The organism is Streptomyces canus (assembly GCF_030815415.1).
Lineage (GTDB): Bacteria > Actinomycetota > Actinomycetes > Streptomycetales > Streptomycetaceae > Streptomyces > Streptomyces canus_F.
The window spans coordinates 9,445,505-9,500,916 of record NZ_JAUSWW010000001.1; the positions used below are offsets into that span (position 1 = coordinate 9,445,505).

The 55,412-nt window shown below is 70.4% G+C and carries 54 protein-coding genes, 1 tRNA gene and 2 pseudogenes (1 of these 57 cut by a window edge); 33 read left to right on the top strand and 24 right to left on the bottom strand.

Annotated elements, in window-relative coordinates:
- Positions 1-357 carry the 3' end of a bis(hydroxyethyl) terephthalate hydrolase gene (bdeA, locus tag QF037_RS43830; RefSeq protein ID WP_307035238.1) on the top strand. Its footprint begins 579 nt before the window's first position, so 357 of the gene's 936 nt are visible here — the last part of the coding sequence; the start codon falls outside the window, past its left edge; it ends in the stop codon at positions 355-357.
- A gap of 38 nt (positions 358-395) precedes the next feature.
- Here bdeA and QF037_RS43835 read toward each other — a convergent pair whose 3' ends face one another.
- The 3 genes from QF037_RS43835 to QF037_RS43845 all read right to left on the bottom strand — a co-directional run bounded on the left by QF037_RS43835 (position 396) and on the right by QF037_RS43845 (position 1,965).
- On the bottom strand, positions 396-812 hold the full coding sequence (locus QF037_RS43835) for an ATP-binding protein (RefSeq protein WP_307035239.1): 417 nt from the start codon (positions 810-812) through the stop codon (positions 396-398).
- Positions 813-964: 152 nt separating this feature from the next.
- The gene (locus QF037_RS43840; protein ID WP_307035241.1) at positions 965-1,435 is read right to left on the bottom strand and encodes a DUF5994 family protein; all 471 of its coding nucleotides are present in this window, start codon (positions 1,433-1,435) and stop codon (positions 965-967) included.
- Positions 1,436-1,620: 185 nt separating this feature from the next.
- Positions 1,621-1,965, bottom strand: a complete 345-nt coding sequence (locus tag QF037_RS43845; protein ID WP_307035243.1) for a hypothetical protein — start codon at positions 1,963-1,965, stop codon at positions 1,621-1,623.
- Positions 1,966-2,259: 294 nt separating this feature from the next.
- On the opposite strand from QF037_RS43845, the gene QF037_RS43850 reads away from it, so the two are divergent.
- The 4 genes from QF037_RS43850 (at position 2,260) to QF037_RS43865 (ending at position 4,709) form a co-directional block, all read left to right on the top strand.
- The gene (locus QF037_RS43850; RefSeq protein ID WP_307035245.1) at positions 2,260-3,261 is read left to right on the top strand and encodes an acyl-CoA desaturase; all 1,002 of its coding nucleotides are present in this window, start codon (positions 2,260-2,262) and stop codon (positions 3,259-3,261) included.
- Between the two features lie 42 nt (positions 3,262-3,303).
- On the top strand, positions 3,304-3,702 hold the full coding sequence (locus QF037_RS43855) for a DUF5994 family protein (RefSeq protein ID WP_307035247.1): 399 nt from the start codon (positions 3,304-3,306) through the stop codon (positions 3,700-3,702).
- A 183-nt stretch (positions 3,703-3,885) separates the two neighbouring features.
- Positions 3,886-4,491, top strand: a complete 606-nt coding sequence (locus tag QF037_RS43860) for a DUF5994 family protein (RefSeq protein WP_307035249.1) — start codon at positions 3,886-3,888, stop codon at positions 4,489-4,491.
- A gap of 5 nt (positions 4,492-4,496) precedes the next feature.
- Positions 4,497-4,709 (top strand): hypothetical protein, encoded by a 213-nt coding sequence (locus QF037_RS43865; RefSeq protein ID WP_307035251.1) that lies wholly within the window; start codon positions 4,497-4,499, stop codon positions 4,707-4,709.
- A 258-nt stretch (positions 4,710-4,967) separates the two neighbouring features.
- Here QF037_RS43865 and QF037_RS43870 read toward each other — a convergent pair whose 3' ends face one another.
- From QF037_RS43870 to QF037_RS43890, 5 genes are all read right to left on the bottom strand, one after another.
- Positions 4,968-7,007, bottom strand: a complete 2,040-nt coding sequence (locus tag QF037_RS43870) for a glycoside hydrolase (protein WP_307035253.1) — start codon at positions 7,005-7,007, stop codon at positions 4,968-4,970.
- Between the two features lie 118 nt (positions 7,008-7,125).
- The gene (locus QF037_RS43875; protein WP_307035255.1) at positions 7,126-9,165 is read right to left on the bottom strand and encodes a beta-galactosidase; all 2,040 of its coding nucleotides are present in this window, start codon (positions 9,163-9,165) and stop codon (positions 7,126-7,128) included.
- A 77-nt stretch (positions 9,166-9,242) separates the two neighbouring features.
- Positions 9,243-10,580: an ABC transporter substrate-binding protein gene (locus QF037_RS43880; protein ID WP_307035257.1), complete on the bottom strand. Its 1,338-nt coding sequence runs from the start codon at positions 10,578-10,580 to the stop codon at positions 9,243-9,245.
- Between the two features lie 95 nt (positions 10,581-10,675).
- Entirely contained in the window at positions 10,676-11,602 is a 927-nt protein-coding gene (locus QF037_RS43885; protein WP_307035259.1) for a carbohydrate ABC transporter permease, read from the bottom strand.
- A 4-nt stretch (positions 11,603-11,606) separates the two neighbouring features.
- Positions 11,607-12,533: a carbohydrate ABC transporter permease gene (locus tag QF037_RS43890; protein WP_307035261.1), complete on the bottom strand. Its 927-nt coding sequence runs from the start codon at positions 12,531-12,533 to the stop codon at positions 11,607-11,609.
- Positions 12,534-12,760: 227 nt separating this feature from the next.
- Between QF037_RS43890 and QF037_RS43895 the strand changes: the two genes are divergently transcribed.
- Positions 12,761-13,843 carry a LacI family DNA-binding transcriptional regulator gene (locus QF037_RS43895; protein WP_373463888.1) on the top strand — a complete coding sequence of 361 codons (1,083 nt, stop codon included), beginning with the start codon at positions 12,761-12,763 and terminating at the stop codon, positions 13,841-13,843.
- A gap of 257 nt (positions 13,844-14,100) precedes the next feature.
- On the opposite strand, the gene QF037_RS43900 is transcribed toward QF037_RS43895, so the two are convergent.
- Positions 14,101-14,958 carry a hypothetical protein gene (locus tag QF037_RS43900; protein ID WP_307035263.1) on the bottom strand — a complete coding sequence of 286 codons (858 nt, stop codon included), beginning with the start codon at positions 14,956-14,958 and terminating at the stop codon, positions 14,101-14,103.
- Between the two features lie 265 nt (positions 14,959-15,223).
- The gene (locus QF037_RS43905) at positions 15,224-15,835 is read right to left on the bottom strand and encodes a TetR/AcrR family transcriptional regulator (RefSeq protein WP_307035265.1); all 612 of its coding nucleotides are present in this window, start codon (positions 15,833-15,835) and stop codon (positions 15,224-15,226) included.
- 247 nt (positions 15,836-16,082) lie between these two features.
- Here QF037_RS43905 and QF037_RS43910 point away from each other — a divergent pair, with 247 nt between their 5' ends.
- The 12 genes from QF037_RS43910 to QF037_RS43965 all read left to right on the top strand — a co-directional run bounded on the left by QF037_RS43910 (position 16,083) and on the right by QF037_RS43965 (position 27,886).
- Complete coding sequence (locus tag QF037_RS43910) at positions 16,083-17,333, top strand: sedoheptulose 7-phosphate cyclase (protein ID WP_307035268.1); 1,251 nt, start codon at positions 16,083-16,085, stop codon at positions 17,331-17,333.
- Positions 17,330-18,394: a 3-oxoacyl-ACP synthase III family protein gene (locus QF037_RS43915; RefSeq protein WP_307035270.1), complete on the top strand. Its 1,065-nt coding sequence runs from the start codon at positions 17,330-17,332 to the stop codon at positions 18,392-18,394. Before QF037_RS43910 ends, QF037_RS43915 begins: the two co-directional genes overlap by 4 nt.
- Positions 18,391-19,599, top strand: a complete 1,209-nt coding sequence (locus QF037_RS43920) for an MFS transporter (RefSeq protein ID WP_307035272.1) — start codon at positions 18,391-18,393, stop codon at positions 19,597-19,599. Before QF037_RS43915 ends, QF037_RS43920 begins: the two co-directional genes overlap by 4 nt.
- Positions 19,599-20,591, top strand: a complete 993-nt coding sequence (locus QF037_RS43925) for a zinc-dependent alcohol dehydrogenase (RefSeq protein WP_307035273.1) — start codon at positions 19,599-19,601, stop codon at positions 20,589-20,591. The genes QF037_RS43920 and QF037_RS43925 overlap by 1 nt, the downstream gene beginning before the upstream one ends.
- Entirely contained in the window at positions 20,584-21,399 is an 816-nt protein-coding gene (locus tag QF037_RS43930) for an SDR family oxidoreductase (protein ID WP_307035275.1), read from the top strand. Before QF037_RS43925 ends, QF037_RS43930 begins: the two co-directional genes overlap by 8 nt.
- Positions 21,396-22,295: an NADP-dependent oxidoreductase gene (locus tag QF037_RS43935; RefSeq protein ID WP_307035277.1), complete on the top strand. Its 900-nt coding sequence runs from the start codon at positions 21,396-21,398 to the stop codon at positions 22,293-22,295. Before QF037_RS43930 ends, QF037_RS43935 begins: the two co-directional genes overlap by 4 nt.
- A gap of 100 nt (positions 22,296-22,395) precedes the next feature.
- On the top strand, positions 22,396-23,262 hold the full coding sequence (locus QF037_RS43940; RefSeq protein ID WP_307035279.1) for a VOC family protein: 867 nt from the start codon (positions 22,396-22,398) through the stop codon (positions 23,260-23,262).
- Positions 23,259-24,116, top strand: a complete 858-nt coding sequence (locus tag QF037_RS43945; RefSeq protein WP_307035281.1) for a TIGR03619 family F420-dependent LLM class oxidoreductase — start codon at positions 23,259-23,261, stop codon at positions 24,114-24,116. The genes QF037_RS43940 and QF037_RS43945 overlap by 4 nt, the downstream gene beginning before the upstream one ends.
- Positions 24,113-24,808, top strand: coding sequence for an HAD-IA family hydrolase (locus QF037_RS43950; protein WP_307035283.1), 696 nt, complete (start codon positions 24,113-24,115; stop codon positions 24,806-24,808). Before QF037_RS43945 ends, QF037_RS43950 begins: the two co-directional genes overlap by 4 nt.
- Positions 24,805-25,812, top strand: coding sequence for an ROK family protein (locus tag QF037_RS43955; RefSeq protein ID WP_307035285.1), 1,008 nt, complete (start codon positions 24,805-24,807; stop codon positions 25,810-25,812). Before QF037_RS43950 ends, QF037_RS43955 begins: the two co-directional genes overlap by 4 nt.
- 41 nt (positions 25,813-25,853) lie before the next feature.
- Positions 25,854-26,972 carry an alcohol dehydrogenase catalytic domain-containing protein gene (locus QF037_RS43960; protein WP_307035287.1) on the top strand — a complete coding sequence of 373 codons (1,119 nt, stop codon included), beginning with the start codon at positions 25,854-25,856 and terminating at the stop codon, positions 26,970-26,972.
- Between the two features lie 191 nt (positions 26,973-27,163).
- Positions 27,164-27,886, top strand: a complete 723-nt coding sequence (locus tag QF037_RS43965) for a dienelactone hydrolase family protein (protein ID WP_307035290.1) — start codon at positions 27,164-27,166, stop codon at positions 27,884-27,886.
- A gap of 114 nt (positions 27,887-28,000) precedes the next feature.
- Here QF037_RS43965 and QF037_RS43970 read toward each other — a convergent pair whose 3' ends face one another.
- Entirely contained in the window at positions 28,001-29,326 is a 1,326-nt protein-coding gene (locus QF037_RS43970; RefSeq protein ID WP_307035292.1) for an AI-2E family transporter, read from the bottom strand.
- Between the two features lie 105 nt (positions 29,327-29,431).
- On the opposite strand from QF037_RS43970, the gene QF037_RS43975 reads away from it, so the two are divergent.
- Entirely contained in the window at positions 29,432-30,679 is a 1,248-nt protein-coding gene (locus QF037_RS43975) for an acyltransferase family protein (protein ID WP_307035294.1), read from the top strand.
- A 16-nt stretch (positions 30,680-30,695) separates the two neighbouring features.
- Here QF037_RS43975 and QF037_RS43980 read toward each other — a convergent pair whose 3' ends face one another.
- From QF037_RS43980 to QF037_RS43990, 3 genes are all read right to left on the bottom strand, one after another.
- Positions 30,696-32,279, bottom strand: coding sequence for a KUP/HAK/KT family potassium transporter (locus QF037_RS43980; RefSeq protein ID WP_307037682.1), 1,584 nt, complete (start codon positions 32,277-32,279; stop codon positions 30,696-30,698).
- On the bottom strand, positions 32,180-32,599 hold the full coding sequence (locus tag QF037_RS43985; protein ID WP_307035296.1) for a KUP/HAK/KT family potassium transporter: 420 nt from the start codon (positions 32,597-32,599) through the stop codon (positions 32,180-32,182). The genes QF037_RS43980 and QF037_RS43985 overlap by 100 nt, the downstream gene beginning before the upstream one ends.
- Before the next feature lie 137 nt (positions 32,600-32,736).
- A complete protein-coding gene (locus tag QF037_RS43990) occupies positions 32,737-33,144 on the bottom strand; it encodes a hypothetical protein (protein WP_307035298.1) in 408 nt (135 codons plus the stop codon).
- 196 nt (positions 33,145-33,340) lie between these two features.
- On the opposite strand from QF037_RS43990, the gene QF037_RS43995 reads away from it, so the two are divergent.
- The gene (locus QF037_RS43995) at positions 33,341-34,885 is read left to right on the top strand and encodes a CYTH and CHAD domain-containing protein (RefSeq protein ID WP_307035299.1); all 1,545 of its coding nucleotides are present in this window, start codon (positions 33,341-33,343) and stop codon (positions 34,883-34,885) included.
- Here QF037_RS43995 and QF037_RS44000 read toward each other — a convergent pair.
- Positions 34,881-35,915 (bottom strand): annotated as a pseudogene (locus QF037_RS44000) (ABC transporter transmembrane domain-containing protein); the annotation flags it as partial. The gene QF037_RS43995 and the pseudogene QF037_RS44000 sit on opposite strands and share 5 nt — an antisense overlap.
- A gap of 173 nt (positions 35,916-36,088) precedes the next feature.
- On the opposite strand from QF037_RS44000, the gene QF037_RS44010 reads away from it, so the two are divergent.
- The 3 genes from QF037_RS44010 to infA all read left to right on the top strand — a co-directional run bounded on the left by QF037_RS44010 (position 36,089) and on the right by infA (position 37,821).
- Positions 36,089-36,541, top strand: a complete 453-nt coding sequence (locus QF037_RS44010; protein WP_307035303.1) for a hypothetical protein — start codon at positions 36,089-36,091, stop codon at positions 36,539-36,541.
- 270 nt (positions 36,542-36,811) lie between these two features.
- Entirely contained in the window at positions 36,812-37,600 is a 789-nt protein-coding gene (locus QF037_RS44015; RefSeq protein ID WP_307035305.1) for a GNAT family N-acetyltransferase, read from the top strand.
- Complete coding sequence (gene infA, locus QF037_RS44020) at positions 37,597-37,821, top strand: translation initiation factor IF-1 (RefSeq protein WP_307035307.1); 225 nt, start codon at positions 37,597-37,599, stop codon at positions 37,819-37,821. Before QF037_RS44015 ends, infA begins: the two co-directional genes overlap by 4 nt.
- Before the next feature lie 100 nt (positions 37,822-37,921).
- Here infA and QF037_RS44025 read toward each other — a convergent pair whose 3' ends face one another.
- Complete coding sequence (locus QF037_RS44025) at positions 37,922-38,542, bottom strand: SMI1/KNR4 family protein (RefSeq protein ID WP_307035309.1); 621 nt, start codon at positions 38,540-38,542, stop codon at positions 37,922-37,924.
- A gap of 129 nt (positions 38,543-38,671) precedes the next feature.
- Here QF037_RS44025 and QF037_RS44030 point away from each other — a divergent pair, with 129 nt between their 5' ends.
- Positions 38,672-39,589 (top strand): aminoglycoside phosphotransferase family protein, encoded by a 918-nt coding sequence (locus QF037_RS44030; RefSeq protein WP_307035311.1) that lies wholly within the window; start codon positions 38,672-38,674, stop codon positions 39,587-39,589.
- A gap of 83 nt (positions 39,590-39,672) precedes the next feature.
- On the opposite strand, the gene QF037_RS44035 is transcribed toward QF037_RS44030, so the two are convergent.
- Positions 39,673-39,749: transfer RNA gene (locus tag QF037_RS44035), tRNA-Met, on the bottom strand.
- A gap of 262 nt (positions 39,750-40,011) precedes the next feature.
- Between QF037_RS44035 and QF037_RS44040 the strand changes: the two genes are divergently transcribed.
- Positions 40,012-40,650, top strand: a complete 639-nt coding sequence (locus QF037_RS44040) for a dihydrofolate reductase family protein (protein WP_307035313.1) — start codon at positions 40,012-40,014, stop codon at positions 40,648-40,650.
- Here the strand turns inward: QF037_RS44040 and QF037_RS44045 are convergent.
- Positions 40,622-41,809, bottom strand: a complete 1,188-nt coding sequence (locus tag QF037_RS44045; RefSeq protein WP_307035314.1) for a serine hydrolase domain-containing protein — start codon at positions 41,807-41,809, stop codon at positions 40,622-40,624. The two genes, QF037_RS44040 and QF037_RS44045, sit on opposite strands and share 29 nt — an antisense overlap.
- 161 nt (positions 41,810-41,970) lie before the next feature.
- Between QF037_RS44045 and QF037_RS44050 the strand changes: the two genes are divergently transcribed.
- The 3 genes from QF037_RS44050 (at position 41,971) to QF037_RS44060 (ending at position 44,270) form a co-directional block, all read left to right on the top strand.
- Positions 41,971-42,411 carry a hypothetical protein gene (locus tag QF037_RS44050; RefSeq protein WP_307035316.1) on the top strand — a complete coding sequence of 147 codons (441 nt, stop codon included), beginning with the start codon at positions 41,971-41,973 and terminating at the stop codon, positions 42,409-42,411.
- A 190-nt stretch (positions 42,412-42,601) separates the two neighbouring features.
- A complete protein-coding gene (locus tag QF037_RS44055; protein ID WP_373463890.1) occupies positions 42,602-43,906 on the top strand; it encodes a phytase in 1,305 nt (434 codons plus the stop codon).
- A 43-nt stretch (positions 43,907-43,949) separates the two neighbouring features.
- The gene (locus QF037_RS44060) at positions 43,950-44,270 is read left to right on the top strand and encodes a hypothetical protein (RefSeq protein ID WP_307035318.1); all 321 of its coding nucleotides are present in this window, start codon (positions 43,950-43,952) and stop codon (positions 44,268-44,270) included.
- Positions 44,271-44,310: 40 nt separating this feature from the next.
- On the opposite strand, the gene QF037_RS44065 is transcribed toward QF037_RS44060, so the two are convergent.
- Entirely contained in the window at positions 44,311-44,472 is a 162-nt protein-coding gene (locus tag QF037_RS44065; protein ID WP_307035320.1) for a hypothetical protein, read from the bottom strand.
- A 60-nt stretch (positions 44,473-44,532) separates the two neighbouring features.
- Between QF037_RS44065 and QF037_RS44070 the strand changes: the two genes are divergently transcribed.
- The 4 genes from QF037_RS44070 (at position 44,533) to QF037_RS44085 (ending at position 48,422) form a co-directional block, all read left to right on the top strand.
- Positions 44,533-44,841 carry a flotillin domain-containing protein gene (locus QF037_RS44070; RefSeq protein ID WP_373463891.1) on the top strand — a complete coding sequence of 103 codons (309 nt, stop codon included), beginning with the start codon at positions 44,533-44,535 and terminating at the stop codon, positions 44,839-44,841.
- Positions 44,842-45,560: 719 nt separating this feature from the next.
- Entirely contained in the window at positions 45,561-46,781 is a 1,221-nt protein-coding gene (locus tag QF037_RS44075; RefSeq protein ID WP_307035322.1) for a cation:proton antiporter, read from the top strand.
- 47 nt (positions 46,782-46,828) lie between these two features.
- Entirely contained in the window at positions 46,829-47,905 is a 1,077-nt protein-coding gene (locus QF037_RS44080) for a PucR family transcriptional regulator (protein WP_307035324.1), read from the top strand.
- 106 nt (positions 47,906-48,011) lie between these two features.
- A complete protein-coding gene (locus QF037_RS44085; protein WP_307035326.1) occupies positions 48,012-48,422 on the top strand; it encodes a hypothetical protein in 411 nt (136 codons plus the stop codon).
- Here QF037_RS44085 and QF037_RS44090 read toward each other — a convergent pair.
- On the bottom strand, positions 48,364-49,176 hold the full coding sequence (locus QF037_RS44090; RefSeq protein ID WP_307035327.1) for a hypothetical protein: 813 nt from the start codon (positions 49,174-49,176) through the stop codon (positions 48,364-48,366). The genes QF037_RS44085 and QF037_RS44090 overlap by 59 nt on opposite strands.
- 137 nt (positions 49,177-49,313) lie before the next feature.
- The gene (locus QF037_RS44095; protein ID WP_307035329.1) at positions 49,314-49,493 is read right to left on the bottom strand and encodes a hypothetical protein; all 180 of its coding nucleotides are present in this window, start codon (positions 49,491-49,493) and stop codon (positions 49,314-49,316) included.
- 118 nt (positions 49,494-49,611) lie between these two features.
- Here QF037_RS44095 and QF037_RS44100 point away from each other — a divergent pair.
- Positions 49,612-50,280: pseudogene (locus QF037_RS44100) on the top strand (alpha/beta hydrolase).
- A 383-nt stretch (positions 50,281-50,663) separates the two neighbouring features.
- On the opposite strand, the gene QF037_RS44105 reads toward QF037_RS44100, so the two are convergent.
- The 3 genes from QF037_RS44105 to QF037_RS44115 all read right to left on the bottom strand — a co-directional run bounded on the left by QF037_RS44105 (position 50,664) and on the right by QF037_RS44115 (position 54,950).
- Positions 50,664-52,808: a glycoside hydrolase family 9 protein gene (locus QF037_RS44105; protein WP_307035330.1), complete on the bottom strand. Its 2,145-nt coding sequence runs from the start codon at positions 52,806-52,808 to the stop codon at positions 50,664-50,666.
- A gap of 140 nt (positions 52,809-52,948) precedes the next feature.
- Positions 52,949-54,301 (bottom strand): RICIN domain-containing protein, encoded by a 1,353-nt coding sequence (locus QF037_RS44110; RefSeq protein WP_307037686.1) that lies wholly within the window; start codon positions 54,299-54,301, stop codon positions 52,949-52,951.
- Positions 54,302-54,452: 151 nt separating this feature from the next.
- Positions 54,453-54,950: a hemerythrin domain-containing protein gene (locus QF037_RS44115; RefSeq protein WP_307035332.1), complete on the bottom strand. Its 498-nt coding sequence runs from the start codon at positions 54,948-54,950 to the stop codon at positions 54,453-54,455.
- Positions 54,951-55,412: the final 462 nt, after the last annotated feature.

The window sequence follows — 55,412 nt, forward strand, 5'->3', positions numbered from 1 at the left end:
CCCTCGCTCCAGGCCGCCATCCCGTTGACCGGCTGGAACCTGGACAAGACCTGGCCGGAGGTCAGGACTCCCACCCTTGTCGTCGGCGCCGACGGAGACACCATCGCGCCAGTGGCGACCCACTCCGAGCCGTTCTACGCGAGCCTGCCCTCCGCCACCGACCGCGCCTACCTCGAACTGCGGGGCGCGACCCACTTCACCCCGAACACGTCCAACACGACGATCGCGAAGTACAGCATTTCCTGGCTGAAGCGGTTCATCGACAACGACACCCGCTACGAGCAGTTCCTGTGCCCGTTGCCGGCCGTCAGCCTCACGATCGCCGAGTCCCGCGGCAACTGCCCGCACACCTCCTGACACCTGGAACGCCGGGATCACCGCCTGACGCACACCGCTCAGAGGGACAGCACCGCGCGCACCCTGTTACCACCCCCGCCGAGCGGATCCACATCGAGGCGCTCCGCCAGGCACCGCACCATGGCGAGACCTCGTCCGCTCTCGCCCCAGGCCGTCAGCGGTCGCACGCGTGGCCTGCCGGGGCTGCCGTCGTAGACCTCGACGGTCACCCGGGTGCCGGAGATCTGCAGACACAGGCGGCAGGCGCCGCCGTGCCGGGTGGCATTGGTGACCAGCTCGGAGACGACGAGCGTCGCGTCGTCGATGTGTGAGGCGTCGAGCCCCGTCACCCCGAGGCCTGGCCGGGCGAGGAAGCGCGCGGTCAGCCTCCGTGCCCGGCCCGCCGATTCTGCCTGGTCGGGCAGTAGGTACTCGACTCGTACGGAACGCCGATGGGTACGCCGACGCGTACGCATGGCGGATCACTTCCCCTCCTTGGACGACCGTCCCCCGTGGCCGCTTCCCGGGCCGTGCATGTCCGGCCCGGCCGGGCCTGTCCTTGCGTGATGCCCTGTGCTGGTGATCGCCAACCGGGATCCGGTGCGTCGGGGTTTCCCGGACCCGGGGATCAGGCGCCTGGTGCCGAGGGGATCCCGTCCTCGTCCGCCAGGAGCGCGGTCGCGGTACGGCGCAGCGCGGGATCGGCCGCGGCCGCCATCAGCCGTGCGGCCGCGGCCGCCTCGGTCCCGGGCGGGACGACCAGCAGGTCCCAGTGGCCGACGCCGTAGGAGAAGAGCCGGATGGTGTGCGGGTCGAACCCGGACGTGAGCCAGGCGGCCTTCACCGTGCGGCCGGCGACGGGCAGGTCGCACGGCGCCTGCGTCCACGTGTCGCGGTGTGCGGTCAGCCGCGTGACACGTCCCCGCGCGGTGTCGAACGCCTGGATGAGAGCCGGGAGTTCGGCCGGCAGGTCGTCGGAACGGGGCCACCAGGCGCCGCTCACCGGGCCGTGCGGAAAGGTCGGCGGGCGCAGGGTGAGCCGAAGGAGGGCGGGCAAGGCCCGGTCGGGCGCGGCGCGTTGACCGGTGGGCGCGTTCATGTCGCGGTCCCTGTCCCCGGGCAGCGATTCGACCGCCCGGTGGTCGTGGTGCGCCGAGAACGACGCCGACGACGAGCCGGCGCACGAAGAACTCCCGGTTTCGCTCACGCTACTCCGCCCCGGCGGGGCGGCGGGGCGGGCCGTCCAGGACCCTCGTCCGGGGGCGTGGACGACCCGGTGGACGCCTACGCGCGCAGCAACCGCTGGGTGATCTCCCGGTACTGCCTCAGCGCGAGCCGGAGTTCGGTGGAGTCCGTCTCGGGGTCCCGGTTCTGCCAGTCGGCACGGAGGGCCTCTCGGTGTTCCGAAAGGGCCTTGGCGAGCTGGGCGGCGGCCTCGTCGAAGGCGGCCTCGGCCTCCTCGAGCGCCTCGCGCGGGGCATCCGCGAAGGTGTTGACGGCGTGTCCGAGACGCCGGACGATCTCCTCCCGCCTCTCCGCCGGGAGCAGGGGCTCAGGGCCCGGGGTGCGGCGTCCGGCGCGGCCCGGGGTCTGGTCCGCGGGCTGTTGGGCGCGTGTCTGGTCGTACATCGTCGTGTGTACCGCTTCCGTCGTGTCGGGGCACCACCTGCGCCGTGCTGCCAGTCAACGTCCGGCGAGGGTCCGTGTCAACGCGGTGCGGGTGCGGGCGCGCCCCGGCGGAGGCCGCCGACAGGTGCGTGCCGGGCTCTTCCGTCCGTATGGGGAGTACCTTGGGAAGAACGAGGGTGTTTTGTGCCTACCGGACAGGTCGTCTTGAGCACGCCACCCACCCATCAGGGGCAGCCCGTGACCCCGGCCGCACCTCCGTCCCAGCGGCCTTCGTAAGGTCAAGGAGCCCCTTCCATGTCACCCAGCCCCACCGCGCCTGTTTCCCCGGCCCCGCCGGACACCGCCCCGCCACCCCAGGCCTACGACGGGATGTCCCCCTTCCCGTCGGACGGCCCGGCGCCCGCGCGCGGCGGCGGGGAGCGACTGTACGTCACGGTGACGGCGCTGATCGTCGTCCTGCCGTTCGTGGCGTTAGGCCTGGTCGGCTGGCTGCTGTGGGGGAGCCTCATCCATCCCGCGGACATCGTCCTCGCGCTGGTCCTCTACACGATCACGGGCCTCGGAGTCACGGTCGGCTTCCATCGCGGCCTCACCCACGGCGGCTACCGGGCGAACCGGCCGGTGCGGATCGCACTCGCGGTGGCCGGTTCGATGAGCTTCCAGGGCGACGTCATCGGCTGGGTCGCCACGCACCGCCGCCACCACGCCTTCACCGACCGGCCCGGTGACCCGCACTCCCCGTACCGCTACGGCACGCATCTGCGCGGCCAGTTGCGAGGGCTGCTGCACGCGCACATCGGCTGGCTGTTCCGCAACGACCGTACGCCGCCGGAGCGTTACGCCCCCGACCTCCTGGCCGACCGAGACATCCGCGCCGTCGACCGCGCCTTCCCGGCGCTGTGCGCGCTCACCCTCGCCCTGCCGTTCGGCGCCGGCTGGCTCATCGGCGGGACCTGGGTGCACGCGCTGACGGCCCTGCTGTGGGCGGGATTCATCCGCATAGCGCTCCTCCACCACGTCACCTGGAGCGTCAACTCCCTGTGCCACCTGATCGGTGAGCGCCCGTTCCGCACCCGGCGCCACGACCGCGCCACCAACCTGTGGCCGCTCGCCCTGCTCTCCTTCGGGGAGAGCTGGCACAACCTCCATCACGCCGACCCCACCAGCGCCCGGCACGGCGTCGACCGCGGCCAGATCGACCCGTCGGCCGCCGTCATCCGCCTCTTCGAGCGGCTCGGATGGGTGCACGACGTGCGCTGGCCGAGTCCGGATCGCGTCGCCGCCCGCCGCGTCTGACACCGACCACTCGCCCGCGCAAGGCAGTTGGCAGGAGATCTCATGACCACAGCACTGCAGCCCCCGCTGCCCTCCCTTCCCGTCCTGCGCCTGCGCCTGGCGCCGCGCGGAGGTATGCCCCGGCCCATCGACGGAGCGTGGTGGCCCCGTTCGTACGACCTGCTCGCCGAACTTCCCCAGCTGCTCGCGGGGTTGCCCCGCGCGTGGGGTCACATCACCAGCGCCACGGTCAACGGAACGACATGGTCCGCGGTACCCGGCCGGATGCTGGTCTTCAACCAAGTCGTACGACTGAGCAGGTCTCTCACGGCGTCCGCCCCGCACACCATCGTCCTGCTCGCCCCCGGCCGGGGGCGCTGGGATCTGCTCGTCGTGCCTCCGGACACGACCGAGGCGGCCGCGGAACCGCTCATGGCGGCCGCGGTCGTCGATCAGGTCTGACCGGTCGGCATCGGAGACGTACGGCGGTCAGCTGTTCCGCTTCCCGGACCGGTCCGTTCGGCCTGTCCGGGGAGTAGGCTGAAGGTACCGAGGATATTCCGCGCACCGGCTTCCACGCCGTGTCGTTTTCGGCGATCGAATATGCCGGGCCGGTCGTAGCCGGCCCGGGGCAGGGTCCGCGTCATGACTGCGACCGTCTCCTCCTCGCCGACACTCGAAGCCGATCACCGGTCCTCCGTGTCCTCCTCGCCCCCTCTGCGTCTGTCGCTGGCGCCGGCCGGTTCCGCACCGGCTCTGCTGGACGGCGCTTGGTGGCCCCGCTCCCACGATCTCGTGGCGGAGCTCCCCTCCCTGACCGCGGTACTGGACCCGTTGTGGGGCCGGATCACCCGGGTCACGGTGAACCCCACCCACTGGCCGGTCATCCCGCGCAAGGTGCCCGTCGCCGGGCATGTGGTGAAGGTGGGCTGGTTCGCGAACGAGCAGGACCCGAACGAACTGCTGCTGCTCTCGTACCGCATGGGCCGCTGGAATCTTCTGGTGATCCCGCCGAGGACGCCGGCCGGCACGGCCGCCTGGCTGATGGCCGCCGCGAGCGACCCGCTGCGCACATCGACCGCGAGCCGGTTGATGGAGGAGGCCGCGAGCCTGCGGACGGTGTACGAGGACGACCGGACCGTGCAAGCGGTCTGGGACTCCGAAGGCGGACACGAGGCCCGCGACCCGGCCGTACGCCCACGGATCCCGGCCGTGACCGCCGGGCTGCCGCATCAGCCGACGGGGCGGTGAGGGCCATGGACATGTTCGTGACCGTGGCCGTGATCGTGGCGATGACTGTCCTCGGGGTCCTCCTCATTCACCTGCTCAACTCGCAGCACAGCAGCGGCGTTTCCGCCTTCCACTACGGCCGCTCCGGGATGCCCGTCCCGGGACCGGCCTCGAGGGTGCCGCGGAAGGCCCGCGCGGGGCTCCGCCTCAGGCGCCGTACCCGCAAGGCGACGGAGTGAGCCCACGTTCCTTGCGTTCTCCCAGCTCGCCACCGAGGCCGGAACGATCCTCCAACTGCACTATCCGCCAAGGATGTTGGCCCGCATCATCGAGATCGTCGGCGCCTGTTTCCTGCTCCACGAGCTTCACGCCGCGCCCGCCACGGGGTGAGGCAGGGCTGCGGAGCCGCCGGCCCCTGCACTCGACCACGCAAAACGCTCGGCCGGGAAATCCCGGCCGAGCGTCTGTGTGAACTGTTCGGGGTCCGAACGTGCTGGTCAGCCGGCTTCGGTGATCCGCCACCGCTGGTTGGAACCGGAGTTGGCCTGCCATGTCGTGACGGCCGCGCCCTCGTTCGTCGCCTGGCCGCCGACCTCCAGCAGCCGTCCGGTCGCCTGGTTCACCAGCGTCCATGTGCCGTCGCCCGTGGTCGACAGGATCCACTCGGTCGCCGGGTCCCGCTCACCCGTGTCGGCCTCGATCACCGGCACGTTGTCCCGCACGGCGAGCCGCTTGTCCTCGGCCGGGTTGGCGAAGACGTAGCGCGCACGGTTGCTGCCCTTCTTGCCGTACTTCGCCTCCAGCCGCCACTCCTGCGCGACCGTGCCGTTGGCCGAGTTGATGGTCAGGCTCGTACCGTTCGCACCGACCGTCACCGCCTTGCCGCTCTGCACACCGGTCAGGGTGTAGGACGTGCCCTTGCTGAACAGGCTCGAGTCCTTCGCGACTCCGGAGACGCCCTTGATGGCGAACGAGGTCACGGACTGCGCGGGGACGGTGAACGTCGCCTTGGAGTCGACGACCCGGACCGGGGCCTGCTTCACGAGCTTGCCCGCGGCGTCGGTGATGGTCGGGGTGACGGTCGCGTCACGCTTGATCTTCCCGAACTTCGACAGGTCGATCGTCACCGCGCGCGGCGCGGTCGTGGAGTTGACGTGGACCAGCGAGGCGCCCTTGCCGTCCTTCGTCACCGCGGCGGCGCTGGAGGTGTCGTCCACCTTGACCAGGCTGTCGCCGGGCTTGATGAAGTGCGTGAAGTTGCGGGCCGTGTCGAACTTCGTGTTCGTGTAGATCGGGCAGGACTTCAGGGTGTCGGCCGACGTGCAGCTGAACGGCAGCTGGATGGAACCCCAGTTGCCGCCCTTGGCGGACTCGCCGCCCGGCTTCATGTTGTCGTAGTCCTCGACCGGCTGCCAGAACACCCAGGCCGTGGGCTCCAGTTCGCGTAGGTCGTTCACCATCTGCTGCGCCAGGCCCAGCCCGGGGCGCATGTCGGTGAAGCTCTGCCCGTCGCCCCAGTCGCCCTCGACCTCGCTCATCCACAGCGGCTTGTCGGCCGCCTTGGCCAGGTCACGGACCGTGGTGCGCTGACCGGTGCCGTAGGTGTGGACGTTCATCTGGTCGACGAGGTCCTTGGACGCCTGTGCGTAGGAGTTCCAGTTGGTCGCGAACAGGCCGGGGTTGGTCTCGTCCATCGCCGATATCTCAGCCTTGACCTTGGCCTTCTTCAGCGCGGGCGCCAGCGCGGCCAGCACCTTCTCCTGCATCGCGGGGCCGATGTGCGCACCCTCCTGACGGCCGCCCACCGGCTCGCCGTTCGCATCCAGACGGGTGCCCCAGTAACCGGTGTTCGGCTCGTTGAACGGGTCGACCGTGTCGACCTTGATGCCCTCGGACTTCTCCAGCCGCTTCGTCACCCCGGCGACGTAGGCGGCGAAGTCGTCGACCGAACTCTCCTTGAGCTGCTCGGCGTTGGCGTTGAACCCGCCCGAGACATAGCCGCTCTCGGTCATGAACCACGGCGGGGAGTTCGAGAACGTCTCCCAGTGGGTGATGTCCTTCTTGATGCGATCGACCCACCAGCGCTGTGTGGCGTCGGCCTTGCCGTTCCAGTCGGCGGAGTCGTCGGCGCTCCACCAGTCGGTGTCGGTGCGGGTCGTGCCCGCAGGCGCCTTCCACCAGCCCTCGACCGCGCCACCGGCACGCAGGTAGTCCTTCACGTCGGGGGCGTTGCCGCCGCCGATGTTGTAGCGCGCGATGTTCAGCGCCAGACCGTCGTCGCCGAAGAGCAGATCGGCGAGCTTCTCGCGGATCTCCTTCGGGTAGTCGCCGGTGGCGTTGGCGAACCAGACCAGGCTGGTGCCCCAGCCCTCGAACTTGTCCTGCTTGTACGACGGATCGGGCCGGACGGTGACCGACGCGGTGACCGTGTCGGCCTGCGCGAGCGGCGCGGGCACGGAGAGCAGTGCCGCTCCGGTCGCCAGCGCGGTCATCGTCGCGGCCCCGAGAAGCCGTCTGCTGCGGGTGAGTCCTGCCATCGTGTGCTCCCAGCTTCATAGGTGGAAACGCTGCGGTGGTCCCTCCCGCCGGTGGTACGGGAAGGGGCGCCCCCGGGCGGGCCATGTGCCGCCCGGGGAGACAGAGATGGGGGGCGGGTCAGACCGTCGGTCGGCGTACCACGGCGACCTCGCGCGGCCCCAGGACCAGCCCGTCGTCGGCGGCCGTGCCGTACAGCACGTCGCCGGTGAACCCGGGCAGTGGCACCGTGTCGTCGGTCCGGTTCACCAGGAACAGGAACTTCTCCTCGGTGTTGCCGCGCACGGCCAGTTCGACGCGTCCGCGCGCTTCGACCGGGAGTTCGCTCGTCACGCCGGCCGGGTCGAGGAGACGCGGCAGCAGCGAGGTGAGCCCCGCGACGCCGAGGCGCGTGGAGACGTAGGACGCCGAACCGGCGGCCGTCGTCCGCCGGGTCACGGCCGGCCGTCCGGCCTGGTTGCCGGAGTCGTAGCGGGCGAGGACCTCGGTGCGCTCGTCGGCCAGGGTGATGCGGTCGGTCCACAGGGTGCCGGTCGAGCCGTCGTCCAGGGACACCGACTCCTCGGCGAGCAGCGGGCCGAACTCCTCGACACGGATGCCGAGCAGCTCGCGCAGGGCGCCGGGGTAGCCGCCGAGCCAGACGTGGTCGTTCTGGTCGACGACGCCGGAGAAGTAGGTCGTGACCAGGTGGCCGCCCTGCTCGGTGTAGCGGGTCAGCTCCTTGGCGAGCTCCGCCGGGACCACGTGCAGGACGGGCGCGATCAGCACGTCGTAGCGCGCGAAGTCGCTCCTGGTGGTGATCAGGTCGGCGCGCACACCGAGTGCGAGGAGCGCCGAGTACCAGTCCAGGCCCTCCTGGCGGTAGTCGAGCAGCGAGGTGGGGTGGGAGTCCTGCTCGCTCGCCCACCAGGAGTCCCAGTCGAAGACGATCCCGACCTTCGCGCTCTCCCGGGCCGAACCGGCCACCGGTGCCAGGGTCTTGAGGGTGGCGCCGAGCTCGGCCACCGCGCGGAACAGCTCACTGTCGGCCCCGGCGTGCGGGACCATCGCCGAGTGGTACTTCTCGGCGCCGGCCGCCGACTGGCGCCACTGGAAGTAGCACACGGCGTCGGCGCCGTGCGCCACGTGCAGCAGCGAGTCCCGGGCCAGCTCGCCCGGCCGCTTCGCCACGTTCACCGGCTGCCAGTTGACGGCGCTGGTGGAGTGTTCCATCAGGAACCAGGGCCGGCCGCCCGCGATGCCGCTGGTGAGGTTCGCGGAGAAGGACAGTTCATCGCGCGACTGCGGGCCGGGGAGGACGTAGTGGTCGTTGGAGACGAAGTCGATCTCCTCGGCCCAGTCCGCGTAGTCCATGCCCTTGGTCTCGCCCATCACCATGAAGTTGGTGGTGACCGGGACGTCCGGGGTGATGTCCTTGAGGAGGTCCCGCTCCGCGCGCAGGCAGTCCTTCAGGGCGTCGGAGGAGAAGCGCTTGAAGTCCAGCTGCTGGGTCGGGTTCGGGTGCGAGGCCGCCAGACGCGGGGGCAGGATCTGCTGCCAGTCGCTGTAGCGCTGTGACCAGAACGCCGTACCCCAGGCGTGGTTGAGGGCCTCCAGCGTGCCGTAGCGGGCCCGCAGCCAGTCACGGAAGGAGCGGGCCGCGTCGTCGGAGTAGTCGTAGATGTTGTGGCAGCCCAGCTCGTTGGAGACGTGCCAGGCGACCAGCGCGGGGTGGTCGGCGTAGCGGGTCGCCATCTCGCGGACCAGGCGCAGGGCGTGCTCGCGGAAGACGGGGGAGGTGGGCCGCCAGTGCTGGCGGGCGCCCGGCCACAGGGTCTCGCCGGTCGCGGTGACCGGCAGGATCTCCGGGTGGGCCGTGGTCAGCCACGGCGGCGGGGAGGCGGTGGCGGTCGCCAGGTCGACGCCTATGCCGCCGGCGTGCAGCAGGTCCATGACCTCGTCGAGCCAGCCGAAGTCCCACTCGTCCGGGCCGGGCTGCAGACGTGCCCACGAGAAGATCGCCACCGAGACGACGGTGACACCGGCCTCCTGCATCAGCCGGACGTCCTCCTCCCACACCTCCCGGGGCCACTGCTCGGGGTTGTAGTCGGCGCCGAAGGCGAGACGCGGGGTGGGGTCACCGTCCGCCCCGCGTCTGCGGGAGTGGAGGGTGGAGATCATGGCGGTCCTTCCGAAGGTGATGCGCGGGGCGGCGCGGCGAGGTGCCGCGCCGCCCGGCGTCCGAGCTGTGGTGCGGGCTACTTCTCGATGGTGAAGCCCTGCTCCTCGCCGTACTTGACCGACGCGTCCTGCCAGGCCTTCAGGCCGTCCGCCAGCGTGGCGTTGGAGACGTAGGCCTTGCCGACCGTGTCGTTGAAGATCGAGTTCGCGTACGCCTGGAACGGGAGGTAGGACCAGTCGCTCGCCACGTTCGCGGCGGACTCGGCGAAGATCTTGTTGGCTTCCTGGCCGCCGAAGTAGTCGAACTTCTTGCTCTGGAAGTCGGCCGACTCCAGTTCCGCCTTGGTGGCGGGGAAGGCGCCCTCGGAGACACGGGTGGCGACACCGTCACCGGAGTTGGCGTACTCGGTGAAGGCGTAGGCGAGTTCCTTGTTCTTGGCCAGCGCCGGGACCGTCAGCGAGGAGCCGCCGTTCTCCGCGCTCGCCTTGTCGCCCTTGGTCCAGGCGGGCATCGCCGCGGCACGCCACTGGCCCTTGGCGTTCGGGACGCCGGTGGAGAAGTTGGCGGGCATCCAGGCGCCGGTGGCCAGGGTGGCGATGGTGCCGTCGCCGAGGCCCTTGTACCAGTCGTCGGTCCAGCCGTTGACCGGGGCGAGTAGCTTCTCGTCGATCAGCTTCTGCCAGACCGTCTCGAACTTCTTGGCTCCGGCGTCGTCGAAGTTGATGCCGACCTTGGTGCCGTCGACCTTGTAGGGGCGCGAACCGGCCTGCCACAGCATGGAGGTGGTGAAGCCCGCGTCACCGGCGTCGTTGGCGATGTACGCCTTCGGGTCGGCCTTGTGGAGCTTGCGGGCCGCGTCCAGGTACTCGTCCCAGGTGGTCGGAACGGCGATCTTGTACTTGTCGAAGACCTTCTTGTTGTAGAACAGCGCCATCGGGCCCGAGTCCATCGGCAGGCCGTAGACCTTGTCGCCGTCGCTGACCGCGTTCCACGGACCGGGCGTGTACTTCGAGGCGAGCTTGTCGGCGCCGTAGGGGGCCAGGTCGGTCAGGCCCTTGGTCAGGGAGTACTGGCCGAGCGCGAAGTACTCGACCTGGGCGACGTCCGGGGCGCCCTTGCCGGCCGAGATCGCGTTGGACAGCGCGGTGTAGTGCTTGTCGCCGGAGCGCTCGCTGACCAGGTTGACCTTGACCTTCGGGTACTTCTTCTGGAAGTCGGCGGCCACGGTCTTCAAGGTGGGCTCCCAGGCCCAGACCGTGATGTCGCCGCCCTTGTCCAGGGCCGCCTTGATGTCCGCGGCGGAGACGGCCTTCGTGTCGGAGTCGTCGTCCGAGCCGCCGCATGCGGTGGCGCCCAGGGCGAGGGTGGAGACGAGGGCGATGCCGCGCAGGATGCGGCCGGTTGTTCTGCGCATGGAGGTGCTTCCACTTCTGCGTGGGTGGGACAGGTGAGGGTGGGGGTGGTGCCGGTGGTGCTCAATTGGGGGGCTTGGGGCGGGCGCCGGCCTCGTCACTCCTTGACGCTTCCGGCGGCGAGGCCGGACTGCCAGTACTTCTGGAGGAACAGGAAGGCGGCGATCAGGGGGATGATCGTGAGCAGGGAGCCCGTGATCACCAGGTTGAAGATGACGTCACCGCCGATGGTCTGCGCCTGGTTGCTCCAGGCGCTCAGACCCAGGGTCAGCGGGTACCAGTCCGGGTCCTTGAGCATGATCAGCGGGAGGAAGTAGTTGTTCCAGGTGGCGACCGTGGTGAACAGCAGCACGGTCACGATCCCCGGGGCCAGGAGCGGCAACGCGACCTGGAAGAAGGTCCGCACCTCGCTCGCCCCGTCCATCCGGGCCGCTTCCAGCAGCTCGGTCGGAATCGCCTCGGTGGCGAACACCCACATGAGATAGAGACCGAACGGCGACACCAGCGACGGGATGATCACCGCCCACGGGGTGTCGGTGAGCCCCATCTTGCTGAACATCAGGAAGGTCGGCACCGCGAGCGCCGTACCCGGCACGGCCACCGCGCCGATGACGACGGCGAAGATGGCGCGCTTGCCGGGGAAGTCGAACTTCGCCAGCGCATAGCCGCCCAGCACCGCCAGCAGGGTCGCGCCGCCGGCGCCGAGCACCACGTACAGCAGGGTGTTGAGCAGCCAGCGGCCGAAGATGCCGTCGTGGTAGGTGAAGGTGTCCCGGATGTTGTCCCACAGGGCGAAGTCGTGGGCGAACCACAGACCGTTGGAGTCGCCCAGACCGGCCTGGGTCTTGGTGGAGTTGATGACCAGCCAGATCAGCGGCACCACGGTGTAGAGGACCATCAGGGCCATCAGCACCGTCATCAGCACGCTGCGCCGCCGCTTGTCCGGGGCGGGTTTGCGCGGGGTCCGCAGCCGGGGAGGGCTGCTGGTCTTTGCGGGGGAGGCGGTGGTGACAGGGGTGCTCATCGGGTCACGCTCCCTTGCGCATGCCGCGCAGCTGCACGACGTAGGCGACCACCATCGTGAGCAGGCCCATGATGATGGCGACCGTCGCGGAGTAGTTGTGCTGCTGGCCGGCGAAGGACAGCGAGTACGTGTAGAAGTTCGGCGTGTAGTCGGTGGTGATGGCGTTGAGCGCCAGCGGACGCAGGATGCTCGGCTCGTTGAAGAGCTGGAAACTGCCGATGATCGAGAAGATCGTCGCGATGACGATCGCGCCCCGGATCGCGGGCAGCTTGATCGAGGCGATCACCCGCCACTGACCGGCACCGTCGATCTCGGCCGCCTCGTACAGGGAGCTCGGGATGACCCGCAGCGCCGAGTAGAAGATCAGCATGTTGTAGCCGACGAACTCCCACGTCACGATGTTGCCGATGGAGGCCAGCACCCAGTCGGGGGAGAGCAGGTCGGGCAGCGTGAGGCCGAACGTCTCGTTGATGTCGCCCACCAGGCCGTACTTGGTGCCGTACATGAAGCCCCACATCAGGGTGGCGACCACGGCGGGCACGGCGTACGGCAGGAAGATCGTGATCCGGAAGAAGCTCTTGCCGTAGAGCCGGCCGCTGTCCAGCGCCAGCGCCACCAGCAGGGCGATGCCCAGCATGATCGGCACCTGGATCGCCAGGAAGAGCCCCACCCGGCCGACGGCCGACCAGAACTGGTCGTCCTTGAGGGCCTGGGTGTAGTTGTCCAGGCCGACGAACTGGTTGCCGCCGATCAACTGGTTGCGGAAGAGACTCAGGTAGACCGAGTACGCGATGGGCGCGAGGAAGACGAGTGCGAAGACCGCCACGAACGGGCCGATGAACCCCCACCCCGTCCAGGAGCGTCGGTCCCGTTTTGCCGGAGGCGGTGCCGGACGCGGCGCGGCGGCGGCCGGCGGTTGCAGCGTTGTCATGATCGTTCCTCGCTCGTCCACTCATGGAACCCGCGCCCCGCAGATTTCCCCGTGTGGCGCGGACGAGATGTTTACGCAAACATCAAGCAGCAAAAAAAGTGACCCGAGCTGTTATGTTTACGTAAACATCCGATGGCGGCATGTCTACACGCCTCCGCTGACACAGGTCAAGGGTCTCCCTGGAGGATCGTGATCAAAGCGATGCAAGGAGAGGCAGGGGGTAGAAAATGGACGCGACGCACGACACGCCGACGCAGGCGGCCTCACCTGCGGTGACCGGCCGTCGGCGCGCACAGGGACCGGCCCGACCCTCGGTCTCGATGGCGGACGTGGCACAGCTGGCCGGGGTGTCCTCGCAGACCGTCTCGCGCGTGTCCAACGGTTACGCGGGTGTCAACGAGGAGACGCGCCGCCAGGTCCTCGCCGCCATGCGGGAGCTGGGCTACCGCCCCAACAGCGCCGCCCGCGCCCTGAAGCGCGGCGAGTTCCGCACCCTGGGCGTCATCACCTTCACTCTCTCCACGACCGGCAACGTCCGCACCCTGGAGGCGATCGCCACCGCTGCGGCGGCCGAGGGATACGCGGTGACCCTGCTGCCGGTCGCCGTCCCCACCCAGGACGAGGTGCGCGGCGCCTTCTCCCGACTGGGGGAACTCGCCGTCGACGCGGTGATCGTCATCATGGAGGTGCACCTCCTGGACGCTGCCACCATCAATATGCCGCCCCGCGTCCAGGTGGTCGTCGCCGACTCCGACGCGGGGGAGCGGTACACGGTCGTCGACACCGACCAGGTCGGCGGCACGCGCGCGGCCGTCCAGCATCTGCTCGGGCTCGGCCACGATACGGTCTGGCACCTCGCGGGCCCCGAGGGCTCCTACGCCGCCCAGCGCCGTACCGACGCCTGGCAGGCCACGCTCACCGACGCGGGCCGGCGGATACCGCCCCTGGTGCGGGGCGACTGGTCGGCGGAGTCTGGCTACCGGGCGGGCCTGGAGCTGGCCGCGCACGACGACTGCACGGCCGTCTTCACGGCCAACGACCAGATGGCCCTGGGTCTGCTGCGCGCCTTGCATGAACGCGGCCGGCGCGTCCCCGAGGACGTCAGCGTCATCGGCTTCGACGACATCGCCGAGGCGTCGTCCTTCCTGCCGCCCCTCACGACGGTCCATCAGGACTTCGCTGAGGTCGGCCGCCTCTGCGTCCAGGCGGTCCTGCGGAAGATGCGCCACGACGACGCGACGCACGGCACGTCGCTTGTGCCGACGCGTCTGATAGTGCGGGAGAGCACGGCGCCCCCCGCGGTGCGCTGAGCCGGCGGCCGGAGAGTGCCGCTCGCTGCCGTTGCAGGTACTGCAAGCGCTGCAGGCATCGCAGGCGTGCCGTGCCGTCGTCCTGGCAGGGACCACACGGCGGAGCCGCAGTCTCCGTCCGGGCGCCTGGTTCATTGGGCCGTTCCGGATCGCCGCGTCCGCACTCCGGGGCCGGTAGCACTCCGCCGACGGAACCTCTCGCCGAGGACGGCCCGGGTGCCGCGGGCCCGGCGGCGTTCGGCCGGGCCCACGCGGGGTCAGCTCTTCTTCTGACCGTCCCGCAGTGCCTGGTCGGTCATGTCGGTCACCTGCTTGGCCGGGGGAGCCTCGGCCTCGACCTCGGTGCCGAAGTCGGAGTACTCCATCAGCGTGCTGAGCTTCACCTGTTGGGGTGTGGAGCTCGCGTCCGGCTTGGCGGAGGCCGGTGCCTTGACGGTCATGTCGATCTGCTGGCGTCGAATGCGGCCCTGGTCGTCGAGCCAGATCTGCATGGGCAGCGTCGGGCCGATCTGCTCGCGCAGCTGCGAGCCGCCGGGCAGCTGCGACACGTCGACCGAGACCTTGTACCGGTCGGTGTCGGCGCCGTCGATCTTCTCCGTGCCGACCTTGGAGACGTCGTCGTCGGTGATCGCCTTGGCGTAGGCGGCGGACTGGGCCGGATCGCCGATCTGTGCGGGGTCCGAACCCTGCTGTTCCGCGACCTTCTTCAGGTCGATCTTCAGCCAGGGCTTGCCGCCGGACTTCTCCCGGTCAGGGGCTTCCTGATAGAGCACCTGGTCGACCACTCGCTGTTCGATGGTCTGGCCCTCGGCGGTGACGGTCATGGTGCTGTCGCCGTCCGCGAGGTCGATGGCCCCGCGGCCGGCGGACGTGATCGACCGGCCGTCCGCCGAGGCCTTCACCTTGACGGTCATCTTCGCCGTCTCGGCCTCGGCGGTCTTGTCGTAGGCGCTGCGCACGGCAGCCGTGCCCTGCTCCTGCGCGCCATCACTCGCGCTCGCCGTCGCCGCGGGCCTGTCGTCCTTCGCATCGCTGTCCCCACAGGCCGTCAGGACGACGCTCCCCATGATGACGGCCGTTCCCAGCGCGGACGCCTTCACTCCTCTGCTCCGCATGAATGCCCTCTCTCCTCACGTTGGCCGACTTCCTCCGACGTGCTGTCGGCTTGCGACGTGAGTGCCCCTGAGCTGGCCCAATACGCCCAAGGGGAAGGGGTGTTGGCCGGTTCGCGGTGCTTCTGGCCCGCCCTTTGGACATTGTTCCGCGTGCATGGAGTGCGAGGGTGGGCACCTGATATTCCGGGGTCTCTTCGGAGAAGGAAACGGAACGTGGAGATCCGGGTATTCGCGGCAGCGTGGCGGCGAGCGATTCCCCTGATCCTTACGTCTCGCCCAGCAGCATCCGGACCGACTTCCACGCCGTCCCCGCGACGGCCCGTAGCGCCTCGGTCGTCGCGCCGTCCCGGGCCCGGTGCGACATGCCCTGAACGACCACCCCGGTGAACTCGGCGACCGCGCGGGCGTCGGTGTGGGCCGGGAGGGTTCCCGCGTCGATGTCGGCCCTGATGTGCTCCTCCAGCCGGTCGATGTTGGCGTTGCGGAGATTGCGGAGGCGGTCGGCGACTTCCTGGGCGGCGTCGGAGACGCGGGTGGCGGAGCCGATGATCAGACAGCCGCCGGGTCCGTCGGCGAGGGTGTAGGTCTCGGCCGCCTCGTACAGCAGGCGCCGGATCAGGGCGGGGGAGTGGCCCTCCTCGTCGAAGGCGCGCTGCATGAAGCTGCCTCTGCCGTTGTTGTAGTACTCGACGGCGGCGAAGAAGAGGCCCTCCTTGCTGCCGAACGCCGCATACAGGCTGGGGGGGTTGATCCCCATCTCCCGGGTGAGGGTGGCGACGGAGGCGCCGTCGTAACCATGCCGCCAGAAGGCGAGCATGGCCTTCTCCAAGGCGCCGTCGAGATCGAACTTACGGCCCTGGCCGCGTACGCCTGCCATCAGGTGCTCCCACGTCGTCGGTGAGCGTGCTCTCTCGCGGGCGCGGGCCGAAGTGCGGCTTCACGCCGGTGTGATCCATTATTCATGTAGCGATCGATAAACGAATGATAGTCTCGCCGAGCCGGTGGGGGAACCGGTACGCCGAACAGGCGTGGTTCCTCGCCGCACCCTTCATGCGCAGCGAGGAGCGGCGACAAGGTGGTCGCCGTCCACGACGCACCATGCCTGCACAGCGTGAGGACTCCACATGCACAACAGTGCGTCTTACACCGATGGCCTGACCCGCCGTCACTCCGCCTCCCCGACCTGGACCGTGGAGGCCGTCAAACAGGTCCGGTACCACGTCGTCGAGGCGTCCGGCCTGTTCGACACCGACAGCACCCTGCTGTTAACGGGTTGCGCGGACGCAGCGCTGCGACCCGGCGACCGGCGTCTCGTCCTGATCGACTCCACCGTTCAGGAACTCCACGGGGAGCGCATCACCCGCTACTTCGACCATCACGGCATCGCGGTCACTCTCCTGCCCGTACGCGCGGACGAGAGTGTCAAGCGGTGGAGCCTGGTGACGGACGTGGTCGACGCGATGAACGACTTCGGCATCGACCGCAGGCGCGAACCGGTGATCGCCATCGGCGGCGGCGTCCTCCTCGACGTCGTCGGACTCGCCGCCAGCCTGTACCGGCGCGGCACCCCCTACATACGGATACCCACCACCCTGGTGGGCCTGGTCGACGCCGGGGTCGGCGTGAAGACCGGGGTCAACTACGGGCAGGGCAAGAACCGGCTCGGTACCTACGCACCGGCCGTGGCGACCTTCGTGGACCGCTCCTTCCTGAGCACCCTCGACGCACGTCACCTTTCCAACGGGCTGGCGGAGATCCTCAAGGTGGCACTCATCAAGTCGGCGGAACTCTTCGATCTCCTCGAGGACTTCGGGCCGCTGCTGATCGAGGACCGCTTCCAGGGCAGCACTCCCGCCCTGGAGACGGCGGCCCGCCGGGTCGTCTCCGAGGCCATCCACCTGATGCTGGAAGAACTCCAGCCCAATCTGTGGGAACAGTGCCTGGAACGATGCGTCGACTACGGGCACACCTTCAGCCCCACCATCGAGATGGAGGCGCTGCCGGAGCTGCTGCACGGTGAGGCGGTCGCCGTCGACATGGCGCTCACCACCGTGATGGGGCGGATGCGCGGCGATGTCACCGAGCACCAGTCCCAGCGCGTACTGGCGTTGATGGACCGGCTGCGACTCCCGCTGTGGACCGAGGTCCTGGCCCGTCCGGGAATCCTGGACGGCGCACTCGCCGATACGGTGCGCCATCGCGACGGACAGCAGCGGCTGCCGCTTCCGGTCGGCATCGGTCACCACCGATTCGTCAACGACGTCACCCCCGAGGAACTGGACACCGCGCTCAAGGAACTCGACACCGCACGACAGCGAGCGGGGCAGAACTTCGCATCCGAGGCCGGACTCGTCGGGGCCGGTGAGGCAGCGTGAAGTGGGAGAGCCTCTACATCGAGGGCTTCGGCTCCTATCTGCCCGAGGAACGTGAGTTCGCCGCCGAGATGGTGGCCGCGGGACGGTACAGCCAGGTCGAACACCGCAAGACCGGACAGGTGTCGGCCGCCGTGGCCCGCCCCGAACGCGGCGAGAGCGCCCCCGAGATGGCGGCGGCCGCCGGACACGCCGCGCTCGCGGACGCCGGGACCGACCCCGCCGACATCGATGTCCTGGTCCATGCGGTGGTGCTGCACAACGGCCTGGAGGGCTGGAACTGCGGCGCCTATCTGCAGAGCGAGCTCGGCATAGAGGAATGCATACCGATCGAGATACGCACCGCCTGCGCGGGCGCCGTCGTCGGCATGGAGCTCGTCGGACGCTGGTGCGCGGGCTCCGGCAAGGGCATGGTCACCGCCTCCGACGCCTGGCAGCTGCCGCTCTTCGACCGCTGGGCCTCCGACAGCGGACTGGTCTACGGCGACGGCGCGGGCGCCCTGGTCCTCGGCCACGACGGCGGCCCCTTCCGGATCCTGTCCACCTCCGTGGTCAGCGACCCGCTGCTCGAGCGGATGCACCGCGGCAACGATTCGATGGCGATGCCCTACTACGGCTCCGGAGCCCCCATCGACCTGCGCCAGCGGGTCGCCGCATTCGCCGAGACCCGCAGCACCGAGGAGTTCTGGACCCGCAACACCGCCGCCCTGTCACGCTGCGCCGAGACCGCACTCGCCGACGCCGACACCGCCCACTCCGACATCGCCCACTGGCTGGTGCCGAACTTCGGCCGGATCCTGCTGCGCAAACAGTGCTTCGGCCCGCTGAAGATCGACGCCGGCCAGACGCTGGCCGAGCGCGGCTGGGAGATCGGGCACACCGGCGCCGCCGACCCGGTCGTAGGCCTCGACCTGCTGCGCCGCTCCGGTGCCCTCAACCCGGGCGACCGGCTGCTGCTCACCGGCATAGGCGTCGGATTCACCTGGGGCTGCGCCGTCCTGGAGTACACCGGCGCGCCCGCACCCACCACCGACACGAACGAGAAGAAGGGGAGCGTCCGTTGACCGCCACCACCAGCACCGAGACGCCAACGCCCGTACCAGCGAAGGGCACCAACGCCGCCGTCCTGTGGATGCTGCTCGCCGTCTTCGGCGTCGGCACCGTCGAGTACCTCGTGGCCGGCGTCCTCCCGGACATCGCGGGCGACGTCAACGTGTCCGACGCCACCGCCGGACTCCTGGTGACCGTCTACGCGGTCACCGTGATGATCGGTGGTCCGCTGCTCACCATCGTCACCACCCGCGTGCCGCGCACCGCCCTGATCATCGGCTCCATGGCGGTCTTCGTCATCGGCACCCTGGGTACGGCACTGGCGAACAGTTTCGCGCTCCTGGTCGTCTTCCGGATCATCACCGCCCTGCCGCACGCCACCTTCTTCGCCCTGTGCCTGGTCCTCGCCACGTCTCTGGTGCCGCCGGAGTTCCAGGGCCGAGTGATCGCCCGGGTCTCCCTCGGCCTGAACCTGGCCACCGTGCTCGGCGTACCGCTCGGCACCCTGATCGGCGGCGAGTTCGGCTGGCGGACCTCCTTCGTGGTGGTCGCGGTCTTCCAGACCCTGGTCACCGTGGGCCTGGTGGCCGTCACCCGGCGCGCCCCCGCCCGCCCGGCCGGATCGATCTCCGCCGAACTCACCGTCTTCACCCGCCCCGCGGTGTGGGCCGCGCTCACCCTGACCGCGCTCAGCCAGGCCGCCCTGTTCGTCGTCTTCACCTACATCGCGCCCTACCTCCGCGACTACACCGGCTTCTCGTCCGGCCACGTCACGCTGCTTCTCTTCGTCTTCGGCATCGGCTCGGTGGTCGGCAACCAGCTCGGCGGACACTTCGCCGACCGCTCCATCGACCGCACCCTGCTCGTCGCGCTCGGCGCTCTCACCGTCGCCCTCGGCCTGCTGGCGCTCTTCGGCTCGAGCACCTGGTTCACCGCACCCTGGCTCTTCGTCCTCGGCGCCGCGGGCTTCTCGATCATCCCGCCGCTGGCCTCCAAACTGATCAGCGCGGCGAGTGAGGCCCCCAACCTCGCGGCCACCGTCAACATCGCGGGCTTCCAGCTCGCCAACGCCGCCGGCGCCTGGATCGGCTCGGCCACCCTCTCGCTGGGCGCCTCGCTGGCCGCGCTGCCCGCGGTCGGCGCCGGTCTCGCCCTGGCAGCCGTCCTCGCCCTCGTCCTGGGCACCCGCCGCACCCTGGCAGCAGGTGAGGGCCGTTGATGCGGGCCGCCGTCATCGACAAACCGCACACCGCGACCCTGGTGGAGACCGCCCGCCCGGCCGCCGGACCCGGCGAGGTCCTGGTCAGGATCGCCTACGTCGGCCTGTGCGGCAGTGACCTGGAGCTCCTGCACGGAACCTCCCCCTACCTCGCCGACGGACGCGCCACCTTCCCGCACCGGTTCGGCCACGAATGGGCAGGCACCGTCGAGGAGTTCGGCCCCGGCGTCACCGGACTGCGCCACGGCGAGGTGGTCACCGGCTCCACCATGATCCCCTGCCAGTCCTGCCGCTCCTGCGCCGCCGGCCACCGCAACCTGTGCACCGAGCTGCGCGAAGTCGGCCTGTACGGCTGGACCGGAGCCGCCGCCGAGTTCCTGGTCATGCCCCGCCACGCCCTGGTTCCCTTCGGCCCCGGCACGGAGCACCCGCGCCCGGAACACGTCCTGGTCGAACCCCTGGTCACCGTCCTGGAGGCGGTCCACGCGGCCGACCCGCGGCCCGGGGACCAGATCCTGGTCATCGGCGCGGGCACCATGGGCAGCCTCGCCGCCGCCGTCCTCGCCCGGTACCCGGTGACCGTCGACATCGCCGAACCCGGCACCGTCGGCCACCTTCCGGCCGGCAGCTACCGCGACCGGGTCACCCGCACCGACGACGCCCCCACCGGCTACGACCTCGTCCTGGAGTGCTCGGGCGCCCCCGGCACCCTCAACGCCGCGCTTGACCGGCTGCGCCCCGGCGGCCTGTGCCTGCTGGTCGGCGTCCCCGCACAGGCCGAGACCGTCGACGCCGCCCGGATCACCCTGGACGGCCTGCGCATCGCCGGAGTCCGGCACGGCGTCGACCATTACGCCCGCGCCGTCGCACTCGTCGACGAACTCGCCGCCGGTCTCGTCGACCAGGTGATACCGCTCGCCGAGGTCGCCCGCGCCTTCGACGTGCTCCAGCACGGCCGGAACCGGCCCAAGGTGGTGCTGAGCGTTGCCTGACCTCCACACCACACTGATCACCGGCGCCAGCAGCGGCATCGGCCGGGCCACCGCCCGGGCACTTGCCGGCCCGGGCCACCGGCTGCTTCTCGGTTACGCCACCGGCGAGGACCGGATCCGCCAGGTCGCCGAGGAACTGCGGCGCACCACCGGCGCCGAATGCGTCCCGGTCCGGGCCGATCTGCGCGACCCGGAGGCCGCGGTCGACAGCTGCATGGCCGCCGTCGAGCGGGCCGGACGTATCGACTGCCTGGTCAACAACGCCGGCATCAACGACCGCAGCGCCGCCGACGCCCTGGAACTGAAGCGGGCCGACGAGGTGTTCGCGATCAACGCCCTTGCTCCCATGACGCTCGCCTCCGCGGTGGGCCACCACATGATCCGTGGCCGCGTCCGGGGCAGCATCGTCAATGTCACCTCCGTCCACGAGACCGTCCCCATCACCGGCGGCGCGCTCTACTGCGCCAGCAAGGCCGCCCTGGGCATGATCACCAAGGTTCTCGCCCTGGAGTTCGGCCAGTACGGCATCAGGGTCAACTCCGTTGCCCCCGGTGAGACCGCCACCGCCATGAACGGCGTCCACGACGAGGCCACCTACCGGTCGATCTCCCGCCCCGACATCCCGCTCGGCCGCCCGGCCGGAGCCGAGGAGATCGCCTCGCTCATCGCCTATCTCGCCGGACCCCACTCCGGCTACCTCACCGGCACCTCGGTCCTCGCCGACGGCGGACTCGCCCTGACCGCGGCGGAGGCCAACGCCCGCCACGCCTTCACCACCGTCGCTCCGAAGGAGAACTCGCCGGCATGAAAGCCATCACCTTCCACCGCACCGGCGAGCCCGACGTCCTGGCCTTCGACGAGGTACCCGAACTGCCCGTCGGACCGCAGGACATCCGTGTCACCGTCACCGCGGCCGCCGTGAACCCGGTCGACCTCAAGACCCGCTCCGGCTTCCTCACCCTGAACCTCACCTACCCGTCCGTACCCGGCTGGGACGTCTCCGGCGTCGTCACCGAGACCGGCAGCGAGGTCACCCGGTTCACCGTGGGCAAGCAGGTCATCGGCATGATCGCCCAGCCGGCCCACCGCTACGGCACCTATGCCGAACACGTCACCGCCGACGCACGCCTGTTCGCCCACGCCCCGGCCGGCCTGCCGCCGCAGGAGGCCGCAGCGCTCCCGCTCGCCGGACTGACCGCCGTCCAGACCCTGGCCAAGCTCACGCTGCCGGCCGGCGCACCCGTACTCGTCACCGGCGCCGCCGGCGCGGTCGGCCGGATCGCCGTCCAGCTGTTGCTCGCCGACGGACACCCGGTCGACGCCCTGGCCCGGACCGGCGACATCGAGTCCCTGCGAGGCCTCGGCGTAGGCACTGTGCACACCCGGACCGTGGATCTCCCCGACGCCACCCACACGGCTGTCGTCGACACCGCGGGCGTGGCCGCCGCGATCCGCGCGGTCGCCGACGGAGGCCAGTTCGTCGCCATCGACGACAACCCCCAGCCCGCCCCCGAGCGGGGCATCACTCCGGGCAAGAGCTACGTCGACGAGAACGGCGACCAGCTCCAGACCCTGAGCGATCTGGTCGCCGCCGGCCGTCTCACGGTGCCGGCCGGCCGCCGCTACCCGCTCGCCGACGCCGCCCGCGCCCACCACGACTTCAGTGCGGGCGGCCTGCGCGGCAAGGTCCTGCTCCTGCCGTGACCCACCCGCACCCGAGGCCGGTCGTCGTCCGGGGCCCGGCCACGGCCACCGGCAGACGCTTACCCCCGGCCCCGACCCCGCTCCCCGAAGGAACCCCCACATGACCACGGCCCAAGACACCCCTCTGACCTCGCTCCCCGGCACCCGCCCGCCGGCCCACCGGATCACGGTGGCGGTGCCGGATGTCGAGGAGGCCACCGCCTTCCTCGCGGAACTGGCCGGACCCTCGGCCGTGGACCGGGACGGCGGCGCCGGCGTCGTCTCGTTCTCTCCCGGCATCGAGGTACGCCTCGTACCGACCGCGGCCGACGGCATCCCCGACACCCCGCCCCGGCTGGTCGACATCGGCACCAACCACCTCTGCCTGCGCGTCGGCGACATCGAGGCGGCCGTGGCCCACCTGGAACAGCTCCCCGGAGTCGACGTCCTGGGCGACATCATCACCATCCCCGAGGGCCCGATCCGCGGAAACCGGTGGATCTACTTCCGCGCCCCCTGGGGCACCCTCTTCGAACTGCAGCAGTGGCCCGACGTCCCCGGATACGCCGACACCACCGCCGAACGACTCCACCACGACCAGCGGCCGGCCGACGACGCGCCCCTGCCCACCCTGCTCGGCCTGGACCACACCGGCTACAGCGTCCAGAACCTCGACGCCACCATCGACCACCTCGTCACCCACCACCGGGCACGGGTCGTCCTGCGCACCGAGATCGCCGCCGACCGGGCCTTCATGCGCCGCCAGTTCGACCTCGACGTCGAGGGCACCTCGGCGATGGCCATGGTCGTCGTCGACGACGCCCTCAACCTCGAACTCTTCGAGCACGGCATCCCCGACCGGCAACCGCCGCGCTCCGTGGACCGCCTCGGCGGCAACCTCCTCGAACTGCACGCCCAGCCCCAGCCGGCCCCCACAGCGCACCACGCCGCCTTCGGACTCACCCTCCCCGGGCCGGTGACCACATGAAATTCGGCATCAACCTGCCCAACTTCGGCCCCCAGATGACGCCCGAGGGCATGCTCGCCTGGACCCGCGAGGCCGAACAGCTGGGCTTCGACACCGTCCTGGTCTCCGACCACCTCGCCCTCACCGACGACGCCCAGCGGCGCTCGCCCGCCCCCTTCCACGAGAGCCTCGCCACCCTCTCCTGGCTGGCCGGGCAGACCGAGACCATCCGTCTCGGCGCGGGTGTCCTCATCGCCTCCCACCGCCACCCGATCGCGCTCGCCCGGGCCACCGCCACCATCGACGGACTCAGCGGCGGCCGCCTCGTCGTCGGCGTCGGCGTCGGCTGGGCCCCGCGCGCCTTCGACGTCCTGGGCGTGGACTTCCGCAGACGCGGCGCCCTCACCGATCACACCCTGGACGTCCTGCTCGCGGCATGGACCTCCGACACCGTCACCCACCGCGGCCACCGGGTACACACCGCACCGCGGCCCGTACAGGACCCGCACCCGCCGCTGTGGATCGGCGGCAACGGACCACGCGCCCTGGAACGCGTCAACCGCGTCGGAACCGCCTGGCACCCGCTCCACCCCAGCCGACAGCTGTGCGCCCAGGCCGCCGGGGCCCTCGCGGACGGCAAACAGTTCGCCCCGAGGATCTTCTTCCTGCCCACCACCACCCCCGCCGACCCCGACTCCCGCCCGCTCGGCTACGGCACCCCCGACCAGATCCGCGCCGACATCGCCTTCCTGCGCGACCTCGGCGCCGACCACGTGGTCCTCGACACCGACCCCGGCGACCAGCGTCTGCGCAGGCACTGGAAGGAAGACCTGGAACTGATCCGGCTCGCCGCACACACCCTGGAGATCGGATGACCGCCCTGCGCGCGGTGACGGCCCGCGCCCTGCTCTTCGACATGGACGGCACCCTGGTCGACTCCGCCGACTCCATCGACCGTGTCTGGCGGGCGTTCGCCACCCGCCACCGCCTCGACGCCGCCACCGTGCTCGCCGCGCTGCCCGGCCGCACCGCCCCCGACATCGTCGCCGGGCTCCTCCCCGCGGCCGACCTCTCCGCCGTCAGCGCCGAAGTCGCCTGGATCCGGGAACGCGAGGAGGCCACCGCCGACACCGTCACCGAGATCCCGGGCGCGCGACGGCTGCTCACCTCCCTGCCCGCGCGCACCTGGGCCGTCGTCACCTCCGCCTCCCGCACCATGACCGAACGCCGCCTCACCGCCGCCGGACTGCCGCTGCCCGCCGTCGCCGTCTGCGCCGACGACGTCCGGGTCGGCAAACCCGACCCCGAGGGCTTCCGTGCCGCTGCCCGCCTCCTCGACGTGGACATCGCCGGCTGCCTCCTCTTCGAGGACTCCGCCCCCGGACTGCTCGCGGCCCGCCGCTCCGGCGGCACCCCCGTCGCCGTCGCCGCCCCCCTCGCAGAACCGGCCCCGTACCGCGTCGACGACCTCACCGCCGTCACCGCCCGCGTGAGCGACGGCCGTATCCACCTGGAGATCCGGCAGCCCCGGGCACACGCCGAACCGGCAGAGGGAATACGGCTGTGAGCACGCGGACCGTCACTCAGGACCGCGAGGACCAGGTACGTACTCAGGTCGCCGTCGACCTCGGAGGGACCTGGCTGCGGATCCGCACCGGGTCCGGCGAGACCATACGGCTCCCCGCGCCCAGCATCCTCAACCGGCCCGGCGAAGATCCGGCGGCACTCCTCGAGCAGCTGATCGAGACCCTGGCCGACATGGTGCCGGCGGACGCGCGGGCGGCGATGTCCTGCGGGGCCGCCATGGACGAGGAGCGGGGCGTGCTGCACGGCTCGGGCCCGCTGTGGGGCGGTGGTCCGGACCGGCCAGTCCCGCTCCGCGCGCTGCTCACCGCCCGCCGCCCGGACGTCAGCTGGCACCTGTTCAACGACGTCACGGCCGGCCTCGCGAGCTTCGTCGAGCGGTTCGCCCGCCCCCACCACCGGCGGGCCGTCTACCTCACGGTGAGCAGCGGCATCGCCCTGCGCACCGCCGACCTCACCGAACACTGCGTCCCGGTCGACGCCCACGGCATGCAGGGCGAGGTCGGCCACCTCCCGGCCGTCTCCAGCGCACCCGCGGCCGTCCGCGCGCTGACCTGCCCCTGCGGCGGCACCGGCCACGTCGCCGCCCTGGCCGCCGGACCCGCCCTGCCGCACGTCGCCGCCGCGCTCGGCATCGAACGTCCCGAGGACATCCGCGACACCCTCACCGCCCGGCTGCGGACCGGCGACCCCGCCGCCCTCCGCCTGCTCACCACCGTCGTGGAACCCGTCGCCGAAATCGTGCGCATGCTGCGCTGCCTGGACCCCCGTATCGATCTCATCGGCATCGGCGGCGGCTACGCGGAAGGCCTCGGCGAGTCCTACCGCGCCGAACTGGTCCGCCAGGTCAGCGAAGTGCGCAGCTACGCCGACCGCGACACCGACCGGCCCGGAGAGAGTCTGCGGCTGTGCCGCCCCGGCGAGGTGGACCCCCTGGCGGGCGCCGTCGCGCTCTCCCACGGCGCACTGACCGTCACCAAACACTGAGACCCGCCCCCTTGAACCGCCACTCCCTCCGGAAGGACCCCATGCCGGCCACGGCCACCCATCGCGCGATCGTCCGCCACGGCACCACCTGCCGCATCGAGGAGGTCCCCACCCCGGACCCCGGCGAGGGCGAACTCCTGCTCGCACCCGAGCACGTGAGCCTGTGCGGCACCGACATCCAGATCCTGCGGGGCGACCGCGACGACCCCTCACCCGTCGTCGGTCACGAGGGCGCCGCCCGAGTCGTCGCCGCCGGACCCGGCACCGACGGCTTCGCTCCCGGCGACCGGGTGCTCGTCAACCCCACCCACCCCGGTGACCCGTCCTTCCTCCTCGGCCACAACGTGCCGGGCCTCTTCCAGCAACGCGTCCTCATCGGCGCCTCAGCCGTCCGCGGCGGTCTCGTCTCCCCTCTCCCCGCAGACCTCCCCGCCGCCCGCGCCACCCTCGTCGAACCGTTCGCCGTCGTCCGCTACGCCCTCGCCTGCCTGGCCACCTCGGCCCCCGACACCCTCGTCGTCCACGGCGACGGCCTGACCGGCAACCTCGCCGCCCTGCTCGCGCCCCGCTTCCTCTTCCCCACGGTCCGTGTCGTCGTGGTCCACCGCACCGAGGCCGGCCTCAAATGGACCCAGACCCACGCCCCTCACGCGGTGAGCGTCCTCGACTCCGACCCCCTCGACCGGCACGTCACCGGCACCGCCGCGCTCCTCGTCACCACCCACCGCGGCGGAACCGTCCCCGCCGTCGAAGCCGCCGTCACCGCCCTCGGCGCACGCCTGGTCGCCATCCACCCCCTCGGCGGCGTCCCGCCCCGCGCCACCACCCCCTTGCTGCCCGGTGTCGACCTCGACGGCGTCCGCCGCGCCAACACCGGCGGCCCCTGGCCCCCGGCCACCACCACCTTCACCCGCCCCGGCCTGCGCGTCACCCTCAGCGGCAACCGCGGCGTCACCAACCCCCAACTCCTCGCCGCCGCCGAAGCCCTGCGCACCGACACCACCGCCGACCCGCTCCTCACCCACGTCCTGACCCTGGAGCCCGGCGTCGACCACCTCAACCGGATCATCGGCGACCGCACCCGCCTCGTCGACGACGAACTCGTCATCCGCCTCGTCATCGACCTGGGGAACGACTCCACGCACCAGGGAGCCGGATGAGAGCGTGGAGCCCTCGCCAAAACCCGTTGGCGGACCGCGGCGACCGCTGCTACCTTCGCGGAGGCCGTGCCGGAGACGAGGAGGTGGTACCCGTGAACGCAGTATCGACATGGGTGCTCCCCTCCGGGGTCGCGGTCGGACGATAGGTCGTCCGGGAGCGCCGTTCCAGCGCATTCCCGAAAGGCACGACCATGCGATTCACTTCCGAGCAGCGCCTCGACGACGGCGTCCTCGAACGCGAATTCACCCTCGGCGAGATCCCCGGCACCCTGTGGACCCCTGAATCCACCGCACCGGTCCCGCTGATCCTCATGGCCCACAACAACGGCCTGCCCAAGAGTCAGGACCGGCTGGTGGCCCGGGGCCGGCACACCGCGGCGAACGGCTACGCGGTGGCCACCATCGACGCCGCCGAGTGTGGCGACCGGCCCCGTTCCGCCGCAGGCGAGCAGACCCGCACCGACCTGCGCCGGGCGATGCAGGCCGGCGAGCCGGTCGACGAGATCTTCGAATCCCTCGTCGGCCCGCTGGTCGAGAACGCGGTCCCGGAATGGCGGACGACACTGGACGCCCTCCTGGCGCTGCCCGAGATCGGCGGCCCGGTCGGCTACTCGGGGTGGATGGCCCTCGGCATCCGGCTGGCGGTGGTCGAGCCACGCATCGCCGTCGCCGGTTTCTTCGCCGGGGGCTTCGTGCCCCGCGCCCAGCGCGAGGAGGCCCGTCAGGTCACCATTCCGCTGCTGCTCCTGCTGCAGTGGGACGACGAGGGCAACCCGCGACAGCGCGCCCTGGACCTGTTCGAGGCCTTCGGCACCAAGGAGAAGACGCTGCACGCCAACATGGGCGGACACACCGGCACCCCCTGGTTCGAGGGGGAGGACGCGAACCGGTTCTTCGGCCGGCACCTGAAGTGAGGCCAGGCCGTCAGGCAGGCATCGGACGGTAGTCCGTCCCGGCTTGACTGCCGCCATCGAGGACAGGCCCCGGCCCTCCTCGATGGCGGCACCCGGCCGGCTGGACGACAGCGGTCACGGACGGGCGCTGTCGACGGTGGACGAAGGCTCCCCGACCGGGGGCTGCTCGCCGCCCGCCTCTGAGGAGTGCTGTGCCGAGGCGGCGGGTGCCGGTTCCGCGGTCCTCTGCCTGGGCCATCTCCTGCCGCGCCCACCGGCACTCGTACCGGAGCCCCTGTTCCGGTGGCCTTCGACGCGAGGGTCGTCCGTGACGTCGTAGCGCTTCACGTACGCCCCGAGGAACGCCTGGAGTGTGGCGACCGCGGGGATGGAGATCAGGGCGCCGGCGGCTCCGAGGAGGGCGGTGCCGGCGATGACCGACCCGAAGGCGATCGCCGGGTGGATGTCGACGCTCCTGGCGGTCAGCTTGGGCTGCAGCACGTAGTTCTCGAACTGCTGGTAGATCACGACGAACACCAGCACCCACAGCGCGTACCAGGGGTCGACCGTGAACGCTATGAGCATGGGCAGGGCGCCCGCGAGATAGGTGCCGATGGTGGGGATGAACTGCGAGACCAGGCCCACCCACACGGCGAGCACCGGCGCGTAGGGAACGCCCAACGACTCCAGCAGGATGTAGTGCGCTATGCCCGAGACGAGCGCCATCAGGGCGCGTGAGTAGATGTAGCCGCCGGTCTTGTCGACGGCGATTTCCCAGGCGCGCAGCACTTCGGCCTGTTTGGCGGGCGGCAGGACGGAGCAGAGCGCGCGGCGCAGCCGGGGGCCGTCGGCGGCGAAGTAGAACGCGAACAGCGTGACCGTCAGCAGTTGGAAGAGTCCCCCGACGACCTGGGCGGAGACGTCCAGGACACCAGTGGCGCCGTTCTGGACGTAGTTGCGCAGCCAGTCGGAGCGGAGCAGGCCCTCCTGGACGTCCACGCGCCTCAGCTGGGTGTTGAAGTGGGTGTTGATCCAGCTGATGACGGAGTCGAGGTAGGCCGGGAAATCCTCGACGATCTTGATGACCTGCTCGGCGAGCATGGAGCCGAGCAGCGTGACGAAACCGGCCGTCACGACCACGAGGCCGAGGAAGACCAGGAAGGCGGCCAGTCCTCTGCGCATTCCCCGTGCGGCCATCCGGCTCACCGCGGGCTCGATGGCGAGCGCGAGGAAGAACGCGATGAGGATGTTGATCAGCAGGCCGAGGAGTCGGTGAAAGGCCCAGTCGGCCAGTTGGAACACGGCGACCAGGGCGAGCGCGAGCACGATGGCGCGCGGCAGCCAGCGCGGCATCCGCGCACCCGGCCAAGGGGCTTGCCCGGGTGGAGGCTGGGGGCTCGGCGCCGTGTCGGATGCGGATGCGTTCGGTGCGCCCTGAGCGGTCTCGTCTGTGCGTGCCACCGGGCAAGTCTCGCCCACGGCCCCTTGCGACCGGACGCCGCCCCGACCATGAGGGGAGGATGAGAAATTGTGTGACCCCGCCGCACCTGGGCAGACGCGGCCGTTATGAGCACCCCACACGCGAGCACGGTGGACGAGGCCACGGAGCAGAGCCCGGGTGTGCGAGCGGCGCCTCCGCTCGCCCCCTCATCGGCGCAACCGCGCAGACCCGCGGGGCGGGGCTTCTCGTCGGCGTCGCGTGGTGGGCGGGTGGCGGGGCTGGACGGACTGCGGACGGTCGCCGTGGTGCTGGTGATCGTCTATCACGTGGAGCCGGACCTGGTGCCCGGAGGGTCGGTGGGCGTCGACGTCTTCTTCACGCTCAGCGGATTCGTCATCACCCGGCTGCTGGTCGCCGAGTACGCCCGTACCGGTCGCATCGGCCTGGGGGCGTTCTACCGGCGGCGGTGGCGGCGGCTGGGGCCGGCCATGCTGGCGATGTGCGTGGTCACCGCTCTGCTGTCCGTGGCGCTTCCGCTGCCGCTGTTCGACGGTGCGTGGGTGGCGGCGGCGCTGGCCGCGGTATCGGTGGTCAATCTCGTACGGGCGGGGGAGCCCGGGCCGTACTCGGACCTCACCACCTCACTTGCCCACACCTGGTCCCTGGGGGTGGAGGAGCAGTTCTATCTGGCCTGGCCGCTCCTGCTGCTCGTACTGCTGCGACACGCGGCGGCGCGGACCGTGCTGGTCTGGGTCGCGGTGCTGTGCGTGCTGCCGGTGATCTGGCGGACGGTGCTCTGGGACCCGACGGCGGCGCACCGCATCTACAACGGCCCCGACACGCGAGCCGACCAACTCCTCGTGGGGGCTCTGCTGGCCGTCGTGCTGGCCCGACTGCGCGCGGACGACCCCCGGCTGGCGCTGCTGCGCCACTGGGCGGGACGGTTGTGCGGGCCCGCGCTCGCGCTGCTGGGGCTGATCGCCTGGCAGATCCCGATCACCGGAGCGAGCGGATGGAACCCTGTCTGGTACACGGTCGGGTTCCTGGCCACCGCCGTGGTGTCGGCCACGGTGGTGGCAGCACTCGACCTGTGTCCGCGGGCATGGCCCTCCCATCTGCTGTCGACGTCCGCACCGGCCTGGGTCGGACGCAACCTCAGCTACGGGATGTACCTGTGGCACTACCCCGTCATCCGGCTGCTCTCCGACCTCGGCGTGCACGGCGACCGGCTGCTTCCCGCCGGCCTCGCGACGACGGCCGTGGCGGCCCTGGCCTCGTACGCCCTCGTCGAACGGCCCCTGCTGCGACGCGACCCGATCCGCATGCGTCGATGGGAGCCGGTGGTCGCCGCGGAGCGTTCCTCCGCCTTGTGACCGGCACTCGCCGCGTTCATGGCGCCGACATTTCCGAGGCCGGATCCACCGTGGATGCCTCCTGCACCTCGATGTGCGAGCCCATGATGACCGTGCGGTCGCGGGGGAGGCTGAAGTACTCGGCGGCGTCAGCCGTGATGCAGGAGGTGGCGATGAACAGCCGCTTGGGCCGGGTCGAGCATGGCCAGGGTGCCGGGAACGTCCGGTGTCTCCATGTAGCCGAGCGGGCAGTGACATGGACGATCCCGTCGTCGGCGTAGCCGAGGTCGTCCACGACGATCCGCTGCTCGGCGGGCACCTGGGGCACGGGCTCGGTTTTGATGGAGAGGATCACGACCTGCTCGTGCCGCACGTGGTTGTGCTCGACGTTGGCCCGCATGGCGAGCGGTGCGGTCTCCTTGTCCCGGTTGAGGAAGACGGCGGTGCCGGGAACCCGGCGCGTGACGGCCTCGCCGCTTCGGAGGTCGTCGACGAACTCGGGCAGCGATCCTTCGGCGCGGGCCCGCTGTTCGGTGACCAGTTCGCGGCCGCGCTGCCAGGTCGTCATGACGGTGAAGGCCGTGAGGCCGATGAGCAGCGGCAGCCAGGCGCCGTGCACGAGCTTGGTCATGTTGGCCGCCACGAACAGCAGGTCCACGAAGAGGAGCAGGCCTCCGCCGATGCCGATCAGCCACGTGGGCGTGCCCCACTTGGCGTGGGCGACGTACAGGAACAGCAGGGTGGTGATGGTGATGGTGCCGGTGACCGCCATGCCGAAGGCGTAGGCCAGCTCCGCGGAGGAGCGGAAGGCGAAGACCAGGGTGAGGACCGAGACCATCAGCAGCCAGTTGATCCAGGGGACGTAGATCTGGCCGATGGTCGATTCGGAAGTGTGGGCGATGCGCAGCCTCGGCAGATAGCCCAGCTGGGCGGCCTGGGAGGCGACCGAGTACGCGCCGGTGATCACGGCCTGCGAGGCGATCACGGTCGCCGCCGTCGCGAGCAGGACCATCGGCCAGCGCCCCCAGTCGGGTACGAGCAGGAAGAACGGGCTGCTGATGTTGTCCGGATCTTCGAGGATCAGGGCGCCCTGACCCATGTAGCTCAGGACGCAGGCGGGCAGTACGAGGCACAGCCAGCCCCGGGTGATCGCCCGGCGGCCGAAGCGGCCCATGCCGGCGTAGAGCGCCTCGGCGCCCGTGACGGCGAGCACGATCGCGGCCAGGGCGAAGAACGCGGTGCCCCAGTGGCCGAACAGGAAGCCCGACGCATACGTCGGAGACAGCGCCCTGAGGATGCCCGGATGGTCGGTGATGCCGACGACGCCGCACGTGCCGATGGCCAGGAACCAGACGATCATGACCGGCCCGAACACCCGTCCCACCGCCGCCGTTCCCCTGCGCTGCACCAGGAAGAGGAGCACGAGGATCACCGCGGTGATGGGCACGACCGCGTCCTTCAGGGATGGCTCGACGACCTTGAGTCCCTCGACCGCGGACAGCACCGAGATCGCGGGAGTGATCATGCTGTCGCCGAAGAAGAGCGACGCGCCGAAGATGCCGAGCGCGGCCAGGACGACGGCCGCTCTGCGACCCCGCTGGGAACTCCATCGTCGCAGCAGGGGCTGATGAGCGCCATGATGCCGCCCTCGCCGTCGTTGTCGGCGCGCATCGCCAGCAGGATGTAGGTGACCGTGACGATGATCATCACCGACCAGAACACCAGCGACACCACCCCGTACACGTTGTCCGTGCTGACCGGGACGGGGTGTGGGTCGGCGGGGTTGAACACCGTCTGGAGCGTGTAGATCGGGCTGGTCCCGATGTCACCGAAGACCATCCCGAGCGCACCGATGACCACGGCCAGACGCACCGTGTCACGCGCTCTCGCTCGCGACGCGGCTCCGTCGTCCGACTCGGTTCCCTGCCGGTGCTCGGCCATGGCGCTCCTCCTGGGGACCGCCGATCTGCGGACCCGGGGCACGGAGCGGACGATACAGATCCCGTGGCCGCACGCTCGGCAGGGGCGGCACCCATCGCCCCGGAGCCTGACGACGGTGCGCACGACCGGCAAGGTGGTCAGGTGCTGCGTGGACCGCCGGAGGCCCGGCGCCGCCGAACCGTGTACGCACCTGCCAGCGCAACGGCCCCGACGACAAGGCCGACGCCGAGCACCACTTCGAAGTCGGCGGGTCCCGTGCCGCCTCCGACGCCGCCCTGGACGCCGCGGGTGGGGAGAGCGGTGACGGCCACCGCGGCCGCGGTGCTCCTGCGGGGGAGGACCTCGCAGGCGATGCCGTCGTCCGGTCCCTGGTCCTCGTCCAGCCGGTACGGGTCGCTGAGGTTGCGGTCGAACTCCGCTTGCGCGTCCTCCTGGTAGACGAAGTCACTGCAGTTCAGGTCGGCTTGAGCGTGTGCGAGGCCGTTGAGCGGGCCGGTGGCGAGGATGACCGTCGCGGCGAGGACGCAGGTGGTGCGTATTCCCATGAACATCTCCTTGAGGGTGGTGGTCGTCACCGTGACCCTAGGAACGCAGCCCATGTCCGGCGCGCGCTGCTGCGCTGAATGGCGGCGCGAAACGCACGGCGCAGAAGCAGCGCGAAGCCCGCTCGGCTGCGGCTTCCGGGCCAGGATGGGTGGACCTGCGGTGTTTGTTCGGCGCCCAGACGTGTACGCGTAAGGCATGACCGAGTCGCAGCAGGAAACAGAGCGCAAGTACGAGGCCCCGTCGGCTGACGACACGACCTGGCTGCCCGACCTCGCCGGTGTGGGCGGGATCGCGTCCGTCGTGGACCGGGGCACCGAGGATCTGGACGCCGTGTACTACGACACCGTCGACCTGCGTCTGGCCGGCGCCTCGGTCACGCTCCGCAGGAGGACGGGCGGGACGGACGCGGGTTGGCATCTCAAGCTGCCGCTGTCGGGAGACAGCCGGGAAGAGGTGCGGGCCCCGCTCTCCGACACCCTTCCGGACGCGCTGCGCGACCTGGCTCTCTCCCGTACCCGGGGGGCGGAGCTGCGGCCGGTCGTCCGGATCCGTTCCACTCGTGGTGTGCGGCAGCTCGTCGGTTCGCAGGGCGCCGTCCTCGCCGAGCTGAGCATCGACGCGGTCCGTGCCGAGGCACTGCTGGCCACCGGCACGCGCGCCACCTCCTGGACCGAGATGGAGGTCGAGCTCGCACCGGACGCCGATCCGGCCCTTTTGGACGTCGTGGACAAGACGCTGCGCAAGAGCGGCGTGCATCGTGCCGACTCTCCGTCCAAGCTGGCCCGGGCCCTGGAGGAGACGGCGGTCGGAGCGCCCCGGGTGCCGGACGCACCCGCCGGAGAGACCGTGGTCCGCGGATCCGCCGGCGAAGCGGTCCTCGGATATGTGGCCGAACAGATCCGCACCCTGGTGGCGCTGGACCCCGCGGTACGGCGTGACGTGCCCGACTCCGTGCACAAGATGCGCGTCGCCGCTCGTCGGCTGCGCAGTGTCCTGCGTTCCTACCGTCCGGTCCTGGACCGGAAGACCACTGATCCGCTCCGCAAGGAGCTCAAGTGGCTGGGCGGTGAGCTGGGCGCGGAACGCGACCAGGAGGTCCTTCTGGCACGGCTGAGTACGAAGGTCGAGGCGGTGCCTGCAGAGTTGGCCTTCGGGCCCGTTTCGGCACGGCTGCAGATCTGGGACGCCGACAAGAGTTCCAAGGCCCGGCGGCGCACTCTCGACGCCCTGAAATCAGACCGCTACCTGGCCCTTCTGGACTCACTGACAACGCTCACGGAACGGCCCCCGCTCCGCGCCAAGGCCGCCCGGAAACCGAAGAAGGTCACGGCCAAGGCCATCGTGAAGGACTACGGCCGGCTGTCCGCCCGCATGACACACGCGCTGGACCTCTCGCCGGGCCCGGATCGCGACAGGGCCCTTCACGAGGCCCGCAAGGCGGCCAAACGGACGCGGTACGCCACGGAGCCGGCGCGTGCCGCCCTCGGAAAGCCCGCCAAGCGTCTCGGCAAGCGGGTCAAGGCTGTCCAGAAGGTGCTCGGGGACCACCAGGACAGCGTCGTGGCACGGGATGCCCTGCGGAAGATCGCCCTGGCAGCCCACGTGGCCGGCGAAACCGGCTTCGTCTGGGGTCTGCTGTACGGACAGGAGCAAGCCGTGGCCGACCGGCGCGAACGGGAGCTGCCGGCCGTATGGGCCGACGCGTCGCGGAGCGGCCTGCGCAAGGCGCTCGACCACTGAGTGCCAGTTCGGTTCCGTCCAGTTCGACGGCCCCGGTGTCCGGGTCGGCGCGGCGGCTCAGACAGCGCAGCAGCGCCGTCGCGTCGGCCGGATCGGTGGCGATGACACCGACCGCCTCGCCGGGCGTGATGTCGAGATCGACGTCGCGCAGTGGCCCGTACGACAGACCGCGCAACCGCAGCCGGCCCTCCACCCGCTGCGGCACGGTGCTTGTGGCGGACGGTCTTGACGCTACGGCGTGGTCGCCACCGAGGACTTCGGCGATACGGGCGGCGGACGCGCGGCCTTGGGCCAACGTCGCGTTGACCCAGGAGAACTCGGAGAGCGGACCGATGAGGAACAGCGCCAGCGCGACGGAGGTGACCAGCTCGCCGAGGCCGATGTCGCCGCGTGCGGCCAGGCGTCCGCCGACGAGCACGACCAGGGCCAGGAACGCGCCGGTGAGCATGGTCACGACCCCGCTCTGCCAGGCCTCGGCGCGGCCGCGCGCAAGGTGGCGGTGAGCGAGTCCCGGCTCACCCGCCGGTAGCGGGCGACGGCCGCCTGCTCGGCGCCGATGCCCTTGAGTACGCGCAGCCCGGCCACGAGGTCCGCCGCGACGCCCGAGGCGCGCGCCGCGCGCTCCTGCTCGGTCTCGCTGCGCCGCTCCAGCGGTTTGCTCAGCAGGTGGACCAGCCACAGCACCAGGGGGGTACCCAACAGGACGAGGAGCCCGAGGGGCACGGACACCCGCAGCAGCACGACCGCGCCGACCGCCAGGCCGGTCGTGGCCGCGACGCCGACGACGAGAGCCATGGTCCCGCGGTCATGAGCTGTCGGCCACGGATGTCACCGTGGCGTACGAGGGCGTGGTTGTCGTGCATGGCGCACTGACGGCCCACCAGGGCGCGTGCCGCGTGGGGTGCCACCAGGCCCACGAACCGACGCGGCGGGCGTCCTCGGTGGCCACGTTCGCCGCGGCGGTCACGGAGGCACCTTCGCCGGCGCGGGCGCCGAAGCGGAAACTGAACGACAGCCCGACGTAGACGATGGGCTGCTAGAGATGGGCGGCAGATGGATTTGATAGGCACGGTCATGCGCCCCGAACCCGCTTAGTGTGACACCGCGTTTTGGCCCGTGACGGCTCCGTCGTCGCGGACTACGTCGACCTCGAGACGCGGACGAACCCCGATGGTCGCGAGCAGTACTCCAACCCGTTCAACCGTGGTGTGCACCACGGGCGGCACCACCTCCACGGAGTTCGTGATGCCGACGATCGAGAACGACCGCGACGGGGTGCCCACCGGTATCGCCCGGGCCGCCGACGGCACGACCTACGTCGCGGGCCTTGGCGTCTACGCGGGCCAGTCGCGGATCTACAAGGTCGGCCCCAACGGCCCCGAGGCCTGGGTCTCCGGCCTGACCAACGTGGTGGACCTCGCCGTCGCCCCGAACGGCGATCTGATCGCTCTGACGTACACCCCGGGCTACATCGGGAACCCGCCGCAGCCGAGCAAGGTCCTGAAGATAGACCCCGCCACCAAGGCGGTCACCGAGATCCCGACCGGCGACAAGGTGATCATGGGGGCCGGGCTCGACGTCAACCGCAACGGCCAGATCCTCGGTGTCAGTAGGTCAGGCTCAGCAGCTCGCCGTCGGTTCCTCGGGCGTTGTTGACGATGACGGTGCGACCAGCACCGGAGGGGCCGTTCATGCATCCCGACGACCCCGACGAGAGCGGCCAAGGCCCATCTCGCGCGCAAAAGGCTTTGAGCGAGCCCGCACCCCGATGCTACTTTCGCGGTGGACCGTGAAGTCGTCGTATGGAGGTGAGCCCCGTGAACACAGTTACCCATGGGTGCTCCCCCAACCCGTCACGGTCCGGCGGCTGACGATCGGTGTCGCCAGGAGCGCCTGAGATCGAGGCACTCCTGGAGGGAGACTCCGATGAACACAAAACCTTTCACCTCAGGCCTGGGCGAGAACGCCGTGATGATCACGCGCGTCGCGGACAGGCAATGGCACGCACTCGACGACGACCTGGTGGTCGGTCGCGGGCACGCGGTGCACCGGCCCGACGGACGCTTGTTCGTCAGCATCGACGCCTGGCACGACGCCGTCTTCGACCGTCTCGCCGAAGCGATGCTGACGCAACTGCCCTCCCCGCTGCACACGGTGGTCGACGAAGCCGACGTCGACCTGATGGCCGGCTGGCGGCGGGCCGGGTTCACGATCCGGCGCCGCGAGTGGGAGTACGCCGTACCGACCGACCCCCGTGCCACAGGGCTCGACGAAGTCCTGCCGCCGGGCGTGACGATCGTGCCCGCCGGTCAGGCGGACGAGGACCTGCTGAGGGCGGTGGACCGTGCGATCCGTGACGAGGTCGAGGCGACCGTCGGGTGGCAGTCGATGCCCGCGGAGGTGATTCCGCGCCCCGAAGGCGACACCATCGTCGACCCGTCGAAGTACGCGGTCGCCGCGGCGCCCGGCCGCTACCTGGGCCTGATCCGGGTGGTGACGGTGATCCGGCCGCGCATCGGACTGATCGCGGTCCGGGCCGGCGAGCAGCGCCGCGGCATCGGGCGGGCACTGCTGGCCCACACGCTGGGGACGCTGCACCGTTCCGGGTTCACTGAGGCCTGGACCGAGGTCCAGGAGTCCAACCACGCGGCCTCGGCGCTGTTCGAGGGCATCGGCGCCCGGCCGATGAGCAGCAACCTGGAGCTGGTGCGATGACGAAGAGCAAGAACGTCATCGAAGTCGAGGGCAAGGTCGTCGAGTGCCTGCGCAGCGCCATGTTCACCGTGCAGCTCGAGAACGGCCACCAGGTGCTCGCGCACATCAGCGGGAAGATCCGCAAGAACTACATCAAGATCATGCTGGAGGACCGGGTGCTGGTGGAACTCCCGCCGTACGACCTGACGCGCGGCCGGATCGTGTTCCGGTACCGGAACTAGCGGCGGCCGGTACCTTCCGCGACAACTGATCCCGAGGCCCCGGTCACCGCGCTTGCCTGACCGGGGCCTTGATGAGGGCCCGGGTTCGCGTCCCGTCGCCTCAACTCTCCGGGGCTTGCGACCGCACAGACTTCCGAGCCCTGGCACGGGGACCCCAGGGGGTGTTCGCCACGGTCGCAGGGGAGGCGAGCCCCAGAGCGGCGTTGTCCTTGCCCTCCCGCATGTGGTCCAGCCAACGTTCGTACCAGGCGAGGAAGTCGGAGGCCGAGGAGACGTTCGGCGGCCAGAAGCCGTCCGCGTTGCCGACGAGGACGCGGCCGGTGAGGGGACCGGTCACGCCGATGAGGCACAGGTCGGTGCCGCCCATCTCGACGATGTGGAGGAACAGGTCTCCTCGCAGCGCTTCCGGATGGCTCACGTGATGGAACCCCCGCGGGGCGCCGTCCGGAGGCTGCCGGTCCATGGTGTACAGCCTGCACTCCTCCAGCGGAAGCAGACCGCCGAAGGGGCCGGCACCGCTGCCCCCGAGCTCGACAAGGAACTCTCGGTAGGCCGACGGCAATGCGATGTGGTGTTCGCCCTCGAAGGCGTCCACCCGCGCGGCCCTGATACGCGGGCCGACGCGAAATCCGTGACACTCTGCGCCCGACGAATAGCTGCGCTGCACCTGGTACGGCACCTTCGCCAGCTTGGAGCGTATGCGCGATATGCGGGAGTCCATCGGAGGATCGCTTCTCTCGTCCGCCGCCACTGTACAGCGGCACCTGAACGACACCGGAGCGCTTCGCGAGTCGCCGGCGGAGGGTGGCCTCGCGAACGGCGGATCTCGGCTTGGCTACGGTTGCCTCGCATGACCCATACCGAGATCGAGATCACGGCGGAGCTGGTCCGGGACTTGCTGCGTGACCAGCACCCTGACCTGGCCGATCACCCCCTGAAGCTCGGCGCGCTGGGGTGGGACAACCAGCTGTGGCGCCTCGGAGACGACCTCGCCGTCCGGCTGCCCTGGGCGACGCAGTCCGCGGACGACCTGCTGCGCAAGGAGCACACCTGGCTGCCGTCGCTCGCCCCGCACCTTCCGCTGCCGGTCCCGGTCCCGCAGCGCCTCGGTGAGCCCTCCGAGCGGTTTCCGCGCCCCTGGATCGTCACCACCTGGGTGCCGGGCGAGCCCGCCGACCGTGCCCCGGCCACACGTGCCGTGGAGGCGGCCGACGCCCTGGCCGCCTTCCTGACGGCTCTGCACCGACCCGCGCCCACCGGGGCTCCCGCCGGCCGCGACCGGGGCGGGCCGTTGGCCGACCATGCCGAGGGGTTCGCCAGGATGTTCGGCTCGGCCACCGAGCTGGGGCTGATCCGCGACCCGGACGCCGTCCGCGCGGTCTGGGAAGACGCCGTCGCGGCCCCCGACTGGGCGGGTCCGGACCTGTGGCTCCATGGCGACCTGCATCCGGCCAACGTGCTCACCGCGGACGGCACCATCTGCGGTGTGATCGACTTCGGTGACCTCTTCGCCGGCGATCCGGCCTGCGACCTAGCCGCCCCGTGGATACTCCTGCCGGACGGCGCCGTCGACGGCTTCTACGACACCTACCGCCCGACCCCGGACGCCGCGACCCTGCGCCGCGCCCGCGGCTGGGCGGTGCTGCGTGCCCTCGCCTGCATCCACATCGCGGACGCCGGCGTCCACGGCCGCCCCGGCGGCAAGCCCACCTGGGGCCCACCCGCCCACGCCGCACTACGCCGCCTGACCGCGACGGCCCACCGCTGACCCCACCCTGGCCGAGGTGACCTGGGCCCGGTGGGCGGATACGACTGCGGCCCCCTTCCGGAAAGGAAAGGGGGCCGGGTCACTGGTAGCGGGGACAGGATTTGAACCTGCGACCTCTGGGTTATGAGCCCAGCGAGCTACCGAGCTGCTCCACCCCGCGTCGGTACCCACAGCCTACGCCATCCAGGGGGTGGAGATTTACCAGCGCCCCGGCGTCACGGCGAGGGGCCCGGTCGACACCCCAACCGGGCCGCAGTCAGACGGAATTGAACGACCTGGTGACGCCCTTCGTCAGAGCCGGAGGCTGTGTGCGGGGCAGCAATGTGGTCCGCCGCAAGAAAATGTGCGCGCCGATGTCGATCCAGGCAGGCTGTGTTCGACGCAGGGGTGAGAGAAGGCCACCAACACGAGAGGTGAAGGCCATGCCCAAGGTCCGGGTTCACAACGTGACGATCTCGCTCGACGGCTTCGTCGCCGGCACGAACCAGCGACTCGACGCCCCCTTCGGTGACGGCGTCGGCTGGGGCGACGAGCTGCACAGCTGGTTCGTCTCCGCGATGGAGGACTCCGCCGCGGGCAAGACCGGAATCGATGTCGACTACTTCGTCCGCGGCGACCAGAATGTCGGCGCCACGATCATGGGGCGGAACATGTTCGGGCCGCAGCGCGGGCCGTGGGAGGACGAGTCCTGGAAGGGCTGGTGGGGCGACAATCCGCCTTACCACCACGACGTTTTCGTGCACACACACCATCTGCGCCCGACGCTGGAGATGGCCGGCGGAACTGTCTTCCACTTCACCGACGAACCGGTGGAGACGGTGCTGCAGCGTGCGGTCGACGCCGCGGACGGCAAGGACGTCCGGATCGGCGGCGGCGCGGCGGTCATCCAGCAGTACCTGCGCGCCAGGCTGATCGACGAGCTGCACTTGGTGATCGCGCCGATCCTCATCGGACGTGGGGAGCGGCTGCTCGAGAATCTGGGGGAGGGGATCGACGGCTACCGGGTTGCCGAGTTGGTCGGCTCCCCGACCGTCACGCACGCGGTCCTGGTCCGCCGCTGACACGCCCGGCACCGGTGGTGGCGTGCCGTATCCGGTCGGCGATGTCCTGTGTCAGCTCGACGTGATCGTCCTCAAGGTTCCACTTTCCCTTGCGGTAGGCCTGGTTGCTCACCCAGAACACCATCGTCTCGTCGCGGTGGAACTCCGCGACGGTCGCCAGTGACCAGTCGTTGCCCCCGTCGTGCCAGGCGAACCGGCCTTCGTCGGAGTCGATGACGACCCAGCCGTATCCGTAGGCGCCGTCCACCTCGGGTACCCGCACGTGCGGGGCGAACAGCTTCTGTTTCGCGGCTGTGGACAGGACGGTTTCGCCGGTGAGGGCGCGGTGCCAGCGGAACATGTCACGGGCGGTGGTGAGCATGCCGCCGTTACCGCGCAGATTCCAGTACGGCCCGTCGGGCGCCCACGGGTGGTCCATCGGCCGTCCCTGGGGGCGTCCGTTCCGGTCGTACTCGACGGCGACCTGCGCGCGCTTCCAGTCGGGCAGCACGTAACCGGTGCGGGTCATCCCGGCGGGCCGGAACAGGTGCTGGGCGAGGAAGTGTTCGTAGCTCTGCCCGGAGACCTTCTCGACGATCGCGGCGAGCAGGCTGTAGCCGAGGTTCGAGTAGTGAAACTCCTCGCCGGGACCCGACTGGAGTGGGGCCTTCATCGCCTGGGCCAGCATCTGCGCGCGTGTCAGCGGGTCGTAGTCGTCACCGAGCGACTGGGGCAGGCCCGCCGTGTGGGTGAGGAGCTGGTGCAGGGTGATGCCCTTCCTGTCGTCGGGCACCCGCCCGAGATGCGTGCCGATCGGGTCACCGACGTGGAGCTTGCCGGTCATCTCCAGCTTCAGGATCGCCGCCGCGGTGAACTGCTTCGTGATCGACATGTCGTCGTACACGGTGTCGCAGGTCGCGGGGGTCTTCGCGGAGCGGTCGGACAGTCCGCGCCCCGCACAGTGCGTGAGCTCGTCCCCTCGGGCGGTGGCCACCGTGATGCCGGGCCCCTCGGGGAGTGCCTCATCGAGGAAGCGTTCGACGGCCGGGTCGATCGGGTCCCGCGCCGAGGCGGCTGCCTCTTTCCCGCCGCCGGCCCCGGTTCCGGCCACAGTGTGGACATCCGAGCACCCGACGAGTGCGAGCACGAGCAACAGCACGAGGGAACCGGGACGAGTCACACATGCCTCCAAGTCAACGACGACGACAGATGTGAGCCGAGGCTGACCGCCGCTCCCGGCCCTCTTCAACACAGGGGCTGTGCGAGCTTGTGCGAGTTCCTGTACGCGCAGGTCAGCGCGGCCCACTTAATCGGAGGGACACCCCTGTGACGCCACCGCCCGTGCCTGCCCCCACCGCCGGAGAGGCCGCGTTCATGGCCGAGTTGCGCCGTCTCAAGGCCTGGTCGGGCCTCAGCTACCGGGAGTTGGAGCGCGCGGCGCACGCGGCAGGCGAGGTGCTCCCGTACTCGACGGCGGCGACGATGCTCCGCCGCGATCGCCTGCCCCGTGAGGCCGTTCTCGTCGCCTTCCTCATCGCCTGCGGCCTCGGCGCCGAGGACACTCGGCAATGGGTGGCCGCCCGCCGGGAACTCACGATGGGCGCACCGCCTTTCCCCGCACCCGCCCCGCAGCCGCCCGTGCTGCGAGGCCGACCGCGCCGGCTGCTCGCGGTTGTCGGCGCCGCAACGGCCGTGGCGTTCCTGGCCGGTGTGAGCGCGACGGCGATCGGCACGCTGACCGTGCAGGAGGAGCAGACGGTGGAGTACACGGGACAGCCCTGAAAACCACGTGCGGTGCGCGCCCTGCCCCATGCGTGCCGATGCATCGAGCATCGGGTGGCCTTCCGGCCAACTTCAGCCGGCCAACTGCCGTACTGCTCGCGGCTGATGGACAGGTGACGGTCTTCTGTGCGCAAGCTTCCGCCCGCAGGATCTGCATGTCCATGGCACTCTCGACGGTAAGGAAGCGCCCGTGAGAACGACGCACCGCACCGCACGAAGGGCGGCGGCCATCGCCGCTCTGGCAACTGTCCTCGCCGCGTCCCCCGTGACTGCGGCGGACCTGCCGACGGTGACCGCCACGAGCGAGACCGCGGCACTCCACGACGACGAGGCCGGCGGCAACTCCGACGCCGACGACCCCGCGATCTGGCGCAACCCCGCACACCCCGGACGCAGCCTCGTCGTGGCCACCGCCAAGGAAGGCGGCCTGCGGGTCTACGACCTGGACGCCCGCCTCGTGCAGTCGCTGCCGGCCCCGAAACCGCCCTCCGAGGACGACGCCCCGGGCCGCTTCAACAACGTCGACCTCGTCTCCGGCCTGCGCACCTCGACCGGCCGGACCGACGTGGCGGTCGTGAGTGACCGCGGCAACGACCGCCTGCGGATCTACCGCATCGCCCCCTCCCATCCCGGCGGGCCCCTGACCGACATCACCGACCCGGCCGCCGCACCCGTCTTCTCTACCGACCAGGCCGAGATCAACGACCAGCGCACCGCGTACGGCCTGGCCACCTGGAAGGACACGGCCACGGGACGGTCGTACGCCCTCGTCAGCCAGCGCGAACGCACCCGCCTGGCGCTGCTCGAACTCGTCCCGGCCGCAGACGGCACCGTCGGCTACCGCAAGGTCCGCACCCTCGACCTCCCGTCCTCCTTCCGTCTCCCGAACGGCACCTCCTGGACCCCCTGCCTGGAGCCCGGCGAACTCCCGCAGATCGAGGGCATGGTCGTCGACCCGGCCACCGGCACGCTCTACGCCGGCCAGGAGGACGTGGGCATCTGGCGGTTGCGCGCGGACCTCACCGGCAAGCCGGTCCTCGTGGACAAGGTCAAGGAGTACGGCGTGCCGGGGACGTACGACGAAGAGAGCGAGGAATGCACGCCGGGCGCCGACCCCGGATACGGCGGCACTCGCCTTTCGGCCGACGTCGAGGGTCTGACGCTTTATCAAGAGCCGGACGGGGACGGTTACTTGCTTGCCTCCAGTCAAGGTGACAACACCTTCGTCCTGTACGACCGCGAGGTGAGCGAAGGCAACGAGTACGAGGGCGGCTTCCGGATCGCTGCGGCCTCGCCGACCCTCGACAGCGTGGAGGAGTGCGACGGAGCGGCCGTCCTGAACGCCCCGCTGGGTGACCGCTATCCGCACGGCCTCCTCGTCGTCCAGGACGGCCAGGAGACACCCGAAGCACCGGACGGCGAGGGCGGCACACGTACGGCGACCGGCTTCAAGTTCGTCGACCTCGGCGCGGTCGTGGACGCCACCGACAGATGACTCCCTAGGGGCCGGGTTTCTCGGACTCGGCATCACGGGGGTAGTGCCGCTCGCCCTGTCGCTGGTCTTCGACGGCGTTCTCGACGGTGGCGTGGGCACCGCTTGGCTGACGTACCGCTTCAGCCGTGTTCTGATGCGTGATCAGACAGCTCTCGCCCCGACGGGGAACGACCTCGTGGGTACGTCGGGCAACGTGGTCACAGCCATCCCGGCGGACGGCTACGGCGAGATCCTGCTCCAACTCGCCGGTCAGCCGGTCAAGTTCGCCGCCCGCAGCACGGGTCCGGTGGCGCGGGGCGCCGAGGTGTGGGTGGAGGCGGCGCTGTCCGCCACGTCGGTCGCGGTCCGTCCGGTGGACCGCTGATTCTTCAACTCTTCTCTTTCGCACTGTCCGTGGTCACCCGCTACAAGGTGGCGGGTCCGAGTGAGGCGTTCGTCGTCACCGGGCGGCGCGGCAAGAAGTCCACGACCCGGATACGGGCCGGGGTGTTCACCGACAACAGCGGCCAGAAGGTCGTGGTCGGCGGCGGCGTGTTCGTCGTGCCGTTCGTGCAGCAGAAGTTCACGCTCGACCTGTCTCCCGGCACATCCCGGTCGCGTTGCGTGGCGCGGCAGAGGCTGAAGCGATGCACAAGAAGGGCGACGCGTATCAGCGGTACGGCGACGCGGCGATTCTGCAGATGCTTGTCGAGGTGCTGCCGGAGGTCGTCGCCAAGGCGTCCGAGCCGCTCAGCGCGGTGCAGAAGATGACGGTCATCTCCACCGACGGCGCCGGCCGCATCCCGCGCGCGGTCGCCGACAATGTCGCCCAGGGTCTCGAACTCCTCAACTCCACCACGGGCGTCGACCTCGCCGAGCTCCTGAAAGGCGTCACCCAGCGGACCTCGACTGCGGCCGGGGAGCAGCTCAACGGCAAGGCCGAGATCACCCGCTGAGGCTCACGAGGACCCGCTCACCGTTCGCTCGGTGGGCGGGTCCTCGCCGTTCGCACGGAGGCGTGCCCTGTCCGGCAGGTGCGTTCAGGAAACAAGCGCCGATGAAGGTTGCCGGAATCGGGCAATGTGCGGGTCGTCTCCGGACGGGCACCATCGGTCGCGGGGAGCACCACGGAGGGTTCCGGTGCCGGGCGCCTGTGGGCATCCGGCACCGGAACCCACGATCTTCACCTTTTGGCGTGCGCTAAACTCCCCTTCCGAGCACATTCGCTCTGGTGAGCGAATAGTTGCTCAGCCGTGAAGTGGTGGTCGGCGGTCGGACCGCTGACGTGAGGCGGGGGGTGTGACATGGGTCGGGTTGTCTGCGTGCGCGTCCACAACTCCGCTCGTGACAGCGTCCCCGATACGGGCGGCAGCGCCGGCCCGAGCCACTGCCCCGCACGCTGACGCTCCCCACCGCCGAAACGGCCGTTCCCGGCTTGCCGCGACCCGGCAGCAAGGGCCCCTTGCCCCTTTCCGAGCTGAGCCGCATGGCAGAGACCTCGCGGCCCTCGCCCCCTGCGGCCTCAACCTCTCGCTCTCGTCGTCGCACGCCCCCGACGAGAACCCGCGCACCCGTCCGGCATCGGGGCGACCCGCATGGCTGACACCCCTGCCCCCGGCACCCGCAACAGGCACAGACGCCGCCACCCAATCCCACCGACGGAGGAGTGACGCCCGTGCACGACACCACCGCCCTGCTCATCGAACTCGGAGCCATCATCCTGGCTCTGGGCCTGCTGGGCCGCCTTGCCGGGAAGTTCGGATTCTCGCCGATACCCCTGTACCTGCTCGCCGGACTCGCCTTCGGCCACGGCGGCATCCTGCCGCTGCAGGCCAGCGAGGAGTTCGTCGCCACCGGAGCCGAGATAGGCGTCATCCTCCTGTTGCTGCTGCTCGGTCTGGAGTACAGCGCCTCCGAACTCGTCACCAACCTCAAGACCCAATACCCCTCCGGCGCAGTCGACTTCGTGCTCAATGCGACTCCGGGAGCGGCAATGGCGCTCCTGCTCGGCTGGGGGCCGGTGGCCGCCGTCGCGCTGGCGGGCGTCACGTGGATCTCCTCCTCCGGCGTCATCGCGAAGGTACTGGGGGACCTGCGCAGGCTCGGTAACCGCGAGACGCCGGTCGTCCTGAGCGTTCTGGTTCTGGAAGACCTCTCCATGGCCCTCTACCTGCCTGTCCTCACCGCCTTGCTGGCCGGGGTGAGCCTGGCGGGAGGCGCGGTCACCCTGCTGATCGCCCTGGGCACGGTCGGCGCGGTTCTGTATGTCGCCCTGCGCCATGGCCGGTTGGTGAGCCGGGCGGTTTCCTCCGACAGCGCCGAGATGCTTCTGTTGGTCGTCTTCGGCCTGGCCCTGCTGGTCTCCGGGGTCGCCCAGCACTTGCAGGTGTCGGCGGCGGTGGGCGCGTTCCTGGTCGGCATCGCTCTGTCCGGAGAGGTCGCCGAAGGTGCCGGCAGTCTTCTCACGCCCCTGCGGGATCTGTTCGCCGCGGTGTTTTTCGTCTTCTTCGGCCTGCACACAGACCCCGCGGACATCCCGCCGGTCCTTATGCCGGCACTCGCGTTGGCCGCCATCACCACCTTGACGAAGGTCGCCACCGGCTACTGGGCGGCACGGCGTGCCGGGATATCGGTGAGGGGCCGGTGGCGGGCCGGCGGCACGCTGGTCGCGCGCGGTGAGTTCTCCATCGTCATCGCCGGACTGGCCGTCGGCGTCGAACCCGGGATCGGCCCGCTCGCCACTGCCTACGTCCTTATCCTGCTCGTCCTCGGACCGCTTGCCGCACGATGGACCGAACCCCTCGCGCGCCGCCTCACCACCCGCTCCAGGACGGGTAATTCGCCCGACACGACCGTGCCGGCCGAGCTCGGCGAAGTCGTGCGGGCGAACGGCTGAGCGCGGGGAACACGCGGCCGACGACATACCGACCGAACGGGGATGACATGAACAGCCAGAGCACAGCGGAGACGTTCCTCGACGGATTCGCCACGATCCTGACGGACGCCACTGGCACCGGACGCCACCTGACCCGTGACGAGATCGAGTCCCGTCGGGCCCTGGGCGCACGGGCGGCCGAGGCCGGACTTGGCTGGCGCACCCTCGTACGCGCGCACCTCGTGGCCAGCCGCGACGGCTGGCCACGAGCGGCCGATCCGGACAGCGTCCTCACCGTCGTCGAGCAGGCGGTGGACGCCTTCGCCGACGGATACGAGCGCGCGCAACGACTCGTCATCCGCAAAGAAGAGGCCGCCCGCCGGGAGTTCATCGACGACCTGCTGCACGGTCGCGGCGACCCGGGCCAACTCGCCGCGCGTTCCGAACGGTTCGGGCTGCGGCTGTCCCGCGCCCACGCGGTGGCCGTGGTCGAGGGGCCGGAGGAGTACGACGAGACCGACCCCGTTCCCCGGCAGGTGGCCGGCGAGCTGTTCGCGCGTTTCGAGAACCGCCGGATCCTGTTCACCACCAAGGACGGCCGGATGGTGTGCATCGCCCCCGCCGACCAGGACGACGTCCTCACGCATTTCGCCAAGCACGCCTACGCCGCAGCCGGCCGGGCCCAGGCCGCCATCGGCCGACCCCGACCGGGCACGATCGGCATCGGACACAGCTACGAAGAGGCCCTCAACGCGCTCGACGTGGCTCAGCGCATGGGCCTCGACGAGCCGTTGCTGCGCGCCGCCGACCTGCTGGTCTTCCCCGTCCTGGCCCGGGACCGGCAGGCGCTGGTGGACCTCGTACGCAACACCGTGGGGCCGCTGGAACAGGCACGCGGTGGAGCGCGGCCCCTGCTCGACACTCTCACCGCCTACTTCGACAGCGGCTGCGTGGCCGCGGCCACGGCCCGGCGGCTGTCCCTCAGCGTGCGCGCGCTCACCTACCGGCTCGATCGCATTCACACCCTGACCGGCAGCGACCCGACCGACCCCGGCCACCGCTACACCCTGCAGACCGCGGTGATCGGCGCCCGCCTGCTCGACTGGCCCACCAGACCCCTGCACTCGGCCGGCACCTCCACCTAGACCTACGGCGAGCAGCCCCCAACCGCCCACCCGACGCTCCAGTCGCGAGTGGGGCCTCTGCGTCCTCGTGCAGTGCACCGGATCCGGACGGCCGCCGCCCTCGGCCATGCCCGTCCCGCGACCGGTTGCCACCCCCCTGGTGTGGGCCACGGCCTTTGGCGGTGCCCTGGTCCTGGTGGCGCTGCACAACGTCTTCGTGGGCACGGACCGCCCCGGTGTCGCCCTGGCCGGGCTGTCGTTGCTGGCCGTCGCACTGGGACTGTGCGCCCGCTTCACCGCCGCCCCCGGCACGGCGGTGCTGTGCTGGCTGTTCCTCAACGGCTTCGCGATCCCACCCGTGGGCACCCTCACCTGGGCCGCGCCTCGGGACACCTTCTGGCTCGCCAGTCTGTGCGCGGCGGCTCTCGTCGGCACGGTGCTCGCCCGGATCGTCCATGCCCGGGCCGCCTACCGTCGTGTCACCGTCGGACAAGTGCCCCTCCCGGCAGAGCCCGACGACCTGCGCGCCGGTGACTGACCTCGACGAGTGCTGACGGCAGAAGTGTGGCGGCACCCCGGACGGCGGCGGTGTGCGGGGCGGGTACGGGCTGGACCGGGTGGCGCAGCCGTGTGGCGAGGGCGTGGGTGATGCCGGCGCGCAGTGCGCCTCCGCCTGCCAGAAGCACACCTCGCTGCAGGGCGTCGAGCGTCTGCGGAGTGCGGTCCTGTTCCACCATCAGGGTCACCATTTCCGTGACCGCGTCCGCGATCTGCGTGGCCGGGGTTTGGCTGTCGAGGTCGCTGGTGCCGAGCAGAGTGCGGCGGGCGTCGGTCACGCTGCCGTTGACGAGCAGGACGGCCTCGGTGACGTGGGCGCCGATGTCCACCACGAGCAGAGGCCGGGTCAGATCGGCACCGGCAGCCGTGGCCACGGCTCGGGCGGACGGGACGGTCAGCACGGTGGGCGGCTCCAGCGTTTCCAGCGCGCTGCGGGCTTCGGTACGGAAGGCGACCCCGCCCAGGACGGGCATGGTCAGGACGATCAGACGACGGCCGAAGCGGGGGAGGCGGTGGCGCAGCAACCGGGCGAGCATCCGAGCCGTTGCCGGGGTGTCGACGATGGTGCCGCGCTGGATGGGGTGGACGTCACCGTCGCCGGGAAACGCCACCGTGGGTACGTCGAGGATGGTGCCGCGCACGGACACCCAGGCGCGGGTACGGGCGCTGCCGAGGTCGAGGGCGATGCCGGAGCAGGAGCGGTACAACGGCCAGTTCCGGTTCGGGGCAGTCACGCTACGGGGCAGGACTGTCGGCGTCACAGGCCTGCCTCCCTGACGTGTTGGCAGCGGGCGCAGTAGCGGGCTCGTGTCAGGGCTGCTTCCACGTCGGCGAGGATCATGCGGGCGGCATCGGCGAGCTTGATGTGGACCTAGCGGTGGGAGGCGGTCTGCCGGTCGAGGCCCGCGTCGGAGCCCGGCGCCGTGGCACCGGCGAGGTGCTGGAGCTGGGCCTCGCGGAACAGGCGCTGCTCCAGCAGGTGGTCTCGCAGTGCGGTCAGGTCGTCGAGCGGCAGGGTCGTCTCGCGGTCGGCGGTGATCTGACGGTTCACCAATTCACCCCTCCTCAGCACACGGCGCAGGAACGTGTGGATCACGTGGCGAGCGATGGCTGGTCATGGTCCGGAGCTGAAATCACCGGCCTGACACCGACCTGAGGAGGCGGGCGAATTGGCCGCCGTGGTGCTCGTTCACGGCCTGTACCACCGCCCCGAGCACTTCGCCGTGGTCGCAGAACGCCTGCGGAGCTCGGGAACCGACGTTGTCGTTCCCGAGCTCCACCGCGGCTCGTTGCGCGCTGACACGACCGCGGTCCAGGCAGTCATCGACTCCTTGCACGAGCCTCCGATCCTGCTCGGCCACTCCTACGGCGGATCAGTGATCACCGGGGTACGGGGAGCGGGACACTTGATCTATCTGGCGGCCTTCGTGCCGGACGCCGACGAGAGTGCGGCCGGTCTGGGCGGGGCGTCCCCACAGCTCCAGGACGCGATCAACCTTGAGCCCGACGGCGCGACCAGCCTGGACCCCGACCGGGCTGTCGACACCCTCTACGGCGACTGTCCCGAACCTCTCGCCGCCTGGGCAGTCGGCCTGCTGCGTGCGCAAGCCCCCGGCTGCGGGCGAGGAGTCCCAGCGCACCAGAGCTGGAAGCACACTGACTCCACCTATGTCGTCTGCGCGCAGGACCGGGCCATCGACCCGGGCCTGTAACGGAAGATGGCCACTCGCTGCACCGAGGTGCACGAGTGGCAGACAGGCCACTCCCCGTTCATAGGACAGCCCGACCTCATCGTCGAACTCCTGGAGTCGTACACGCGCCGCCGGGCAGGACAGTGATCCCGGCGCTCTGAGGGCGTCCGCCGGGCCGCCGAGGGGAGTGCGTCCTCCCAGGGCGCATGATCGCCCGCCCGCTGGGCACGATGTCCTTCACCAGCGCGTCGGCGAGGGTGAAGGCAGCCGGTGCGGGCCAGATTCCGCAGCGGACGCGCAGCACACGGAGGTGTCATGAATCGTCAGGCCCGGGTTCGCGTCCGTGTCAGCCGTCGGCCCAGCGCGCCGCGGAACATCGAGATCGACCGCCGGACGCCTTCGGGGCGCATCCTTCCCTACTGAGCACAAACGGCTGCGGCACAGCCGCCGTTGGCCTTCGGGCCCGGCGCTGTGCCGCAGTCTTGTGCTGTAGGCGGGGCCGGGTCCCGCACCCCGTCGGTCAGCCGCGGTCAGTCGCAGGGGCTTGCGTTCAGGGCGAAGGCGGCAGGGGAGGGGTTGGTCCCGCTGAGGGATCCCTGGACGCCGAAACTCGCTGTCGCGCCCGGTGCGATCGCTCGGTTCCAGTCGACGTTGCGGGCCACGACGGCGGCCCCGCTCTGGGTGACGGTCGCGTTCCAGGCGCTGGTCACACGCTGGCTGCCCGGGTAGCTCCAGGTCAACTGCCATCCGCTGACGGCGGATTGGCCCGTGTTCTTGACGGTCAGGGTCGCCGTGAAGCCGTCGCTCCAGGCGTTGTCCACCTTGTACGTCACCGCGCAGGCCGCGGCAGGCTGCTCACCGCCGGTGGACGTCCGCTCGGCGGCGTAGGCGGTGAGCCAGGCCAGCGGAGCGTTCCAGTTGACGGCCACTTCATTGGTCGAGTACGAACCGATGTCGTCGACATAACAAGCGGCGGGCGCGCAACCGGCCAGCTTCTCCTGCGCCACCGGGTCCTGGAGGTCGTCGTTGGGACCACCCGCGAGTGAACCCGCCGGAGGGTTGGGCAGCGAGGCGTCCGACTGGTGCGCCCAGAAGCGGTGGTGCTGGTTGCGGGAGTCCTTCTCGCCGTAGCCGGTGACGTAGGACTGGCCGATGGCGTTACGGCCGAGCAGGTAGTCCATCGTCTCCAATGCGCCGGCGCGGTAGCGCCCGTTGCCGGTCAGCTCCCCGGCGACGGCCATGACGATCGCGTTGCCGGCGACCTCGCCGTTGGAGCCCCAGAAATATCCGTCCGCCGGGATGGGCACGGCGTAACCTTGCGCGGCCATCCTGGACAGATGGCCGTCGGCGGCCGACGTCACCGAGGTGCGGATGCGCGCCAGGTCGGAGGCGGGCAGTCCGTTGGGGACCGTGGCCAGGGTGAGCCGGCCCAGGGCCGCCGTGTCGGCCCAGCCGAAGCCGTACGAGGTGAAGGCGTCGGCGGAGGTGTGCCAGGACGAGGACGTCACGGCGTCCCGGTAGGCGCTCTCGCCGGTCGTCGCGTACAGCTCGGCGGCCGCCCAGTAGAACTCGTCCGTGACCCGGGCGTCGCCGTAGGCCCCGCCGCCGGTGCTGTCGGAATCCGGCGCGTACATCGCGGGGTTGGCCTGGGCCGCCGTCCAGGCCCGGCGGGCGGCCGCCAGACAGCGGTCGGCGTAGGCCGCGTCGTACGGGCGGAAGACCCGGGCGCACTGGGCGGCGCTCGCCGCGAGGTTGAGGGTCGCCGCGGTGGACGGGCGGTGCAGCTCGCGCTGTTGGGCGTCCTGCTCCGGGCGGGTCGGGATGCCGGTCCAGTTGGCGTCGTGGATCTTGTGGAAGGCCATGCCCGAGTACGGCTTGCCCACGGGTACCTGCATCCGCATCAGGAAGTCCAGCTCCCAGCGTGCCTCGTCCAGGACGTCCGGGGTGCCGTTGCCGCGCTCGGGCACGCGCAGTGTCGAGTCGCCCAGGGCGGCGTCCTTGCCCGCACGCTTGGCCCGCTCGAAGGAGTTGACGACCAGCCAGGCGGAAATGCCGCCGTTGACCACGTACTTGCCGTGGTCGCCGGCGTCGTACCAGCCGCCTCTGACGTCCTGGGTGTAGTCGCAGACCCCGGACTGGCAGGGGACGGAGGTGTCGCCCTTGTTGGGCGCGACGCCGAGGTGTCCGGCCAGGTGGGCATAGGCGGAGCCCACCAGAGAGGCGTCGACGGCGATGCCGCTGCGCTGGTGGTAGAAGAACGCCATCGAGTCGGAGCGCAGCCCGTCGTAGAGGTTCGCGCGGATGTCGAACGGGTCGCTGTTGCTGCCGTCCACCGTCAGGACGTAGCCCGAGCCCGTGTCCTGATACGAGGAGAAGTCGGCCACCTGGACGGACTGGCCGGAGGGCGTGTCCGCGCCGCGCGGGGTCGTGGAGCCGGACGAGACCACGGTTCCGGAGGCGTTGCGCAGCTGCCAGGTGAGCGACTGCGTGGACGTGGTGACGACAGTGGCGCGCTTGGGGCCGTCGGGCAGGTAGCCGACCTGGTTGACGCGCACGGCACTGGTCGCCGCGGCGGCGGTGGGGGCGGTCAGCAGGCCGCCGAGGACGAGTGAGCTCGTCAGCAGGGCGACTGCGAGGGGCCTGCTGTGGTGACGTAACGAGGTGAAGGCATGCATGAGCGGCTCCTGGTGGGGTGTTTGCGGGGGTTGGGAGCGCTCCCATCACGAGCCTGTCATGCACACGATGACCCGTCAATTGGTGTGCACGGGGGGAAACATGGGACGTCCCGCCCCGCGCTCGGCGGGGCGGGTGTCGGTCACTGGCCTGGCGTGAGGATGTAGGTGTTGAGGGTTCTGACCGTGCTGAGCGGGGTGGGGGAGCCCAGCTCGTAGCGGTCCACGGCCAGGTAGGTGGGCTTCTTGCGGGCGGCGGGTGTGCAGAAGTTCTGGGCGCGGTTGAGGAGTTTGCCGTTGTCGGTCGTGGCGGTGGCGGTGACGGTGTAGTCGCGGAAGTGGTTCATGACAAACAGGGGATGGAAGGCGGACGAGTCGGTGGTCAGTGGTCTGCCGGTGCCCCAGCGGCTGTAGCAGGACCAGTCGGAGGTGCCGATCCCGCCGCCCATGGACCAGTAGTTCTCCACGGTCCATTCACGCTGGTACATCACTCCGAAGCTGTCCCGGCTGGTCCAGCCGTTCGCGCTGTCGCTGGCGCGGGTGCGGTCGCTGAAGATCAGCAACTGCTTGCCGCGGGCGGCCAGGTCGGCCACGGTCGGCCAGCCGTGGGTGGTCACGCCCTCCTGGTCGGGCCGGTACAGCACGTCGTACAGCCCCTCGACCGAGGCGAGCGAGGACTTCAGTACGTCGGAGGAGGCGTAGTCCTCCAGGAACACGGTGACGAACTGGCCCGGGTTCGCCTTGAGGAAGTCGACCATGCGCTTGAGGTCGGTGGCGAGCGGGACGGGGCTGCTGACGCCGTCGCAACTGTTGTGGCACAGCACGGCCTGGCCCGAGACGGTGTAGTCGTCCAGCATGAAGCCGCGTACGCCGTCGCTCAGTTGTTGGCTGATGCCGTAGTTCTGGTTGGGGAACAGGTTGACCGGGAACGAGGCGAAGTTACCGTCGGCGCTGTTGGCGAAGGCGTTGTGCGAGGTCAGGAAGGTGACCTGGTCCAGGGTGCGGGTGTCCGCCGACGCGGGCGTGGTGGCGTAGGCGGTCGGGGTCAGGTGCCAGCGGGCCAGGTCGCCCGACGATCCGAGCTGTATGGCGGCCGAGTCGGAGGACGAGGTGGTGAGGTACTGCGAGGTGCCGGGGACGGAGACGGTGTACGTACTGTCCGCGGCCGTGGTGATCGTCCATGTGGTGCCGTCCGCGCCACAGGCCGTCGTCACCGCTGAGGTGCCGTTGCCGCCGAGGCAGGTGTCGGACTCGTCGGCGTTCCGCAGCCGGTAGCCGCCGCTGACCGGGACCGGGGTCCACTGCTGGTGGCCCTCGGTCCCCTTGGGATTGTGCGCGACGACGGTACCGCCGCTGTCGGTCGCGTTCAGGCCGGTCGCGTAATTCTGGAGGTAGACCGAGGCGGTGGGGACGGCTGCCGCGGCCTGACCAGGGGACAGCACGGGCAGGGTGAGGGCGAGCGCGGCGGTGCCGCACAGGGCGCGCAGGGGGCGCATGTGCACGGTGGTTCCTTTCACTCCGGCACTGCGGGTGTTGTGGCAGAGACATGACATATCCGAAGGGGTAGGTGCGGTGCCAGGCCTGACACATGAACTGTTGCGTCCTGCCCGGGATATGACGTTCCATCAGAGAGCGAACCGTGGCTCGTCAGCTCTCCTCGTCGTCGGTGAGCAGGAACGCGGGCCGGGTGTGGTCCCAACCCGGCACCTCCAGCGCGTTGAGCGCTGAGACGATGCGCTTTTCCTCATAGGTGAAGTGCGTTTCGACGAGCGCGGCGAGGCTGTCCAACTCGCGCCGGAATTCAGTGGGGTCGGACTCCCGGTCCAGTGCGCCGACGAGCCGCTCGAGCCGTTGCAAGGAGTCGTCCACCAGCCGGTGGTCGCGCCGCAACTCCTCGAGCACGGGGCTCAGTTGGGGGAACTGTGCGGCGATCTCGGTGAAGGCGAAGTCGTTCTCGCCGTTGTGGTGCCGGTCCAGTGCCGAGCAGAAGGTCAGGCAGTGGGTCCGCAACTCGCGGACTCGGGTGCCGCCGGAGAGATAGGAATCGACGTCCTGACGCAGTGCTGCGAGCTCCTCGCGGAGCCAGAGGTGTACTTCGATCAACTGGTTGCCGAAGGCTGTCAGGCGCCCGTGTGATGTGGTCAAGGCAGTTCCGTGGCTTCGACGCCTCCATGCCCTCGACGGTCTCTTCGCCGGGTGCACGCGACGTTGATCCAAGGTCCTACCAACGGCGCAAACGATCTGTCAATCGCGGCAACGTGAGACGGGCGCCGGCCTGGGGGCTCAGAGGGCGATGCGGTCTCTGACCGCCGGGAACCCGAGCGTCTTCGGCTGCACCGTGCCCGTGTCCGAGGGTGAGGCCGAAAACCGGCGCCGTCTGTGCTGATTTGCCTGATCGTCATGGTCAATTCCAGCCGTTGCTTTGGCATTCCCATGACAAAACTGTGCACGCAGTGCCACCCTTCTGCGGAAGTTCACCGTTCCTTGACCGAATCACCACGCGGAGCACCGCTCAACCACACCCCCCGCCTCCTTCCACCCGCCTGCCGTGCAGCGCTCCGGACCGGCGTACCCCGCCGCTCCGTCTCGTCCGCGGCCCCATCCCGG

What these genes read in the sequence shown, in the direction of transcription:
- QF037_RS43905 (WP_307035265.1), bottom strand. Translation starts at nt 15,835, where the DNA reads ATGGCAGGCGTACGCGGCCAGGGCCGTAAGTTCGATCTCGACGGCGCC.
- QF037_RS43900 (WP_307035263.1), bottom strand. Translation starts at nt 14,958, where the DNA reads ATGCGGAGCAGAGGAGTGAAGGCGTCCGCGCTGGGAACGGCCGTCATC.
- QF037_RS43925 (WP_307035273.1), top strand. Translation starts at nt 19,599, where the DNA reads ATGCGGGCCGCCGTCATCGACAAACCGCACACCGCGACCCTGGTGGAG.
- QF037_RS44080 (WP_307035324.1), top strand. Translation starts at nt 46,829, where the DNA reads ATGAACAGCCAGAGCACAGCGGAGACGTTCCTCGACGGATTCGCCACG.
- QF037_RS43995 (WP_307035299.1), top strand. Translation starts at nt 33,341, where the DNA reads ATGACCGAGTCGCAGCAGGAAACAGAGCGCAAGTACGAGGCCCCGTCG.
- QF037_RS44040 (WP_307035313.1), top strand. Translation starts at nt 40,012, where the DNA reads ATGCCCAAGGTCCGGGTTCACAACGTGACGATCTCGCTCGACGGCTTC.
- QF037_RS43865 (WP_307035251.1), top strand. Translation starts at nt 4,497, where the DNA reads ATGGACATGTTCGTGACCGTGGCCGTGATCGTGGCGATGACTGTCCTC.
- QF037_RS43975 (WP_307035294.1), top strand. Translation starts at nt 29,432, where the DNA reads ATGAGCACCCCACACGCGAGCACGGTGGACGAGGCCACGGAGCAGAGC.
- QF037_RS44085 (WP_307035326.1), top strand. Translation starts at nt 48,012, where the DNA reads ATGCCCGTCCCGCGACCGGTTGCCACCCCCCTGGTGTGGGCCACGGCC.
- QF037_RS44070 (WP_373463891.1), top strand. Translation starts at nt 44,533, where the DNA reads ATGCACAAGAAGGGCGACGCGTATCAGCGGTACGGCGACGCGGCGATT.
- QF037_RS43880 (WP_307035257.1), bottom strand. Translation starts at nt 10,580, where the DNA reads ATGCGCAGAACAACCGGCCGCATCCTGCGCGGCATCGCCCTCGTCTCC.
- QF037_RS43835 (WP_307035239.1), bottom strand. Translation starts at nt 812, where the DNA reads ATGCGTACGCGTCGGCGTACCCATCGGCGTTCCGTACGAGTCGAGTAC.
- QF037_RS43890 (WP_307035261.1), bottom strand. Translation starts at nt 12,533, where the DNA reads ATGACAACGCTGCAACCGCCGGCCGCCGCCGCGCCGCGTCCGGCACCG.
- QF037_RS43990 (WP_307035298.1), bottom strand. Translation starts at nt 33,144, where the DNA reads ATGGGAATACGCACCACCTGCGTCCTCGCCGCGACGGTCATCCTCGCC.
- QF037_RS43845 (WP_307035243.1), bottom strand. Translation starts at nt 1,965, where the DNA reads ATGTACGACCAGACACGCGCCCAACAGCCCGCGGACCAGACCCCGGGC.
- QF037_RS43875 (WP_307035255.1), bottom strand. Translation starts at nt 9,165, where the DNA reads ATGATCTCCACCCTCCACTCCCGCAGACGCGGGGCGGACGGTGACCCC.
- QF037_RS43945 (WP_307035281.1), top strand. Translation starts at nt 23,259, where the DNA reads ATGAAATTCGGCATCAACCTGCCCAACTTCGGCCCCCAGATGACGCCC.
- QF037_RS44110 (WP_307037686.1), bottom strand. Translation starts at nt 54,301, where the DNA reads ATGCGCCCCCTGCGCGCCCTGTGCGGCACCGCCGCGCTCGCCCTCACC.
- QF037_RS43850 (WP_307035245.1), top strand. Translation starts at nt 2,260, where the DNA reads ATGTCACCCAGCCCCACCGCGCCTGTTTCCCCGGCCCCGCCGGACACC.
- QF037_RS44030 (WP_307035311.1), top strand. Translation starts at nt 38,672, where the DNA reads ATGACCCATACCGAGATCGAGATCACGGCGGAGCTGGTCCGGGACTTG.
- QF037_RS43935 (WP_307035277.1), top strand. Translation starts at nt 21,396, where the DNA reads ATGAAAGCCATCACCTTCCACCGCACCGGCGAGCCCGACGTCCTGGCC.
- QF037_RS43895 (WP_373463888.1), top strand. Translation starts at nt 12,761, where the DNA reads ATGGACGCGACGCACGACACGCCGACGCAGGCGGCCTCACCTGCGGTG.
- QF037_RS43960 (WP_307035287.1), top strand. Translation starts at nt 25,854, where the DNA reads ATGCCGGCCACGGCCACCCATCGCGCGATCGTCCGCCACGGCACCACC.
- QF037_RS43910 (WP_307035268.1), top strand. Translation starts at nt 16,083, where the DNA reads ATGCACAACAGTGCGTCTTACACCGATGGCCTGACCCGCCGTCACTCC.
- QF037_RS43965 (WP_307035290.1), top strand. Translation starts at nt 27,164, where the DNA reads ATGCGATTCACTTCCGAGCAGCGCCTCGACGACGGCGTCCTCGAACGC.
- QF037_RS43860 (WP_307035249.1), top strand. Translation starts at nt 3,886, where the DNA reads ATGACTGCGACCGTCTCCTCCTCGCCGACACTCGAAGCCGATCACCGG.
- infA (WP_307035307.1), top strand. Translation starts at nt 37,597, where the DNA reads ATGACGAAGAGCAAGAACGTCATCGAAGTCGAGGGCAAGGTCGTCGAG.
- QF037_RS43885 (WP_307035259.1), bottom strand. Translation starts at nt 11,602, where the DNA reads ATGAGCACCCCTGTCACCACCGCCTCCCCCGCAAAGACCAGCAGCCCT.
- QF037_RS43840 (WP_307035241.1), bottom strand. Translation starts at nt 1,435, where the DNA reads ATGAACGCGCCCACCGGTCAACGCGCCGCGCCCGACCGGGCCTTGCCC.
- QF037_RS44015 (WP_307035305.1), top strand. Translation starts at nt 36,812, where the DNA reads ATGAACACAAAACCTTTCACCTCAGGCCTGGGCGAGAACGCCGTGATG.
- QF037_RS44025 (WP_307035309.1), bottom strand. Translation starts at nt 38,542, where the DNA reads ATGGACTCCCGCATATCGCGCATACGCTCCAAGCTGGCGAAGGTGCCG.
- QF037_RS43985 (WP_307035296.1), bottom strand. Translation starts at nt 32,599, where the DNA reads ATGGCCGAGCACCGGCAGGGAACCGAGTCGGACGACGGAGCCGCGTCG.
- QF037_RS43950 (WP_307035283.1), top strand. Translation starts at nt 24,113, where the DNA reads ATGACCGCCCTGCGCGCGGTGACGGCCCGCGCCCTGCTCTTCGACATG.
- QF037_RS43855 (WP_307035247.1), top strand. Translation starts at nt 3,304, where the DNA reads ATGACCACAGCACTGCAGCCCCCGCTGCCCTCCCTTCCCGTCCTGCGC.
- QF037_RS43870 (WP_307035253.1), bottom strand. Translation starts at nt 7,007, where the DNA reads ATGGCAGGACTCACCCGCAGCAGACGGCTTCTCGGGGCCGCGACGATG.
- QF037_RS44105 (WP_307035330.1), bottom strand. Translation starts at nt 52,808, where the DNA reads ATGCATGCCTTCACCTCGTTACGTCACCACAGCAGGCCCCTCGCAGTC.
- QF037_RS43940 (WP_307035279.1), top strand. Translation starts at nt 22,396, where the DNA reads ATGACCACGGCCCAAGACACCCCTCTGACCTCGCTCCCCGGCACCCGC.